At 40.0% G+C, this 46,738-nt stretch carries 47 protein-coding genes and 1 rRNA gene (1 of these 48 cut by a window edge); 23 read left to right on the top strand and 25 right to left on the bottom strand.

What is annotated here, in order from left to right; translation table 11 throughout:
• Positions 1–85, top strand: a 5S ribosomal RNA gene (gene rrf / locus EHW67_RS21050); the annotation flags it as partial.
• 18 nt (positions 86–103) lie between these two features.
• Here rrf and EHW67_RS15980 read toward each other — a convergent pair.
• From EHW67_RS15980 to EHW67_RS15930, 11 genes are all read right to left on the bottom strand, one after another.
• Positions 104–361 (bottom strand): hypothetical protein, encoded by a 258-nt coding sequence (locus tag EHW67_RS15980; RefSeq protein ID WP_126163390.1) that lies wholly within the window; start codon positions 359–361, stop codon positions 104–106.
• A 1,063-nt stretch (positions 362–1,424) separates the two neighbouring features.
• Positions 1,425–1,946 carry a 5' nucleotidase, NT5C type gene (locus tag EHW67_RS15975; protein WP_126163389.1) on the bottom strand — a complete coding sequence of 174 codons (522 nt, stop codon included), beginning with the start codon at positions 1,944–1,946 and terminating at the stop codon, positions 1,425–1,427.
• Between the two features lie 193 nt (positions 1,947–2,139).
• Entirely contained in the window at positions 2,140–2,379 is a 240-nt protein-coding gene (locus EHW67_RS15970; protein WP_126163388.1) for a DUF6095 family protein, read from the bottom strand.
• A 36-nt stretch (positions 2,380–2,415) separates the two neighbouring features.
• Positions 2,416–3,249, bottom strand: a complete 834-nt coding sequence (locus EHW67_RS15965) for a DUF4249 family protein (RefSeq protein ID WP_126163387.1) — start codon at positions 3,247–3,249, stop codon at positions 2,416–2,418.
• Positions 3,250–3,253: 4 nt separating this feature from the next.
• Positions 3,254–5,626: a TonB-dependent receptor gene (locus EHW67_RS15960; RefSeq protein WP_126163386.1), complete on the bottom strand. Its 2,373-nt coding sequence runs from the start codon at positions 5,624–5,626 to the stop codon at positions 3,254–3,256.
• 123 nt (positions 5,627–5,749) lie between these two features.
• Entirely contained in the window at positions 5,750–7,969 is a 2,220-nt protein-coding gene (locus EHW67_RS15955; RefSeq protein ID WP_126163385.1) for an NADP-dependent isocitrate dehydrogenase, read from the bottom strand.
• Between the two features lie 684 nt (positions 7,970–8,653).
• Positions 8,654–9,004, bottom strand: coding sequence for a 50S ribosomal protein L19 (gene rplS, locus EHW67_RS15950; protein ID WP_126163384.1), 351 nt, complete (start codon positions 9,002–9,004; stop codon positions 8,654–8,656).
• 224 nt (positions 9,005–9,228) lie between these two features.
• A complete protein-coding gene (gene trmD / locus EHW67_RS15945; RefSeq protein ID WP_126163383.1) occupies positions 9,229–9,906 on the bottom strand; it encodes a tRNA (guanosine(37)-N1)-methyltransferase TrmD in 678 nt (225 codons plus the stop codon).
• A gap of 203 nt (positions 9,907–10,109) precedes the next feature.
• The gene (locus EHW67_RS15940) at positions 10,110–10,730 is read right to left on the bottom strand and encodes a tRNA (guanine-N1)-methyltransferase (protein WP_126163382.1); all 621 of its coding nucleotides are present in this window, start codon (positions 10,728–10,730) and stop codon (positions 10,110–10,112) included.
• Between the two features lie 145 nt (positions 10,731–10,875).
• Positions 10,876–12,324 (bottom strand): glyceraldehyde-3-phosphate dehydrogenase, encoded by a 1,449-nt coding sequence (locus EHW67_RS15935; RefSeq protein WP_126163381.1) that lies wholly within the window; start codon positions 12,322–12,324, stop codon positions 10,876–10,878.
• A gap of 116 nt (positions 12,325–12,440) precedes the next feature.
• Positions 12,441–13,835 carry a S1C family serine protease gene (locus EHW67_RS15930; protein ID WP_126163380.1) on the bottom strand — a complete coding sequence of 465 codons (1,395 nt, stop codon included), beginning with the start codon at positions 13,833–13,835 and terminating at the stop codon, positions 12,441–12,443.
• A gap of 126 nt (positions 13,836–13,961) precedes the next feature.
• Between EHW67_RS15930 and dapF the strand changes: the two genes are divergently transcribed.
• From dapF to EHW67_RS15910, 4 genes are all read left to right on the top strand, one after another.
• Positions 13,962–14,744, top strand: a complete 783-nt coding sequence (gene dapF, locus EHW67_RS15925; protein ID WP_126163379.1) for a diaminopimelate epimerase — start codon at positions 13,962–13,964, stop codon at positions 14,742–14,744.
• Positions 14,731–15,255, top strand: coding sequence for a GNAT family N-acetyltransferase (locus tag EHW67_RS15920; protein ID WP_126163378.1), 525 nt, complete (start codon positions 14,731–14,733; stop codon positions 15,253–15,255). Before dapF ends, EHW67_RS15920 begins: the two co-directional genes overlap by 14 nt.
• Positions 15,255–16,298 (top strand): endolytic transglycosylase MltG, encoded by a 1,044-nt coding sequence (mltG, locus tag EHW67_RS15915; RefSeq protein ID WP_126163377.1) that lies wholly within the window; start codon positions 15,255–15,257, stop codon positions 16,296–16,298. Before EHW67_RS15920 ends, mltG begins: the two co-directional genes overlap by 1 nt.
• A 157-nt stretch (positions 16,299–16,455) precedes the next feature.
• Positions 16,456–17,085: a hypothetical protein gene (locus tag EHW67_RS15910; RefSeq protein WP_126163376.1), complete on the top strand. Its 630-nt coding sequence runs from the start codon at positions 16,456–16,458 to the stop codon at positions 17,083–17,085.
• A gap of 55 nt (positions 17,086–17,140) precedes the next feature.
• Here EHW67_RS15910 and EHW67_RS15905 read toward each other — a convergent pair whose 3' ends face one another.
• From EHW67_RS15905 to dnaA, 3 genes are read right to left on the bottom strand one after another with little or no spacing between them, the layout of a single operon-like run.
• The gene (locus EHW67_RS15905; RefSeq protein ID WP_126163375.1) at positions 17,141–17,863 is read right to left on the bottom strand and encodes an SAM-dependent methyltransferase; all 723 of its coding nucleotides are present in this window, start codon (positions 17,861–17,863) and stop codon (positions 17,141–17,143) included.
• A gap of 1 nt (position 17,864) precedes the next feature.
• Entirely contained in the window at positions 17,865–18,332 is a 468-nt protein-coding gene (locus EHW67_RS15900; protein ID WP_126163374.1) for a low molecular weight protein-tyrosine-phosphatase, read from the bottom strand.
• 13 nt (positions 18,333–18,345) lie between these two features.
• Positions 18,346–19,770 carry a chromosomal replication initiator protein DnaA gene (dnaA, locus tag EHW67_RS15895; protein WP_126163373.1) on the bottom strand — a complete coding sequence of 475 codons (1,425 nt, stop codon included), beginning with the start codon at positions 19,768–19,770 and terminating at the stop codon, positions 18,346–18,348.
• A gap of 199 nt (positions 19,771–19,969) precedes the next feature.
• Between dnaA and EHW67_RS15890 the strand changes: the two genes are divergently transcribed.
• Entirely contained in the window at positions 19,970–20,368 is a 399-nt protein-coding gene (locus EHW67_RS15890) for an acyl-CoA thioesterase (protein WP_126163372.1), read from the top strand.
• Here EHW67_RS15890 and EHW67_RS15885 read toward each other — a convergent pair.
• The 4 genes from EHW67_RS15885 to ribD are packed head-to-tail and all read right to left on the bottom strand — an operon-like array spanning position 20,357 to position 23,487.
• Complete coding sequence (locus tag EHW67_RS15885) at positions 20,357–20,971, bottom strand: IMPACT family protein (protein ID WP_126163371.1); 615 nt, start codon at positions 20,969–20,971, stop codon at positions 20,357–20,359. The genes EHW67_RS15890 and EHW67_RS15885 overlap by 12 nt on opposite strands.
• Positions 20,972–20,977: 6 nt before the next feature.
• On the bottom strand, positions 20,978–21,841 hold the full coding sequence (locus EHW67_RS15880) for a DMT family transporter (RefSeq protein WP_126163370.1): 864 nt from the start codon (positions 21,839–21,841) through the stop codon (positions 20,978–20,980).
• A gap of 1 nt (position 21,842) precedes the next feature.
• The gene (locus EHW67_RS15875) at positions 21,843–22,445 is read right to left on the bottom strand and encodes an HAD family hydrolase (RefSeq protein WP_126163369.1); all 603 of its coding nucleotides are present in this window, start codon (positions 22,443–22,445) and stop codon (positions 21,843–21,845) included.
• Positions 22,438–23,487, bottom strand: a complete 1,050-nt coding sequence (gene ribD / locus EHW67_RS15870; protein ID WP_126163394.1) for a bifunctional diaminohydroxyphosphoribosylaminopyrimidine deaminase/5-amino-6-(5-phosphoribosylamino)uracil reductase RibD — start codon at positions 23,485–23,487, stop codon at positions 22,438–22,440. The genes EHW67_RS15875 and ribD overlap by 8 nt, the downstream gene beginning before the upstream one ends.
• A 42-nt stretch (positions 23,488–23,529) precedes the next feature.
• Here ribD and EHW67_RS15865 point away from each other — a divergent pair, with 42 nt between their 5' ends.
• The 7 genes from EHW67_RS15865 (at position 23,530) to EHW67_RS15840 (ending at position 30,225) form a co-directional block, all read left to right on the top strand.
• Entirely contained in the window at positions 23,530–24,015 is a 486-nt protein-coding gene (locus tag EHW67_RS15865; protein ID WP_126163368.1) for a GNAT family N-acetyltransferase, read from the top strand.
• Between the two features lie 69 nt (positions 24,016–24,084).
• The gene (gene prmC / locus EHW67_RS20825) at positions 24,085–24,960 is read left to right on the top strand and encodes a peptide chain release factor N(5)-glutamine methyltransferase (RefSeq protein WP_238389965.1); all 876 of its coding nucleotides are present in this window, start codon (positions 24,085–24,087) and stop codon (positions 24,958–24,960) included.
• An 84-nt stretch (positions 24,961–25,044) separates the two neighbouring features.
• The gene (locus EHW67_RS20820; RefSeq protein ID WP_238389964.1) at positions 25,045–25,626 is read left to right on the top strand and encodes an LOG family protein; all 582 of its coding nucleotides are present in this window, start codon (positions 25,045–25,047) and stop codon (positions 25,624–25,626) included.
• Entirely contained in the window at positions 25,627–27,621 is a 1,995-nt protein-coding gene (ligA, locus tag EHW67_RS15855; protein WP_126163367.1) for an NAD-dependent DNA ligase LigA, read from the top strand.
• Positions 27,622–27,714: 93 nt separating this feature from the next.
• The gene (locus EHW67_RS15850) at positions 27,715–29,049 is read left to right on the top strand and encodes a GntP family permease (protein WP_126163366.1); all 1,335 of its coding nucleotides are present in this window, start codon (positions 27,715–27,717) and stop codon (positions 29,047–29,049) included.
• 10 nt (positions 29,050–29,059) lie between these two features.
• Positions 29,060–29,893: a fumarylacetoacetate hydrolase family protein gene (locus EHW67_RS15845; protein WP_126163365.1), complete on the top strand. Its 834-nt coding sequence runs from the start codon at positions 29,060–29,062 to the stop codon at positions 29,891–29,893.
• Between the two features lie 23 nt (positions 29,894–29,916).
• On the top strand, positions 29,917–30,225 hold the full coding sequence (locus EHW67_RS15840) for a hypothetical protein (RefSeq protein ID WP_126163364.1): 309 nt from the start codon (positions 29,917–29,919) through the stop codon (positions 30,223–30,225).
• Positions 30,226–30,381: 156 nt separating this feature from the next.
• Here EHW67_RS15840 and EHW67_RS15835 read toward each other — a convergent pair whose 3' ends face one another.
• The 7 genes from EHW67_RS15835 to EHW67_RS15805 all read right to left on the bottom strand — a co-directional run bounded on the left by EHW67_RS15835 (position 30,382) and on the right by EHW67_RS15805 (position 36,930).
• A complete protein-coding gene (locus EHW67_RS15835; RefSeq protein WP_126163363.1) occupies positions 30,382–31,158 on the bottom strand; it encodes an NIPSNAP family protein in 777 nt (258 codons plus the stop codon).
• Positions 31,159–31,229: 71 nt separating this feature from the next.
• Positions 31,230–31,679: a GNAT family N-acetyltransferase gene (locus EHW67_RS15830; RefSeq protein ID WP_126163362.1), complete on the bottom strand. Its 450-nt coding sequence runs from the start codon at positions 31,677–31,679 to the stop codon at positions 31,230–31,232.
• Between the two features lie 51 nt (positions 31,680–31,730).
• A complete protein-coding gene (locus tag EHW67_RS15825) occupies positions 31,731–34,040 on the bottom strand; it encodes an FdhF/YdeP family oxidoreductase (RefSeq protein ID WP_126163361.1) in 2,310 nt (769 codons plus the stop codon).
• Positions 34,040–34,414, bottom strand: a complete 375-nt coding sequence (locus EHW67_RS15820) for a DUF7009 family protein (RefSeq protein ID WP_126163360.1) — start codon at positions 34,412–34,414, stop codon at positions 34,040–34,042. The genes EHW67_RS15825 and EHW67_RS15820 overlap by 1 nt, the downstream gene beginning before the upstream one ends.
• A 68-nt stretch (positions 34,415–34,482) precedes the next feature.
• Positions 34,483–35,316: a formate dehydrogenase accessory sulfurtransferase FdhD gene (gene fdhD / locus EHW67_RS15815; protein ID WP_126163359.1), complete on the bottom strand. Its 834-nt coding sequence runs from the start codon at positions 35,314–35,316 to the stop codon at positions 34,483–34,485.
• Positions 35,317–35,325: 9 nt separating this feature from the next.
• Positions 35,326–36,237 (bottom strand): bifunctional metallophosphatase/5'-nucleotidase, encoded by a 912-nt coding sequence (locus tag EHW67_RS15810; protein ID WP_126163358.1) that lies wholly within the window; start codon positions 36,235–36,237, stop codon positions 35,326–35,328.
• Positions 36,238–36,243: 6 nt separating this feature from the next.
• Entirely contained in the window at positions 36,244–36,930 is a 687-nt protein-coding gene (locus EHW67_RS15805; RefSeq protein WP_238389963.1) for a 5'-nucleotidase C-terminal domain-containing protein, read from the bottom strand.
• Positions 36,931–37,080: 150 nt separating this feature from the next.
• Between EHW67_RS15805 and EHW67_RS15800 the strand changes: the two genes are divergently transcribed.
• The 10 genes from EHW67_RS15800 to EHW67_RS15755 form a co-directional block, all read left to right on the top strand.
• Positions 37,081–37,617: a DUF6913 domain-containing protein gene (locus EHW67_RS15800; RefSeq protein WP_126163356.1), complete on the top strand. Its 537-nt coding sequence runs from the start codon at positions 37,081–37,083 to the stop codon at positions 37,615–37,617.
• Positions 37,617–38,507, top strand: a complete 891-nt coding sequence (gene dapA / locus EHW67_RS15795) for a 4-hydroxy-tetrahydrodipicolinate synthase (RefSeq protein WP_126163355.1) — start codon at positions 37,617–37,619, stop codon at positions 38,505–38,507. The genes EHW67_RS15800 and dapA overlap by 1 nt, the downstream gene beginning before the upstream one ends.
• A gap of 155 nt (positions 38,508–38,662) precedes the next feature.
• A complete protein-coding gene (locus EHW67_RS15790) occupies positions 38,663–39,472 on the top strand; it encodes an outer membrane protein assembly factor BamD (RefSeq protein WP_238389962.1) in 810 nt (269 codons plus the stop codon).
• A gap of 11 nt (positions 39,473–39,483) precedes the next feature.
• Complete coding sequence (locus EHW67_RS15785; protein ID WP_202911998.1) at positions 39,484–39,816, top strand: DNA-directed RNA polymerase subunit omega; 333 nt, start codon at positions 39,484–39,486, stop codon at positions 39,814–39,816.
• A 3-nt stretch (positions 39,817–39,819) separates the two neighbouring features.
• Positions 39,820–41,025, top strand: a complete 1,206-nt coding sequence (coaBC, locus tag EHW67_RS15780; RefSeq protein WP_126163352.1) for a bifunctional phosphopantothenoylcysteine decarboxylase/phosphopantothenate--cysteine ligase CoaBC — start codon at positions 39,820–39,822, stop codon at positions 41,023–41,025.
• Entirely contained in the window at positions 41,018–41,908 is an 891-nt protein-coding gene (gene porD / locus EHW67_RS15775) for a type IX secretion system protein PorD (RefSeq protein WP_126163393.1), read from the top strand. The genes coaBC and porD overlap by 8 nt, the downstream gene beginning before the upstream one ends.
• Positions 41,909–42,043: 135 nt before the next feature.
• Positions 42,044–43,696: a DNA repair protein RecN gene (recN, locus tag EHW67_RS15770; protein ID WP_126163351.1), complete on the top strand. Its 1,653-nt coding sequence runs from the start codon at positions 42,044–42,046 to the stop codon at positions 43,694–43,696.
• Positions 43,697–43,911: 215 nt separating this feature from the next.
• Positions 43,912–44,724, top strand: coding sequence for an enoyl-ACP reductase FabI (locus tag EHW67_RS15765; protein WP_126163350.1), 813 nt, complete (start codon positions 43,912–43,914; stop codon positions 44,722–44,724).
• Positions 44,725–44,878: 154 nt separating this feature from the next.
• The gene (locus EHW67_RS15760) at positions 44,879–45,886 is read left to right on the top strand and encodes a glycosyltransferase (protein ID WP_126163349.1); all 1,008 of its coding nucleotides are present in this window, start codon (positions 44,879–44,881) and stop codon (positions 45,884–45,886) included.
• Positions 45,887–45,890: 4 nt separating this feature from the next.
• Positions 45,891–46,738, top strand: the 5' portion of a protein-coding gene (locus EHW67_RS15755; protein WP_126163348.1) for a CdaR family protein. The gene runs 109 nt beyond the window's last position; 848 of the gene's 957 nt are visible here — the first part of the coding sequence; its start codon is at positions 45,891–45,893; its stop codon lies beyond the right edge, outside the window.

Raw genomic sequence — 46,738 nt, 5'->3', positions numbered from 1 at the left:
CCCTTACCATTCCGAACAGGGAAGTTAAGCCCGTCTGCGCCGATGGTACTGCTACACCAAGTGGGAGAGTAGGCCGCCGCCTTTTTTTGAAGTCCCCTCATCATCAGATGAGGGGACTTTTTTTTGGTCTAAATCCAAAATAGGGCACGCCTTCTGCGTGATCAATTCCCGTATCCCTTCGCGCAGCACTTTGTTGGCGCTCAGGGACGGTCATTGATAGGCCGCCGCCTTTTTCTGAAGTCCCCTCATCATCAGATGAGGGGACTTTTTTTTTTGGTCTAAATCCAAAATAGGGCACGCCGCTGGCGTGATCAATTCCCGTGCCCCTTGGATCAAGTCCATTTTCTGGGATCAAGTTCATTTTCTGGGTATTTACGGATCATGGTTAATTATTGTGTTTTTCGATTTGTGGTTTTATTATTAGGAATGGATCTAGTTCGACTTATATATATTCATCCTTTACATTACATAATATGTCTTTATTGCTTTTTGCTTACTATTGAATCTAATATAAGAGGTTTATGTATACCACCTTATTTAAGGTTCTTTAATTTTACCCAAGTGGTCTTTATTGTTTTATCAGTTTTCGTGAAGCTTCGATTTCTTTGCGAGTCCAATGAAACCAATGTAGGAGGTGCATCTATACCTTATTATAAAATAGATAAGCAATGAATAAAATGAAACAAAAGAAAAGACACTTCTTCACTATGTCGGCTATAAAATCTAGGAGTTTTAGGTACCGATGCCATCGCCAAAATTATTTCCAAGGCTTCAATAATTCTTAACGGCCATGCCACCGCTACCACGGAATAAGATGGGTTAAGCAACAGTCTTTAAAAACAATGTTGGAGGTATACAATTAAAGATTAATAATCTATATGCACTAATGGAATGTAGGAACTAAAACCGGCCTATTTTTAATTTCGTCCTAAATCAAGTTTTTTCCATGTTGGACAATGGAAGGCCTGTCTACCATAAGGTAGGCGGCCATATAGGTTATTTATTTAAGCTAGGGCTGGCTTCTCCAATATAAGGTACGCTGTACCTCAGTTTATGGGCCCTGGTCGTTTTTTATGCATGGGCTGGTTTATTGATTGTTATAGGTATTCAAAAAATCGAGATTCGGCGTAGCCAATGCTCTGTATTTGGGTGCTGCAAAAAAATAACAGAACTCAATCTACAGGTGGGGGTGTTGTATTTATGTAATCCACACCCACCCACATACAATTTACGGGAATGATTCAGGATCGGTTGCCATATAGAGGTTCAAAGTCTGGAGTCTTTGTATAGCAGTCTTGTGTGACATTGTTTCATTGCTACATTAAACTATGGGCACATTAAGTCATTACTATATTTTCTAATCAGTACAGTGTTGAATTTGCCAATTGTCAAATGGCTTCATTCTTATGTGGATCTATTTTTTTTCATAATAATAAGCGGGCCACCTCCAACCAATTGTCGGCTCGTTCATATCCTTTGGTATGTATATTATGGGGAGAGGTAAACAATATTTTCCTTCCCTGGAAATGCTCCAGGTTGTAACTGCGATCATCAATTAAAATATCCCCATTTAAAATATGCTTGCTACCACAGAGGATTCTATTTCTCCAATGGATAAACGGAAAGTACTCATCTAACCAATCACTCTTCTCCCGTAATGAATTAGGATATTCCATGGCCGCCGAGGCTACATATAGGTCGTATTTTTGGGAGAGTTCCTTCAATACTTTCTGGCTATCCTTAATGGGTTCTAGAGCTCGGAAGAAGCCTTCTGTCCTTGCATGGTTCCTTACACTGGATTGACGCTCCTGCGGAACGGATTGCCAAACTTCACGGCCCATACAGTCCATCTCGGTCAGGTTTTCATTAAATTCGGCATTGTACAGCCGTATGTGGGCATTATACGCATCAGCAAACACCTCGTCCATATCAACAAATAAAGTCATTCAAATATATTTTATGTACTAAAATAACCAATTTTGTTCTGGAATAGAACATATAGGTCCAAGGGGGGATTGTTTAATACTTTAAATGCATTGGGGAGTGGCTTAGATAAATTAGAGCAGTTCTATTGGTAAAACTTGGATTACATATTGTGCATACGTTTCATTGTGTGTGAATAGGCGAGCCGTTAAATAGTTAATTGTCTTTATTTTCACCCTTGTTGAACAAGGCATCCATTAATAGTTTTATTCCGTAGAAACCTAAACTTATGGCTGCTACAGCTAATATTAAACCGGTTATTAAAACTGGCCAGTACAAAGGGTGTCCTTCATTTTTAAAAGCTTGGTAAATCACTACGGGAGCTGTAAACATTAGCCCAACAGTGTATGCTAAAAATTTTATACCTTTTAATAATAGCGCCTTGTTTGTTCTCATACTGTTACTCTTTTGGTGTTATCTTAAGTAGGAAGGTTATTTTTTAATTAATAAACTGTCGGAAAATGTTTGGCATACTGCAAAATAACCTAAGGCAAAATTAGTGTTATCCAAGTTAAGGTTATCCGTATTGTTGGTGACATTAATTATATTTCCCTTAACTGTGGTAGCGGGACTACTAAAAGGGCCAGTATCGGGTCCACTTTGAAATATAAGTTGGTTCATGTAATTATAAAAATCCTTATCCACACCATAGATGCTTACGGTTACCAATCTTTCGTCCTCCAATTTGCTATCGTAAAAAAAGGAAAACTCAAACTGCTGTCCCTGGTAAAATTCATCTTCGGTAACCAAATATTCACCAAAATCAAAATCGAAGAGATAAAAGTCGTCCCTAGTACCATCATCTGTGAAGGATACTATTACTTCTGTCTCTTCCTCACCAAATAGAGTAGTGCTGCCCTGCTCTAGCTTGTCTATGGGAACTGTTGGCACAAAAGTAGTTTTTGCCAGATAGATCTGATCTGCATGTTTTATGTTTAACTCCAGGGCTCCTTGGGTCAACTGTTCCATTTCCCATTCGTTTTCGTACAGCCCGGTACCCGGAATGGACTCCAGTAGCGTTAATGTTGTATTGGTGGTAGTATTTTTAATCGTAATTTCCTCTAATTGTGTGGGAGAAACTGTATCAAAAAAGGAGCTACTGAGACTAGCTTTTACTTGTACCAGTGCGGTTTGGCTATTGATATCTTCAATTTTTATCAGGGCATCAATTATCAACCTAGGTTCTTCGGTAGGAAGATCCACATCAATAACATCTTGGCAGCTAATGCAGATAAAAAAAACGGCATAATAAATAATCTTCCTCATGTTATTAAAATTTTATATTATAGGTGGCAGAGGGTACTAAACCAAAAATAGAGGTTCTAACGGCCTCATTGACGCCAGTGTCACCATTACGGCTAAATCCTATAGAAGCGGCATTTCTTCTGTTATATATATTATATATACTAAAAACCCATTCTGACTTAAGCTTTCTTCCTTTGTTTTTTCTAGGGCTGAGACTGGCAGAAATATCAATTCGGTGATAGGCCGGAAGTCGCTGTTTATTCCTTTGGCCGTAATATGGGACAGATAGATTTTGAAATTCAAATTGACCAATTGGATAATTGGTAGGTTGTCCTGTCTGAAAAACAAAATTACTATTAAAACTCCACTTTTCGTTTAATTTGTAATTTAGATAAAGCGATATGTCATGGGTTTTATCATAAGGGGTATTGTACCATTCCCCAGCATTTATACCCGGTTCTGTACTGGTTCTGCCGGGGGTTCTTTGTTCGGACTTGGAAAGGGTGTAGGCCAGCCAACCTTGAACCCTTCCTTCATTTTTTTTCACAAGAAGCTCTAAGCCATAGGCCCGTGCCTGCCCATTTAAGATAACCTGCTCTATAGCGTCATTGGCAATTAAATTGGCACCGTCAATATAGTCGATCCGGTTTTGAATATCCTTATAAAAAACTTCAGTCTCCAATGAGAATTTCCCATTATTTATATTTCTAAAATATCCCAAGGCATACTGATCCAATAATTGTGGTTTAATAAAAGGTCCGCTAGGAGTCCAAACATCCAGGGGAGTTGGGGAGCTGGTGTTGGAAAGAAGATGTAAGTATTGGGCCATTCTGGTATAACTGGCCTTTATGGAGTTATCAGGATCAAAGGTATAAGCCATTGCCAATCGGGGTTCCAAATTGGTAAAAGAGGCCAGTTGCTCCTTGCGTTTAGGTTTTTCAACATCAACAGGTTCGGCTTCTTTGTAGATTTGTAGAAAAGGATCAAAATATACGGGATTGTTTTGGTATAAATTTAGTTCATCCTGTCCAAGACGCAGAAAATTGCTAAGTCGCAAGCCATATTGTAGGCTCAATTTTTCGGTTACTTCCTGTTCAACGCCTACATAAACAGCTAGTTCATTGGCGTATTTTTGAATTAACTGGTCTTCAATAATCCCGGAATCTGTATCACTGGGTTCTATCTTACCAGGGTTAAAGCGGTAGTATATATTGTTGACACCGTAATTTAGTTGAAAACTGTTGCTTAGATAATGCTTGAAATCGTACTTCAGGTTGAAGTTCTGAATTCCGGAATTCCATTTAAACCCTACGAAATCCAATTTTAGACCATAATAATAGTCCGAGTATATTAGGGATAAGTTAGAGAACAGTTTATCTGAAAATAAATGGTTCCACCTAAAATTAATCACGGCATTACCATAAATATTTACAAAACTATCACTAATACCAAATACGTCCCTACCAAAATATCCGGACAGGTAAATGTTATTGTACTCGTTCAATTTAAAATTTAATTTGGTATTTAGATCATAGAAATAGGCTGTATTGTCCACATCAAAAAGAGGGAGGAACAAATGAGCATAGGATGCCCTACCGCCTATAAGGAAAGCTGCTTGGTCTTTAATTATAGGGCCTTCTACCAACAGTCTACTGGCAACCGCTCCGATGCCTCCATTTACTTTATAGTTTTTGCTATTTCCTTCTTTCTGAAATATTTCCAAAACGGAAGATAGCCGCCCGCCGTAACGGGAAGGAATACCTCCCTTGTATAACTTAACGTCTTTAATGGCATCTGGATTAAAGACCGAAAAAAAACCAAAGAGGTGGGACGAATTAAAAATAGTAGCCTCATCCAATAAAATAAGGTTTTGGTCTGCGGCACCCCCTCTAACATTAAAGCCCGAAGACCCTTCCCCAGCATTGCTAACACCAGGCAACAGTAGAATGGATTTAATTATATCGGCCTCGCCAAGGATGACAGGTATATTTTTTATGGTTTCAGCGGAGAGCGTGTTTACGCTCATCTGCGGCTTCCTAATGTTTAGTTTTTCAACATCTTCGGTAACAACCACTTCTTCCAATTGCTGAGCATCCTCGGCCAGTTGAAAGTTTATTTTTTGATTAACTGATAATTCTACCTGTTTTACTATATCCTGATAGCCTAAAGAGCTTATTAGGATTTCGTAAGTACCTTTTGGTAGGGTTATGGAGTAAAACCCATATTCGTTGGTTATAACTCCAGTGCTCAAGGATGGTACCGCTACGGTAACGCCAATAAGAGTTTCGTTGCTCGACAATTCTGTGATGGTACCACTAAGGGTAAACCGTTCTTGAGAAAATATACAGGTAGAATAAAAAAGAAGAAGGAATAACAGTAGTCTAATGTTCTTTTTCATTAAGGACAATTTTATCTAAAAGTATTGATAATAATTATGATGAAAAAAAAACTTGGGTTCTATTAAAACAGAAAGACCTTTTCAAATATATGAAAAGGTCTTTCTTATGGTTTTACCACTTCTTTAAATAGTTTCCAAGATGGTATTGAAAGTCGTGCTTGGCCTCATGGCCTCACTGATCAATTTGCTGTCTGGTAAGTAGTAGCCTCCAATATTGACTGCTGCACCTTGGGCATCAATTAATTGTTTCAGGATTTCCTCGGTACTATTGGTAAGACGCTCCGCTATTGGGGTAAAAAGATCTTTTAGTTCCTTGTCTTTATCTTGCGCTGCCAATGCCTTGGCCCAGTAAAGCGCCAAATAAAAGTGACTACCTCTATTGTCCAGTTCGTTTACTTTTCTGGACGGCGATTTATCATTTTCCAAAAATTGCTCGGTGGCTATGTCCAAGGTTTCGGCCAAGACCAGGGCACGGGGATTATTGTTTTTTTCGCCATAGTGTTCCAAGGAAACACCAAGCGCCAAGAATTCTCCTAGGGAGTCCCATCTTAAATGTCCTTCCGATAAAAATTGTTCTACGTGTTTTGGAGCAGATCCTCCAGCACCCGTTTCAAAAAGTCCACCGCCGTTCATAAGAGGGACAATAGACAGCATTTTTGCACTGGTACCTACTTCTAGGATTGGGAAAAGGTCTGTTAGGTAATCCCTTAGTACATTTCCTGAAACCGATATGGTATCCTTACCTTCCTTGAGTCTATGTAAGGTGTATACCGTGGCTTTTTCCGGTGACATGATTTGGATATCAAGATCAGTGGTATCGTGGTCTGCCAAATAGGTATTTACTTTCTTTATTAATTGAGCATCATGAGCCCTATTTTCATCAAGCCAGAATATAGCTGGTATATTGGTTGCCCTGGCTCTTGTTACGGCTAGTTTTACCCAATCCTGGATTGGTGCGTCCTTCACTTGGCACATTCTCCAGATGTCACCTTCTTCAACTTCATGTTCTATAAGAACTTGGTTGGTATTGACATCTATTACAGAAACCTTGCCGTTGTGCTGTATCTCAAAAGTTTTGTCATGGGAACCATATTCCTCTGCTTTTTGGGCCATTAGTCCAATATTTGGTACCGTACCCATTGTGGTGGGGTCAAAAGCCCCATGTTTTTTACAGAAATCTATTGTTGCCGTATAGATGCCCGCATAACTGCTATCAGGAATTATAGCTTTGGTATCCTGAGCCTTGCCCTCTGCATTCCACATTTGACCAGAGTTCCGGATCATAGCTGGCATAGAGGCATCTATAATGATGTCACTAGGTACATGTAAGTTGGTAATACCCTTATCAGAATTGACCATGGCCAAGGCCGGTCCTTCTTCAATGGTTTGGGCGATATCCGCTTCTATTTGATTTCTTTCCGCTGCTGGAAGGCTTTGGATTTTGTTGAACAAACTTTCCAAGCCATCGTTGGCGCTTATACCAATTTTATCAAAAGTAGCATTGTACTTATTAAAAATATCTTGAAAGAATACTTTTACGGCATGTCCAAAAATAATAGGATCCGAAACCTTCATCATAGTGGCTTTAAGATGCAGGGAGAATAAAACTCCTTTATCTTTGGAGTCTTTTACCTGTTCCTGTAGAAAGCTGATCAAGGCTTTTTTGTTCAATACGGTAGCATCAATGATTTCATCCTTCATGAGGCTAAGGTTTTCCTTAAGGGTTACCGTGGTGCCATCTGTTTGGGTAAGGACAATATTTACTGCAGTTGCCTCTTTAAGAGTAACCGATATTTCATTGGATTTAAAATCGCCATGCCCCATAGTAGCTACATGGGTCTTGGAGTCCGCGGTCCATGCTCCCATGGAATGTGGGTGTTTTTTTGCGTAATTTTTTACGGCTCTTGGTGCTCTACGGTCCGAGTTTCCTTCCCTTAGAACGGGATTTACCGCACTTCCCTTTATTTTGTCGTATCTGGATTTAATATCCTTTTCGGTGTCGTTTTTAGGATTTACAGGGTAGCTGGGAATATTATATCCCTTAGACTGTAGTTCTTCTATGGCCTCATTTAATTGTGGTACAGAGGCACTGATATTGGGAAGTTTAATAATATTGGTTTCTGGTTTTTTGGCCAGTTCTCCCAACTCTGCCAAATCATCGGAAATTTGCTGCTCCTTCTTTAAGTATTCTGGGAATACTGCAATTATTCTACCGGCTAGTGAAATATCCTTTAGTTGTATATTGATGCCAGCAGGTTTTGTAAATGCCTTAATTATTGGAAGTAATGATTGAGTTGCTAAAGCAGGGGCCTCGTCGGTTTTGGTATATAAAATTTTTGGCATTTTAATTTAGGTTTTTATGTTTAAGCGGAGCAAATATACAATTTTAAAAGTGCCAAATAAATAGGGAAAGCCTATAATATTGTCTAATTGTTCAAGAGAGAGGGAGATAGGTTGTTATTACACGGATTGAAGGCTTAAAAGCTATAAAAATAAAAGCCATATCATTGTATAAAATACCTTGATATGGCTTTCTAGAAATAGTTTACAAATTTCTTGTTTTGCTTCTTGCAAAACGGCAACCATTGATTGCATTTGCATCACTAATTCAACGTTTGAAACACATTATCCTAAATAAATATATAAAGAGATAAATATGTCGCTACTCACTGTTTAATTATTTGATAAGCTTAATGTACAACATGGAGTCATACCTTAATAATATCCAAAAATTACAGACCAACCTTCCTGCCAAAGCAAGTGGGCAATCCGATAACAAAAAAGCGTAGCCGCTTAATAATGTTATAACACTGAGACAAAGAACGTAAACTTCGTGTGACATTCATAAATCCGCAGAATATGAATTACCAGCCACTTATTAAAAGTACTAAAATGTTCTTTAACAGGCAAATAATATAAAGAGTTTATTATCAACAGCTTATGCACTTAGGTTTTGAACATTTGTTCATAAAAAAAGCATCCTTACAAATGTGTAAGGATGCTTTTTCTATACTTAAAAAATGCTTCTTAAGAGCGAACCTCTTTAATTCTAGCTTTTTTACCGGTAAGTCCTCTGAAGTAGAAAATACGTGATCTACGAACTTTACCTTTCTTGTTAACTTCTATTTTTTGCAAAGCAGGCATATTGATAGGGAAAATACGCTCTACACCAACAGTTCCGGACATTTTACGAATGGTAAATGTTTCGGTAGCTCCCGATCCCCTTCTTTGTATAACAACACCTTTAAAAAACTGTGTTCTTGTTTTTTCACCTTCCTTAATCTCGTAGTACACAGTGATGGTATCACCAGCTGAAAATTTTGGAAAATCTTTTTTAGGAACGAATTCGTTTTCAACAAATTTTATTAACTCTTCCATGGTCTTTAATTAATGTTTACTTAAATCAACTTTCACGATTATCGTCAGAGGTTAATTTAATGGAGTGCAAAAATAGTTTAATATTTGTAATTAACAAGCAAATAAATTACTTTTTAATATTAACTGGGGTTGTTGTAACAGTATATTGTCATAATGCTGCTATGTGCTGTACCTAAGGGACTTATATTTTAAGGCACTATGTTGGGGTATTTTGCTTTTAATAGCTATTCCTTCAGCAGATCGGGCCGCAATTCTTCAGTTCTTTTGTAGGCTTGGTCTTCTCGCCAGCTTTCAATAGCGGGGAAATTGCCGCTCAATAACACATCGGGTACCTTATGACCTTTGTATTCAGCTGGCCTTGTATATACGGGAGGGGCCAATAGGTTATCCTGAAAAGTGTCTGTCAAAGCAGAGGTTTCATTGTTTAAAACACCTGGTATAAGGCGGATAACGGTATCACAAAGCACTGCCGCTCCCAGTTCTCCTCCGGACAATACATAGTCGCCAATAGATACTTCTTTGGTAACAAATAAATCCCGAACCCTTTGATCTACCCCCTTATAATGTCCGCAAAGAACAATGATGTTCTTTAATAAAGACAGTCCGTTGGCCATCTTTTGATCCAAGGTTTTTCCATCCGGGGTCATATAGATTACCTCGTCATAATCCCGTTCCTCTTTTAATGCAGAGATACACTTGTCTATGGGTTCTATCATAAGTACCATTCCAGCTCCACCTCCAAACTGATAGTCGTCTACTTGATTGTAGCTCAAGTCTGTGTAATCCCTTAGGTTGTGAAAATGCACTTCTACCACCCCTTTGTCTATTGCTCTCTTTAAAATTGAAGCTTCAAATGGACTTTTTAATATATCGGGAACTACAGTGATAATATCTATTCGCATGGTACGGGCAATAACGTTATTGGTATCTTACAATATGGGCCAAAAGTAGTAAAAACGAGCTCAATTTCTTTTTAATTGTGAAAAGCATGTGTTTTTAAAACAACTTTTTACGGTTCCAACTTGCGGTTCTATCATGATTTGCAGTAAGTGGTCAATGGAATAAGGGTTAAAAAAAAAAAGCTCCCTTCAGGGAGCTTAGCGTGTTATTTGGATTTCTTTTGTTTGTTCAGTTCGTCTTGCAACTGTCTGCTAATTTTTTGTTCCCGTTCCAGCGCCCGCCTTCTGTGGTCCTCGTATTCCGTTTCCAATTCGGAAAGTGCAACCTTTGCTTCCTGGGTAAGGATGTTACTGTTTCTAAATCTATAAATAAAGAACAACAAGAGTAGTAGTAGGGTAGCAATAATAGTCCAAAGAATAAAATTGTAGGTACTTTTAGAGACCAGAAAGCCCAAAAAGGACATGCTGTCTTTTTCTTCCGTCACCGATGCTAAATTATTGGTAGTTTCCTCCAGTTTTTTGTTCAGTGAATTTATGGTCTCAACATGACCGGAAATTGTAGCGTTTAATTGTTTGATATTATTGTTGAATTCATTAATGGAATCCAATACATTTTGTCTTAGTTTGCCTAAGTTGTATTCTTTTACTACTTCGTATCTAACACCGTCGGCCCTGTAGTTGCCCGATTTTTTTGAAATATATTCAAATTGTGAGCTTATTGGGCCCTCATCAAGGGAAAGTTTGTTTTCTGTGGAACTTTCCTGCGCATGATGTAGGTTAAATGACAATAGAGCCATTACAATAAAGAGTATTCTCGAAATTTTCATTTATGTAATTCTTATTGTTAATAATGATTAAGAGGGGGCTAAAGTACTTTAATATTCCCAATTTATGAAAAAAATGGGGCATTAGGTTTCTCCAGTCAACATGTATAACCCACTATTTTATAAATTATTATATGTTTTTAAAATTTTAGTAATAGGTGTATCTTCTAACTTTAGCAACATACTTGGCCAGCCTAATAACTTGGTGGGCATAACCAAATTCGTTGTCGTACCAAACGTACAACACTAGATTCTTACCATCTTCCGATACAATGGTTGCCGTGCTATCATAAATTGAGGGGGCCGAATTTCCAACAATATCAGAAGAAACCAGTTCATTGCTAAGGGAAAACTTTATCTGCTCTACCAAGTCGCCTTCCAAGGCGTATTTTTTAATAATAGTATTCAGGGTCTCTTTGGAGGTCTTGTTTTTTACTTCTATATTAAGTATGGCCAAGGACCCATTGGGTACGGGTACCCTTATAGCGTTAGAGGTTAATTTTCCTGCAAGCTGTGGTAGGGCTTTGGTTACAGCTTTTCCGGCGCCGGTTTCGGTAATGACCATGTTGAGGGCGGCAGCTCTGCCACGCCTGTATTTTGCGTGCATATTATCTACTAAATTCTGGTCATTGGTATAAGCGTGGATCGTTTCTATATGACCTTTTTTTATTCCTAAAGAATCTTCCACGATTTTTAAAATAGGTGTTATGGCGTTGGTGGTACAGGAGGCAGCAGAGAATATAGTAGTGGTGTCAGGATCAAATTCCATGTGGTTAACGCCGTGTACTATATTGGGAACTCCTTTTCCGGGTGCCGTTAACAACACTGTTCCACTACCTTTGGAGTCAAGGTGCATACTCAATGCTTCCCTGTCCCTATAGGCTCCAGTGTTATCTATGATCAAAGCATTGTTTATACCATACTGTTGGTAGTCTATCTCTTTTGGGTCATTGGCGGCTATCATATGCACCGTGGTGCCATTAATGATCATTGCCATATTTTTGTGGTCTATCTCAACAGTTCCGTGAAATTGCCCGTGTACGGAGTCGGTACGCAATAAGTTTGCTCTTTTTTCCAGAATTTCCGGGCCTATGTTCCCTCTAGTGACGATAGCTCTTAATCTCAGCTGGTTTCCTTTGCCGGTTTTTGCCATCAGCTCCCTGGCCAATAACCTACCTATCCTGCCAAAACCATAGAGCACTACATCCTTAGGTTTTATTTCGTTGCTGTCCTCGGCCCCTTTTAATTTTTCCAGAACAAAATTCTTGACCGTGTTATAATTGTTGATTTCGGAATGATATTCATAGGTAAGTTTTCCTATATCCAATTTGGAGGGGGGTAAGGGGATGTCGTTGATGGTTCGTAATAGCTCTACCGAATCGAATATTGAAATTGGTTTTTGGACAAACGCCCCGGCGTATTCATGTAGATTGATGATGTCGCTTACATTTTTGTCTATAACCTGATTTTTAAAAAGTACGATTTCAATGGATTTGTCGTACCATAAATCACTTGTGATTTTAATAAATTCGGTGGAGGCCTTCCTTCGGTCTGCCTGAAAAGCCAATTCCTTCTCATATGATTGGATAGTATCCATAGCCTATTTTTTTACGTAGTCCAGTTTCGTTAAAATTATATATTTCAAACGTTTTCGTAAAGAAATAATTGCATAAAAAAAGCGCCCCCATTTGGGAGCGCTAGTCAAGAAATTTTTTATTGGATTATCAGTCGTTCTTTTTCTCCTTTTTTATTCAACATGGTAATACTGGCCCTGTCATATCTGGAAATTCTTCCAAACTTGTTCTTGGCATCTTGGATGTTGTTTATCTCTTCATCCCCAAAGGAAAGCAGCACCTTGCCTTCAAAGCCATAATCCCTGTAGGTTTCGGGAACTCCAATTATTTTGACCCCTTTCTTGGTCTTGAAACTCTTTTTCTCATCCTCGGTTAGGTTTTTTACCTCAAAGCCTAGGACAGGAATTACAATGGTTTGCCTTTCTTTTAGGGTAACGGGGAAATCCATCTTGTCCTCGCCACGTAATACCGTGACCATTAGTTGGTCTCCTGGTCTTTTGGAGGATATATATCCTATAAGGTCCGAGAATTTGTGAATTTCTACATTGTCTATATTCTTTATAATGTCGCCTTCCTGTAATTCGGCATCATCGGCACCGGAATCTTCCTCTACCCCGGCAATATATACACCATCTATTTCATTTATCCCGTTTTCTATGGCATACGGGCTGTTCATGGGAACGGTATTGATGCCCAATATTCCTTTTTGAACATTGCCATACTCCATTATATCTTCTACTACCTTCTTGGCAATATTACTGGGTACCGCAAAGGAATAGCCAACATAGGAGCCGGTTTGCGAAGTAATAGCTGTATTGATCCCTATTAGGTCCCCATTGGTATTTACCAAGGCACCACCGCTATTTCCTGGATTAACGGCCGCATCGGTTTGTATGAAGGATTGGTCTATACTGGCCAAGGCCCTTGCTTTGGCACTAACGATACCTGCCGTAACCGTAGAGGTAAGGTTAAAGGGGTTTCCAACTGCCAAGACCCATTCCCCAACTTTTGTGTTGTCCGAATCCCCAAAAGCCAAATATGGCAGTTTTCGGTCTACATCTATTTTTAATAAAGCAATATCCGAGTTGGGATCGGTACCTATAAGCTCTGCGTCATAGGTCTTATTGTTGTTCAGGGTAACCTGTAGTTGATCCGCATTGGCTATCACATGGTTATTGGTAACGATGTATCCGTCCTGTGATATGATTACACCAGATCCTGTTCCTACCTGTGGTTTTTGGGAGCCTCCGTACCCGTAGAAGAATTCCATTATACTGGATGGACCCTTGCTGACCGACACGTTTTTAACGTGCACTACTGCATTCACCGAGTTTTCGGCGGCCATGGTAAAATCAACCTCATTAATGCCAGAGCCTCTGGCGGAGGTTGGTGTATAACTAGAGGTTATGATATTTGCACTACTTTCCTGTGGAACTATGGCGTAATTGGGTTTCTCTAGAAAAAGTTTGTAAGCGCCTAGGGTTATAGCACCTGCAAAAACAGAAACCAGTAATAAACTTCCAAATTTCTTCATAAAAACATTTTTTTAATTTGCTATCGTAAAATTAACACAAATCCATAGCAATAATTTGCCTTTAACGAGTTTTTAACTGATAAAAAAACCTTAATAAAATTATATCTTTGTGCTTTAAAATACAATATGCTACTGAATTTTTATAAGTACCAGGGAACAGGAAACGACTTTGTTATGATTGATAACCGCAAGGGGGTTTTTCCTAAGGATAATACGGAATTAGTCTCGTTTTTATGTGATAGGAGATTTGGAATAGGTGCAGACGGACTCATACTTTTGGAAAATGACCAGGCTGCCGATTTTAAAATGGTCTATTATAATTCGGATGGGCGACAGAGTACTATGTGCGGAAACGGAGGAAGGTGCATTGTGGCCTTTGCCAATTTTTTGGGCATAGTTGATCAAGAAATTTCATTTGTAGCCATAGACGGACTTCATCGTGCCAGTATAGATGATGGTATTGTAAGCCTGGAAATGCAGGAAGTCCAGGAAATAATGGAAAAAAGTAATTCCCTTTTCTTGGATACTGGGTCTCCCCATCACGTGCAATTGGTAGATGGCCTTAAAGATTTTGATGTACCCAAGGAAGGTGCAAAATTACGCTATGGTATTTATGGCGAACAAGGGAGCAATATAAACTTTGTGGACCAAGAGAGTCCGGACACTTTTAACGTGCGTACTTATGAGCGTGGGGTAGAGGATGAAACCTATTCATGTGGTACCGGTGTAACGGCCGTGGCATTGGCCATGTACCATTCTGGAAAAACAAGCAATAATAGGGTCCGTATTAATACCCCAGGTGGAAAACTAGAGGTGAAATTTAAAAGCAGCCCGGACGGATATAAGGAAATATGGTTAACGGGGCCTGCCAAACTAGTGTTTAAAGGTGAGATTAATGTTGCGTCTTAAAGGTAGAAATATATTTCTCAGAGCCCTGGAGCCAGAGGATTTGGATTTTCTCTATGAATTGGAAAACGATCCGGGAATTTGGGAAATAAGTGGTACCACTGCTCCCTATTCCAGACATGTGTTGAAGATGTACCTGGAAAACGCCCATAAAGACATTTACGAGGTAAAACAATTACGACTGTGTATTTGTAACTTGGAAGGAGCTGTTATTGGCTTAATAGATCTATTTGATTTTGACCCTAAGAACCTACGGGTGGGGATGGGAATAATTATATGTCAGGAAGGGCAAAGGAACAAGGGTGTTGGCACAGAGGCCGTTGAGATCCTTACCAATTATGTGTTTTCGGTGTTAGGGCTTAGACAGGTGTATGTAAATGTATTGGAAGGTAATGCTCCCAGTATCCACCTGTTCTCAAAGCTTGGGTTTAAAAAAGTAGGGGAAAAACAGGATTGGATATATTCTAACGGTAGTTTTAAAAATGAAATCTTGTATCAAAAGATAAATAGGTAATGTACATTAAAAAAATTTTACTGATAATAGTTGCTGCGGGTCTTGTGGTAGGGGGTGCGTTTTCCTATATGGTCTATAAGGCCTTTTTCCTGCCCAATACCAATTTTAATAATGAGGTGGCTTACGTCCATATTCCTTCCAATTCGGATTTTGAGGCCGTTAAAGACCTTATGGAACCACTGTTAAAGGATATAGGGACCTTTGAATCGGCCGCCGACAGAAAAGGCTATAGTAGCAATATAAAAGCTGGTAAGTATGTCATAAAAAAGGGCATGGGTAACAATGATATTGTGAACTCCCTGCGAAGTGGCAATATTCCTGTTAAGGTTGCTTTCAACAATCAGGAAACCTTGGAGGACTTAGCGGGGAGAATTTCCCTTCAGATAGAAGCCGATAGTTTGGAGCTCTTGAGTGCTTTTAAGGATTCTGCTTATTTGGAGTCCAATGGCTTTGAGCGGAATACGGCACTTTCTATGTACATTCCCAATAGCTACGAGTTTTTTTGGAATACTTCGGCCAAGGGGTTTAGGGAGAGGATGAATAAAGAATTTAAGCGATTTTGGAACGATCAGCGTTTGGCAAAAGCCAAGGCCTTGGGTTTAACCCCTGCAGAGGTTATTACCTTGGCCGCAATTGTACATAAAGAGACGGCTAAAGTAGATGAAAGACCACGTGTGGCCGGAGTGTATTTAAATAGATTGAAAAAAAGGATGCCACTGCAGGCAGACCCTACAGTGATCTATGCCCTGAAACTTCATACAGGGAACTTTGATACCGTTATTAAAAGGGTGCTCTATAAAGACCTGGAATTGGACTCACCCTATAATACTTATAAGTATGGAGGATTGCCGCCGGGACCTATTGCAATGCCCGATATTTCGGCTATAGATGCTGTGCTAAACAGGGAACAACATGATTACTATTACTTTGTGGCAAACGTTGAAAATTTTGGTTACCATAAATTTGCCAAGACCTTAAGACAACATAACCGAAATAAGGAACAGTATGTCCGATGGATCAATAGTAAGAAGATAAACCGTTGAGTAAGTGGTCGTTATTTATAGACCATTCGTCCGGTGTAAATCTCTTTTTGTACAAAATTGCGTTAAAATAGAGGTGCTTTTCAAAATGGGCCGTATATTTGTAGCGTGAAATTTAAGCAGGCTATTTTTGGGCTGTAAGTCTTAAGAAAACAAAAATATGAGAAAGTGGACAAGTTTTTTGTTCCCCGTTATCATGATTTTTATTCTTGTTAGTTTTGGGTTTAGACCGGTTAAGTCCGTGGTCCCTGAAGCGTTAAGAGTAAATGGGCCTACTGAAGTTTTGTTTCCCAAGCACAAAACCATTTTAAAATCTTCTATGGTTGCGCCACCCTTTTTAGGTACTTCCTATAACGGGTTTAAAGAGGCTTTGGCCTTTAAGGAATCTCAAGGAAATTATTTTACGACCAATGCATTGGGTTATCTGGGAAAATACCAATTTGGTATTGGTACGCTAGAGTTACTTGGTGTGTACAATGCTACTTTATTTCTTAACGATCCTATTTTGCAGGAGAGGGTGTTTCATACCAACCTTTCTAGGAACAAATGGATACTTAGAAGGGATATTAAACGCTTTGTAGGTAAGGTAATCAATGGACAGGAGATTACAGAATCAGGAATATTGGCGGCGGCACATTTGGCCGGGGCCGGAAATGTAAAAAAATATTTAAGGTCCTATGGACAATTAAATGTAAATGATGACTTTGGTTCATCGGTTTCATATTACATCAAGAAGTTCTCTGGCTACGATATGTCGCATGTACCGTCAAGGAGAAATCCCAGAATATAGAAACTGCGTAAAAATGTAAATAGAAGGCCTTGACATGTAAATGTTAGGGCTTTTTTTATGCGTGCAATATAAATATAGTGGGTCTTTTATGGAGGTCAACCGTGGTTTTTTGCCATTCTAGGGCCGTTTTTGTTGCTATAAATTCCGTTGGCAGGGTAATGTCACAGGCGATGCAGATCAAGGTCTGGGGAGAAAGTGTTTTGGTTAATTCGGCCAGGAGTTTGTCATTTCTATAGGGGGTCTCTATAAATATTTGGGATTGGTTATTTTCCCTGGATAGCTTTTCAAATTTTTTAATGCTTCGCTTACGCTCTGTGGTCTCTATGGGTAGATAGCCGTTAAAGGCAAAACTTTGTCCGTTTAGTCCGCTGGCCATAAGGGCAAGTAGGATGGAGGAGGGGCCTACCAAAGGAACCACCTGTATGCCTTTTTGATGGGCTATACGAACAATATCGGCTCCAGGATCCGCAATTCCGGGGCAGCCCGCTTCCGAAAGTATGCCTACATTGAAACCTTGAAAACATGGATCTAGAAAAGTAGGAATTATTTCAGCTTCGGTAAATTTGTTAAGTAGGTTGATCTCTAAGCTGGGTTGTGATTTTTTTGAGCTTATCTTTTTTATAAAATGCCTGGCGGTTTTTTCGTTCTCAACAATGTAATGGTCAATTTCCTCTATGGTCCTTTTTATGGAAATGGGTAATACTTCCAATGGCTCATTGTCTCCCAATGTGGTAGGTATTAGATAGAGTTTTCCGAGATTACCTTTAAATTGATCCATTTTAGTTAGATGTATTTTGGATTAAGTTCCGTGCTATTGCACTGCAAGCCTTATCTATTAAATGATAGACTTCCTCAAACCTATCTTCGCCCCCGTAATAGGGGTCCGGAACTTCTTGGTGTGTTAATTGTGTGGCTTGTAGCAGTAAGCTCACCTTTGCCTTCTCCTTATTGTTCCTTGCTAGGGCAATAATATTGTGGTAATTGCTTTTATCCATCGCAAAAATAAGGTCGTATTCTGTAAAGTCCCTAGCGGCAAATTGCCTACAGCGCTGATGGCTAATGTCAATCCCATATTTATTGGCTACAGCTATAGATCGGTGGTCTGGTTTTTTTCCAAGATGATAACTGGCCGTACCGGCAGAATCTACCTGAAAAAATGTAGGGTCCAATTTGCTTTCCAGGATGCCTTGGGCCAAGGGGGACCTGCAGATATTTCCTAAACAGACCATAAGTACCTTGAATCCCATGACTCAGTAGCTTTTAGGAAAATTTCTTGGTTAAGTCGTCTATGTACTTTCTGAATTGCTTGTCGGTTTCCGCAAGATTATCAACAGTTTTGCAAGCGTGCAATACCGTGGCATGGTCCCTTTTTCCAATTTGCGATCCAATACTGGCCAACGAGGCTTTGGTAAACTTTTTGGCAAAGAACATTGCCAGTTGTCTGGCTTGGACAATATGTCTTTTCCTGGTTTTGGATTGTAATGTGGCAACATCCATTTCAAAATAATCGGAGACTACTTTTTGGATGTAATCTATAGATACTTCGCGCTTGGTATTTTTAACAAACTTTTCTACTACCAATTGTGCCAACTCCAAGGTAACTTCTTTTTTGTTGAAAGAAGACTGTGCTATCAGGGAAATTATGGCCCCTTCCAATTCACGGATATTGGATTTTATGTGTTTGGCCACGTAGTCTATAATGTCCTCGGGCATTTCTACCCCGTCACGGTACAATTTATTTTTTAGTATAGAGATCCTGGTTTCGTAATCCGGTGTCTGCAATTCCGCGGATAAGCCCCATTTGAATCGCGATAATAAGCGCTGCTCAATATCCTGCATGTCAACAGGAGCCTTGTCAGAGGTTAATATTACCTGCTTGCCATTTTGGTGCAAGTGGTTAAAAATATGGAAGAAGACATCTTGTGTTCCCGACTTACCGGATAAGAATTGTACGTCATCTATAATGAGCACATCGATCAGTTGGTAGAAATGGATAAAATCGTTCCTAGTATTTTTCTTGACCGACTCAATATATTGTTGGGTGAATTTTTCCGCAGAAATATACAAAACCGTTCTTTCCGGGTACTTGTCTTTTATTTCAACACCAATGGCATGGGCCAAGTGTGTTTTTCCCAAACCTACGCCGCCAAAAACCAACAATGGATTAAATGAGGTTCCTCCCGGTTTGTTGGCAACGGCCATTCCGGCCGACCTGGCCAATCTATTGGAATCCCCCTCCAAAAAGTTTTCAAAATTGTAATTTGGGTTTAGTTGGGATTCTATTTTTATGTTTCTTATGCCCGGAATAACAAAAGGATTTTTCAACTCCGGGTTTTTGGATTTTATGGCTACGTCCAATTCTTGGGGTTCTACCTGGGACCTGTTGGAACTTGGAATTTTTTCTGTAAAGGGTTCACGATTGCCATAGGTGTTTTCCATCTTTATGATGTACACCAATTTGGCGGTCTCACCTAGCTCTTTGGTAAGGGCTACTTTTAGTAATTTTACATAGTGCTCTTCTAACCATTCGTAAAAGAATTTACTGGGCACCTGAATACTTAAAGCATTGTCGGTAAGCTTGATAGGTTTAATAGGTTCAAACCAAGTTTTGAATGCCTGCGGTTGGATATTGTCCTTGATAAAGCCCAAACAATGGTTCCATACGGAAGTTGCAGTAACACTCATTTTTAATGTTTTCTTTTTTTGTGGTTAGTGTAAATTAATGATGATATTGCGCTAGATAAATTAGCATTATCAAGTAGGCAAATATGTGAACAAATATTCTAAAAAAAAAATACAAAGAGGTTGAATATTCTCTTTTTTTTTCTCATGTTGCGAGCATAATTTTCACATTTTTAAATATAAAGGTTTTAGGCGAAATAATATGGATTTTAATGAGATTTCTTTTAGGGTGCGATACGGGGAAACAGATCAAATGGGGGTTGTTTATCACGGAAATTACGCGCAATACCTGGAGATGGGAAGGGTAGAGTGGTTACGATCAATGGGGATTTCCTACAAGGCTATGGAAGAAAACGGGATTATGTTGCCCGTAATTTCCTTAAACATAAAATTCAAGAAATCAGCGGTCTATGACGACTTGATAACCGTTACTACATACATCAAAAAAAAGCCCATGGTCAAAATAGAATTTGACTATGAGATACGTAACCAGGAAGGGGATCTGTTAATAGAGGCGAACACTGTTTTAGCTTTCATGGATATGAAGTCCAACAAGCCTGTAAAATGTCCAGATTACATTCTTGATAAGTTAAATGTCTAGTTTTTTTATTTTAACAGGATACATTGCGGAAAATACGTCTTCGGTCACCTGCGCGTCTTTTTTTCTTACCGATATATCCAGTACGCAGTCCATTTCCATTTTTTGGGAGGTAATTTCCAATTGATGCTGTTTAATGGTGCGCATAACTTTATCCATTTCCGAATAATCAAAAGAAAGTCTATAGCCTTGCTTCAAGGTTTTTTCAACTATGTTGGAAGCTTCCAGTGCCATTTGTGCAGCAGTCCTATAGGCCGAAATTAATCCTCCCACCCCCAGTTTGGTGCCACCAAAAATACGGGCTACCGCAACAAGTACATTTGTAACCTCAAAAGCCTGTATTTGTCCGTAAATGGGCATTCCGGCAGAGTTGTTGGGTTCTCCGTCGTCATTGGCCCTGTATTGTTCCCCACTGGGGCCTAGTTGCCAGGCGTAACAAACGTGGTTGGCAGTATGGTGTAATTTTCGCAATTCCTCAATAATAGGTTTTACTTCTTTTACGTCCTTAATTGGAAAGGCATACCCGTAAAACTTGCTTTTGCGTTCTTTAAGTAATGTTTCTTCCGAAGGAGCTGCTAGGGTCTTATAGGTATCCGATTCCATCATGTAATTTTAAAAAAATGCCACCAAGACGATGCTAATGACCGCTAAGGTGATGCCGATCCAGTTTTTGAAGCTTACTTTTTCTTTGAACAAAACAATGCCCAGAAGCGTAGAAAACATTACTATGGCTACATTGTTTATTGTGAAAATGGAAGCACTGTTAAGGGTTTCGTGCTGAAATGCGCGTAAAAGGAAATATATGGAAAAATAGTTGGGTACGCCTAGGGCTATACCGCCAAGTATGTTTCTAAAATTTAGCCTAATTGCTTTTTTGGGAGACTTAACCAGCATTACCATAAGTCCGGTGCAGGCGGCTGAACCAAAAACGATCGCAGAAAAAAGAGGGAACTCTTCTTTGGGGACCAAGGTTTCCTCCAAGTATTTAATACTAGTGTCTATGACCCCAGATCCAATAAAAACCAGAGCGGGCAAAAGGAGGATACTTTTTTTAATGGGTATAACCCTTTCCTTTACCGAAGCAAAGTAGACCGCTACCAGTGCCAATAGAATGCCAAGTACCTTTAACGGACCTAAATGCTCCTTGTATACCAATAACCCGAACAGTACCGGAATTACCAATGACATTTTAGTGGCCACCGAAGCTACGGACACACCACTTTTTTGTGAGGCAGCCGCCATAAGATTAAAAACCACTATAAATAAGATGCCCAATGCCAAAGTGCCAAAAAACCAAGGTTTGCCTGGAATTGAAGATAGAACAATATCTTGGTCATAAAATAATAGGCCTACCGTAGAAGCTACTATATAGTTTGTGGTAATGGCATAGGGGGTTTCTATTTTGTAGGTGTCGAACAACTTGAAAATAACAAATATCAGGCTCGAGAAGAGAATGCTTAGTCCAAGATCCAGCATACTATATTCTTTCCTTTAGCTGAACAATATCTTCCTTGCCTACCAAAAGATTCCAAGTTTTTATTCCCATTTTTCCAGCGGCATCGGTATTCTCTTTGGTGTCGTCAATAAAAAAGGTGTTTTCTGCCTGTAAATCATTTTGCTCCAGTACAAATTGATAGATCTCTTCGTTTGGTTTTCTAAGTTGTATTTCATGTGAAAGGTAGAACTGTTCAAAACAGTTTTTAAACCGTTCAAACCTTTTGGTGCCCATGATGAGTTCTACATGAGGTATGTGCAAGGAGTTGGTATTGCTCAAAAGAAATAGCCTATAGTTGTTTTCTTTGGCCAGATTCTCTATAAATTCTAACCTGTAGTCTGGGAAATCCAATAACATGGAATTCCAAATGTCGATTATTTCCTTTGGGGAGAGATGGGGAAAATCGGGCTGCAGTTGTGCTACAAAATCTTGAGGGGAAATTTTTCCAATTTCAAAATCTGCGTTCAATGCGTGATATTTGGGCAAGAATTCCTGAATACCGGAATTTTGCATGGCTTTGAATACTACCTGTTTGTCCAAATTAATAAATATATCCCCAAAATCGAATATGATATTCTTAATCATTTTTAATATGTGTTAAAAGGTCATTCCCAATATGCTCTTGCCCACAATGTATTCCATGGAGGGTGGGTGACCTTAATCCATGTTTAAAAAGGGTGCTGCCCCTAAATACCCTAGCCTCGTCCCATAATCCGGAATCGATAAAATACTGTAGGGTTTTTGCGCCTCCTTCTATAATGACGCTGACAATATTGTTTTTTAAGAGGACATTACAAATTTGGGCAGCTACCTGATCCTTGAAATTTATTTTCTCATAAATAAGTCCGTCCTGTGAAGACGTTTTATCCTGTTCCGTGAAGACAATGGTCTGTACACTGCCATCCAATACATGATAATGAGGTGGCACCTTAAGGGTTTTATCCACAATAATTCTAACCGGATTATTCCCGCTCCAATGTCTGACGTTTAATTTGGGATTGTCATCCAAGACGGTATTGGTGCCTACCAAAATAGCCTGCTCCTGACTTCTCCACTTATGTACAAGTTGCTGGGAATAGGGGGTGGTTATCCAAAAAGGCTCTGGTGCGTTACTTCTCTTGTCTTTGTTGGGTGCTATAAAGCCATCGGCAGTTTCTGCCCATTTCAGGATGATATAAGGTCTTTTTTTCAGGTGGAAGCTTAGAAAGCGCTTATGGTGCTCCTTACATTCCTCTTCCATTACGCCTACTGTAACCTGGCATCCGGAGGCCTTTAGTTTTTCAATTCCTTTACCAGCAACTTTTTCATGGGGATCCAGCAGCCCGATCACGACATTAGGGATCTTATGCTTAATTATTAGATCTGCACAGGGAGGGGTTTTGCCAAAGTGGGAACAAGGCTCCAGCGTAACATATAGGGTAGCCTCCTGTAAAAGGGCGGTTTCTTTTACGGAATTTATAGCGTTTACCTCGGCATGTGCACCGCCATAGGGACTGGTGTATCCTTCGCCTATAATTTTGTCTTTATGTACAATAACACTGCCAACCATTGGATTGGGAAAGGTGGTTCCCAGTCCATTTTTGGCCAACTGTATGCATCTTGAAATATATTTTTCGTGTATCTTCACTTCGTAAAAATAGAATAATATTGGCAGATATCCAGTAATCATATGCTAGTCACCACTATTAGGGAAATAAGGCCCAATGACAACGAAGAAGTGGCCCAGGTAATCCGTAAGGTTTTATTGGATTTGGGGGTGCCCAAGGTGGGTACTGCCTATGCCGATAAATCCTTGGATAGTATGTTTGAAAATTACACCTCACCTAAGGCCGCTTATTTTGTGGCTGATGAAGGAGGTAAAATTATTGGTTGTGCAGGAATAGCCCAATTGGAAAATTATGACGGTAATGTCTGCGAGTTGCAGAAAATGTATTTTTTGGAAGAAGCAAGAGGGCGTGGATTGGGCAGTAAGATGATAAATGTATGTCTGCAACGAGCGTCAGAATACGGTTATGAGCAGTGTTATCTGGAAACCATGCCCTATATGAAGGATGCCCAAAAGCTATATCTAAAGTGGGGTTTTGATTATTTGGAAAAGCCCATGGGGAATACTGGGCACTATTCCTGTTCTGTTTGGATGATTAAAAATATATGAAGGGCCATTTATATCCAAGCATTACTATTTTTCCATAAGGTAATATCGAAAATCATGATTGTATAAGGAATGTTATTAAAAGAGATAAAAGATATTTATCACCTAGAGCTAGATCCCCTTTTCCCCAAGGAAGAGGTTGATAGTTTTTTTTACATGGTGATAGAGCATTATTTGGGACTGGAAAGATTTATACTGGCTTTAGAGCCTAATCTAGTGGTGTCCAAAGAGAAAGAGTCCGATTTGTTTTATGCTTTAAGTCAGTTAAAATTGCAGCGTCCAATACAGTATATTCTAGGTCATGCCCATTTTTGTGAGCTGAGCTTGCAGGTAGATGAAAACGTTTTGATTCCGCGTCCGGAAACAGAGGAATTGGTGTTTTGGATCTTGGAGTTGGTGCAACAGCGGAATTCCAAACAAACATCCAAGGAGCATAGCCTCAGAATTTTGGACATAGGAACCGGTAGTGGTTGTATTGCCATAGCTTTGGCAAAAAACATACCCCATGCCAAAGTATTTGCCATGGATGTTTCTGAAAAGGCCCTTAAAGTAGCCAAGCGCAATGCTTTGGCAAATAATGTGGAGGTACATTTTATAGAGGCCGATATCCTTAAGGTTCATGACCATAAAGATAAATATGATATAGTAGTTTCCAACCCCCCGTATGTAAGGGAATTGGAAAAGCAGGAGATGAAAAAAAACGTATTGGAACATGAGCCGGACATGGCACTTTTTGTGCCCAACGAAGATCCATTGCTTTTTTATAATAGCATAGTGCAATTTTCCATAGACCACTTGTCTCCTGGAGGCATGCTCTTTTTTGAGATAAACCAATATTTGGGAACAGAGACCAAGCTGCTTTTGGGTAAGGAAAATTTTTCAGAAATTGAACTCCGAAAAGATATGTTCGGGAACCACAGAATGTTAAAAGGGGTTTTGCGGCCTTAAGGGCAAGCCCTGGCTTGCTATAAATGGAGAAACTGGAACAATAAGTTTATTTAAAATTACCTATATAATTGAGGTCATCGTAGTATGAAAAGTATCGTTGTTTTTTGTGGTAGTAGTCAAGGGAAAGACCCTGAAATAGTAGCATCTGCGTATCGATTGGGGGCTAAGCTTGCCCAAGAGGGGATTACCTTGGTTTACGGAGCTGCCAAAATTGGTGTTATGGGCAAATTGGCACAAGGGGCTTTGGATGAACAGGGAAAAGTTATTGGTGTCATACCCGATTTTCTGAAGTTGAAGGAAGTCTTTCATGACGGACTTACCCAACTTATTATTACGAAAAACATGCACCAACGTAAATTAAAAATGCATGAACTGTCCGATGCTATTCTAACCCTGCCAGGAGGATATGGCACTATGGAGGAATTATTTGAAATGATTACTTGGGCACAATTGGGCCTTCATCAAAAACCTATTGGCTTGTTAAATATCAATGGGTTTTATGATGAGTTATTGGCCATGTTACGAACAATGGTCACAAAGGGCTTCTTAAAGCAGGATCATTACGATATGTTGTTGGTAGATAACACCGTTGACGGACTACTGGATAAAATGAGGAGTTACCAACCGCTACCATTGCCAAAATGGATTAAAATAGAACAGTTATAAATGGAAATAAAACAAAAAATAGAAGCCCTTAGAAAGGAGCTCCGCGAACATAATTATAACTATTATGTTTTGGATAATGCTACCATATCCGATTATGAGTTTGATATGAAGCTAAAGGAGCTCCAGGAATTGGAAGGCAAACACCCGGAATTTTATGATGCCAGTTCCCCAACTTTGAGAGTGGGAGGGGCAATTACCAAAAATTTTGAAACGATTGTGCATGGACATCGAATGTATTCCCTGGACAATTCCTATTCCAAGGAGGATTTGGAGGATTGGGAAAAAAGGATTCAAAAAATACTGGGTGATGCTGCAGTGGAATTTACATGCGAGTTAAAATACGATGGGGCTTCTATTAGTCTAACTTATGAGCAAGGCAGATTGGTAAGAGGGTTGACCAGGGGAGATGGTTTTCAGGGCGATGATGTTACCAATAACATCAAGACCATAAGATCGGTGCCCTTGCGCTTAAAGGGTGATTATCCGCCCAAATTTGATATCCGAGGTGAGATTGTACTGCCTTTTGAAGGGTTTGCCAAAATGAACCAGGAAAGGTTGGAGAATGGGGAAGAGCCCTATATGAACCCCCGGAATACAGCCTCGGGGAGTTTAAAATTGCAAGATAGTACCTTGGTCGCAGAACGTCCGTTGGACTGTTTGTTATACAGTATTGTAGGGACTAATTTAGGGGTCTCGTCCCAAATAGAATTATTGGAAAAAGCTCGGAATTGGGGATTTAAGGTTCCCAAGGCGGCAAAATTGTGCAAAACTACGGCAGAGGTGTTGGAGTTCATTGATTATTGGGACAAACATAGACATGAGTTACCTTATGAAACAGATGGTGTGGTTATTAAAGTGAACAGTTTACAGCATCAGGAAGAGCTGGGATACACTTCAAAATCCCCTCGTTGGGCCATGGCCTATAAATTTAAGGCAGAGCAGGCTACAACCGTATTAAATGAGATTTCCTACCAAGTGGGGCGTACAGGGGCCATTACCCCTGTGGCCAATTTGGAACCGGTACTATTGGCTGGGACCACGGTAAAAAGGGCTTCCTTGCACAATGCAGACCAGATAGAGAAACTGGATATTAGGGTAGGGGATACAGTTTTTGTGGAAAAAGGAGGGGAGATCATCCCCAAAATTGTAGGTGTGGACTTTACCAAAAGAACCATTCAATCACAGCCTACCCAATATATTTCTATTTGCCCTGAGTGTAATACGCCTTTGCAACGTACCCTAGGGGATGCCAAACATTATTGCCCTAATGAATATGGATGTCCTCCGCAGATTACCGGTAGAATTCAGCACTTTATATCCCGTAAAGCTATGGATATTGAAGGCTTGGGAGGTGAGACCGTGGAACTGTTATACAAAGAAGGACTAATAAGGGATTATGCGGACCTTTATGTGCTTACAAAAGACCAATTGTTACCGTTGGAACGCATGGCGGAGAAGTCGGCCGAAAATTTGATAAAAGGGGTTGCCGAATCTGTGAAAATTCCATTTGAAAGGGTATTGTTTGCCTTGGGTATCCGTTTTGTAGGGGAAACAGTGGCCAAAAAACTGGCCAAGGCCTATAAGAATATCGATGCTTTGATGGCAGCGGATATTGAACAGTTAATGGAAGTGGACGAAATTGGTCAGCGTATTGCCGAAAGTGTAGTCGATTTTTTTGGGAACGAGGTAAACTTGGAAATTATTTCGAGGTTGAAACAATACGGACTTCAATTTGAACTGTCGGCCGACAAACTTCAGAATCAAACAGATATTTTAAAGGGACAGACCTTTGTGGTTTCAGGCGTTTTTGAAAAGCTGAGCAGAAATGAGCTAAAAAAAATGATTGAGGACAATGGCGGAAAGGTAGGCTCTAGTATTTCTTCAAAAACTTCTTATCTTGTAGCGGGTGACAAAATGGGACCCAGTAAAAGGACAAAGGCCGAAAGTTTGGGAGTACCCATTATTTCAGAGGACGATTTTATAGGAATGCTATAGTTAGGTTCCAAATTAAACTAAAATAATCAACATCTAATATAGACCATAAAAGGGAAGTTATGAAGATTAATAAGTTAAGCACCAATTAGCCTTATGTATACCATACTACTTCTTCTTATTTGTATTGTGTTTATTATTGTTGCTTCTACACGCTTTAAGCTGCATCCTTTCCTAGCTTTGTTGGCTGCATGTTTGTTGTTCGGGATTTTTTCTGGGCTTCCATTGGATGAATTGATCACAACAATCAATGACGGATTTGGAGGAACTGTAGGTGGAGTGGGGATCATTATTATTGCCGGTTTAATTATTGGTACCTTCTTGGAGAAATCTGGCGGAGCCTATGCCTTGGCCAATTTAGTATTGCGTATCATAGGCCCCAAACGCGTTCATATGGCAATGGGATTTATTGGGTATTTTGTGTCCATTCCTGTTTTTGCCGATAGTGGTTTTATTATTGTATCCCCATTGAACAGGGCACTGACCAAGAAAGCCAAATTATCCTTGGGGGGTACTGCCGTAGCTTTATCATTAGGGCTGATGGCCGCACATACCATGGTGCCCCCAACTCCTGGACCAATAGCTGCTGCTGGAATAATAGGTGCGGATTTGGGACAGGTAATCCTTTTTGGATTGCTTACTAGTATTCCTGCCTTGCTGGTATGTATTTTCTTTGCCAAGAAAATTGGGGCCAAAGTTTTTATCGATCCAGCTCCCAAGATAACACAGCAGGAGATCAATGCTCAGTTAGAACAGGCCCCATCGGTCTTTAAATCTTTTATTCCAATTATAGTGCCCATAGTTTTGATTGTATTAAGGTCTTTTGCCGAGTATCCTACCCAACCCTTTGGTGATGGCTACTTTAGAACTGCAATTGGTTTTATAGGGAATCCTGTGGTAGCCTTATTGCTGGGGATGGTTTTGTCTTTTACACTGCCCAAGAAATTGGATAGGGAGATGTTGGGTACCACGGGGTGGATAGGGGAGGCCCTTACATCAGCAGCCATTATAATTTTGATAACCGGGGCGGGCGGGGCTTTTGGAAAAGTTTTGCAAACATCCAATATTAGTAGTTTGCTTGAAGCGAACGTTGGCAACGGCAACTTGGGAATTTGGTTGCCCTTTCTTATCGCGGCCGGGTTAAAGACCGCCCAAGGGTCGTCTACTGTGGCCATAATAACCACAGCTTCTATTATAGCTCCTTTATTGCCCGTTATGGGTTTTGATACTGAGGTATCCAAGGCATTGGCGGTGGTAGCCATTGGGGCGGGAGCTGCTGTAGTGTCCCATGCCAACGATAGCTTTTTTTGGGTAGTTACCCAATTGAGTGATATGAAAGTAGGTGAGGGATACCGGACCCACAGTTTAGGCACTGTTATTTTGGGCCTTTCCGCCATGATAATTTTAACCCTGATAAGCTTGTTAATTTAATTTATATAGAATGAGAGTATATAAGACCAACCATGGAATTCTGATTGAAAATGACAACCAATATTATTTAAGTACAAAAGATTGGGATTTGTTTATTGCAGATGATGATATTTATGACAATACATTGGATCTAATTTCTACACTGCAGCCCATATCCGATAGCGAGTCGTTGTTGACCGCGGGGGTGTTACCTCCTGTAGGGCGTCAAGAAATTTGGGCATCAGGGGTTACCTACTACAGTAGTAGGGAGGCACGTATAGAAGAATCCAAGGATGCTGGGGGAGGTGATTTTTACGATAGGGTCTACCATGCAGAAAGACCGGAACTATTCTTTAAAAGCACCCCTGAACGTGCCGTTGGGCATAAGCAGGATGTGAGGATAAGAAAGGATTCAAAATGGAACGTTCCCGAACCGGAATTAACCTTGGTAATTTCACCAAATGCCAAAATCATAGGCTATACCATTGGAAACGATATGAGTTCCAGGGATATAGAAGGGGAGAATCCCCTATATCTGCCACAGGCAAAAAGTTACGATGGGGCAGCCGCCGTTGGGCCATGTATTTGGCTTAGTAAGGAGCCTATTTCATTGGAATCCAAAATAGGTATAACCATAATCCGAAATGGCAAAATAGTTTTTGAGGGGGAGACCGAAGTAGGACGGATAAAAAGAAAGTTAACAGACCTCGTTCAATATCTATACAAGGAAATGTCTTTTCCTTATGGCAGCCTTTTAATGACGGGAACCGGGGTAGTGCCCCCAGACTCCTTTACCTTGGAGCATGGCGACCAGATCAACATAACCATAGATGCTATTGGAACCCTTTCCAATACCGTAGCCTAACTAAAAAAACGGATTTAAGAAACATGTCCATACCAAAAAACTTTGAAACCTTTTCTAAAACGCTAGAACATGATTCCCCGTTGTCTACTTGGTCTGATGCCCTGAAAGCCATGTGGTATGACGCTAAAGGGGACTGGGAGGCCTCCCATGATATAGCACAGGAGATGCACGACAACAACGGAAGTTGGATTCATGCATATTTACATAGAAAAGAGGGAGATAAATTTAATGCTGGGTATTGGTACAGAATGGCCGGTAAAAAATATCCTGTGATAAATTTGGAAGAAGAACAGAAACAATTGGTAGAGTATTTTTTGGCCCATCAACAGTAGTAAAGCTTGTTCTGGGAAAAAAACCATGAAGTTTCTAAAAATTAAAAGGCCGTAACGTATTGTACGGCCTTTATTGTGTTTTATAAATTCGTAATCCGTATCAAGGGGTTTTATTGCTCATTTCAAGAATGAAATTATACCTTATGAAGATTATAATCAATAATCGGAATATTCTGTAGGGTAGTAAAAACGGGTAACGTTCTTGGAAACATTATTTTGGTAATTGGGATCCATTTTTAATTTTTCCCACACCGGGGAATTGGAGAAGGATTTCCAATGCGCGTCCCTGCTGGCCTGGTCTTTAAAAGTTGTCATATACATTAGATTGGGCATGGTTGCTCCAGAAAGTACCTCGCCGTAGAAAACTGCATTGAAACCAAGATCGTCAAAGAGTGCTACTTCCCCGCCCTTATTGAACATCTCTACCTTATTCCAATGCTTGCCTATGGTGTGCGATTCATAACTTCTCAATTCGTATATGCGGTCTTTACGTGGTCCGCTCAAAGGGGAAGGCTTCATCTTGGGCATGTCTACAAAAGCCTTTAAAAGAATTGATTCAATCCGCTTAAAAGGGGGATTTTGGTAAGGGGCATACAAGAAGTCCTTTGCTGCGTCCATATATAGCTTGTCCTTTTCAAGTTTGGATCTTAAGGTTTCTAACTGTGCAATGCTCTTCATGGGTATTAAAACCTTTATACTTCGTGGATTCAGGGAATCTATAGTCCTAGGTTTAAAGACACCAACATGGTGTATGTTTAATCTTTTGAGCGCCGGCAATAGGGCAGATTTAAGATAGTTATCTGTCTTTTGCTCCTGCTCTTCAGTGTCCAAGAGATAGGTTTTTATTTGGTAATATTCTCGTTGGCCTTTTTGACCAAAGCTGTTTATGGTTAGGAAAAGTAAAAGAATGGATAGGTAAACTGTTTTGTGCATTGGATTTAAATTAGAGTGCATTGTTGATTATTTAATTAAAGAGTCTTAAGTTAGGGATTTAGAAAAGAAGGTCATAATTTTTTTATAAAACAAACGCTATTGGGTATTCCTTTATAGGGTCCATAATTTGGTTGGGTTAAATAATCATTCTTTCTATAAAGGGCAATGGCTTCTGGCTGTCTAAGTCCAGTTTCCAGAATACAAAAACTAAAATTATTGTTTCTGGCCCATTTTTCCATGGTCATTAAAATCATGGAGGCAATTCCCTTTCCGCGCTCTTGGGGCATGACAAACATTCTTTTGATTTCCATACTGTTGTTGTTGTACTCCTTTAAAGCGCCACAACCAATGGGGGTAAGCTCCCTATAGGCAACAATCACCAGTTCCATGTCCTCAATACCGTTGAATTGGGCATAGAAGTCATGTTCTTCACCATCCCTAACCTTTAGATCGGCATCCAGTAACTTCACCAGTTTTATAAAATCAGGATCCTTGGAGTTGCTTTTTTTTAGGGTTACCATAACAAAACAAATTTCAAAGAATAGTGAAATGCAGGCTTAGTTTTTTAAAGGTTAGGCCTCATGACTTTGTATTTTTATAATTACAGATTTTGAGGTTGGGGTATTGCTCTTGTCGGCCGTGCTGTTTAAAGGGACCAAAACATTGGCTTCGGGAAAGTAAGTGGCGCAGCATTGCTGGGGAATATTGTAGGCAAGTACAATAAAATTCCTTGCCACTCTTTCTGTATTCCCGTGATAATTATACAGGTCTACCAGTTGTCTTTCCCTTAGGTTGTGTTTTTCCATATCCTTGGGATTAATAAGCAGAACCCGTCGTTCATGGTATATGCCCCTATATCTGTCGTTTAATCCGTAAATGGTAGTATTAAATTGGTCATGGCTTCTAATGGTCATCATTAAGAATTCATCTTCGGCCAGAACTATGGCTTCATTATAGGAAATACTAAAATTAGCTTTCCCGGTAGAGGTTTCGTAGCTGTTGTTCCGTGCTCCGTTAGGAAGGTAAAATCCGGCGGGTATCCGCACCCGTTGGTTATAATCTTTAAACCCGGGAATACACTTTTCTATGCTGTCCCGTATGTGATCATAATGTTCCAGGTATAGTTTCCAGTTTACTTTAGAGTTTTTTAAGGTGGCCATGGCGAGTTTACATACAATGTATGGTTCGCTTAGTAGTTGGGCAGAAATGGGATTAAGACTACCCTTGGAGCTATGTACTATTCCCATTGAGTTTTCTACACTTACAAATTGTAATTCCCCGTCAATAAGATCTTTGTCCGTCCTACCCAAGCAGGGTAGAATAAGAGCTTCTTTTCCATGGATGAGGTGGCTTCGATTCAGTTTTGTAGATACCTGAACGGTTAAATCACATTTTTGCAGGGCACTAGCGGTATATAGGGTATCCGGGGTGGCGGAAAGAAAATTGCCTCCCATGGCAAAAAATACCCTGGCCTTACCAGAATGCATGGCTTTTATACTATCAACGGTATCGTACCCATGTTTGGTTGGCGGCTTAAAACCAAAGGATTTTTCCAAGTTGTCCAACAGGTATTTTGGGGGCTTTTCGTATATCCCCATGGTCCTATCGCCCTGTACATTGCTGTGGCCACGGACGGGACAGGTGCCGGCCCCTGGTTTCCCTATGCTGCCTTTTAACAATAAAAGATTAACCAACTCTTTTATGGTGTTTACGGAGTTTTTATGCTGTGTAAGCCCCATGGCCCAGCAAGCTATAATCTTTTTGTTGCTGCATAAGATATTAGCAACCTTTTTAAGAGTTTCAAAGGGTATTCCACATTCCTCAATGAGTTCCTCTATGTTCTGTGTTCGTATGTGGTCTAGATATGCCTTGTATCCATTAGTTTTCTCCTCAATAAAGGAAAGGTCAAAAACGCTCCCCGGCTGGGCATCCTCTTCTATAAGCATTAGTTGTGCCAACGCTTGTAGTAGGGCCATATCTCCATTTATTTTTACTTGGAGGTACAGGTCCGTTAATTTTGACTTTATTCCTAATGCCCCTTTAAGTTCTTGTGGGTTGTTGAAATTTAACAAACCTGTTTCTACCAAGGGGTTTATAGATATTATAATGGCCCCATTTTTTTTGGCTTTTTTTAGGGCGCTTAACATTCTAGGATGGTTGGTGCCCGGATTTTGACCTAGGATAAGAATGACCTCTGTTTGGTAGAAGTCGTCCAAAGTTACAGACCCCTTACCTATGCCCAGAGTGTCCATAAGTGCTACCCCACTACTTTCATGGCACATATTGCTACAATCGGGCATGTTATTGGTGCCGTATTCACGAACAAAGAGCTGGTACAGAAAGGCAGCTTCATTGCTGGTTCTTCCAGAGGTATAAAAAATGGCCTCATCCGGACTCTTTAATCCGTTTAGGTGTTCTGCAATTTTGCCAAATGCCTTTTCCCAACTTATTTCCTCATAGAAGTCGCTCCCCTTTGGCAGGTACATAGGCTGTGCTATTCTGCCTTTTTTTCCAATTTCATAGTCGGATAGGGTAGATAGTTGGGAAACGCTGTTCTTTTGGAAAAATTCAACATCAAGTTTTTTGGTTGTCGCTTCCTCTGCAATGGCCTTGGCTCCATTTTCGCAGTATTCGGCAATGGTACTCCGTTCGTCATCAGGATCGGGCCAAGCGCAGCCCGGACAATCAATGCCCCCTTTTTGATTGAGGTTGGCCAAGGCTTTTAGTCCCCTGCCAATACCCATTTCGCCAAAGACATGTTTGGCCGAGGATATAACCGCAGGTATACCTGCAGCCACCATTTTGGGTTGGGTGGTTTTTATACCCGTCAATTTTTCGGGAGGGGTGGGACTCGGATATTTTTTCTTTGGAGGATGTGCCATTATGTTTTGGTAGTTGCTGCAGGATTGGGGTATTGGTCGGACTGGTCCTCTGTGCGCTCATCCAGACACACAAAATCTTTTTCCAATAATAAATTGAGTAGCTGTCCGTCCTTTAAAACCATCTTGTTTTCGTAGCCTACTTGCTCGCTATCGGGCCACTTTTCACTTTCTGTTTTGGGCAGGAAGAGGGTAATAGTGTCTTCCTGGAATTCAGCTTCGAGCTGGGTAATACCCTCTTTGGCGGCAACCGCATAGCCAAAACTTTTGCCGTTAAAGGCAGTCTGCTCCCTGTGTGAGCCATTTTTTTTCAATAAGGCCACTTCTGAACGGGTAAGTCTAAACCGAATTGAGTTTCTTTGTATTCTAATCTTCATAGGTTCTATATTTTTATCACAGGTATATAAAGTTAGGGATTAGCTAGTAAGCCTCAAAGGGTATATCCCTAAATTTTGATACGCTGGGCCCCAGTATAAATATTATAGCGGCTGTTACTAACAAACCCCACTAGGGTTATATTGTGTTCTTGGGCCATCTCTATTGCCAGACTGGAGGGGGCGCCAACAGCCATAATAAAGTGGATTCCGGCCATGGCAGCTTTTTGGATCAACTCAAAGCTTGCCCTGCCGCTTAAGAATAACAAATGTTCTCCCAAGGGCAACTTCCCTTGCCTTAGGCTGTGGCCAATGAGTTTGTCCAAAGCATTATGTCTTCCAACATCCTCCCTTAGGGCCATAAATTTACCAGAGAGGTCAAACAGGGCTGCGGCATGGATTCCTCCCGTATTGTTAAATATAGTTTGTTCCTGCATGAGTATATCGGGGAGCGATAAAATAAGGCTTTTGTTTATTTGGAACTCTGAAGAGGTAGGCGGTAAACGGCATACAGTTTTTATTGCTTCTATACTGGCTTTACCACAAACCCCACAACTGCTGCTGGTATAAAAATGACGCTCCAGTTTGCTAAGATCCAGGTCTTCCGCATCATTGAGCTGGAAAAGGATGCTATTCGGATCACGGTTGGTGGTAGCGATTTGATGGGCAGATACAATAATACCCTCGGTGAACAGGAATCCAGTGGCCAAGTCCACATCATTGCCAGGAGTTCTCATGGTAATGGAAATATTTTTGCTGGCAATAGGGCGGGTAGATCTTAAAATACTTATACTAATTTCTAGGGGCTCTTCAACGGCAATTTTATCCAGGCATTCCTCAGACTTCTCGCCATTTACTTTTATTATTTGTTTTTCTACAATTGATTTTTCTTTTTCCTTGATCATAATTACTGTTTACACCTTTATGGATACTCCCTCCGAGCTTTTTGTTTGCGCATTATCAAAATAAAAATCTACTCTTCCTAGATTAACCCCAAAACAGCCAACCTGGTTTACAAGGGTTTGCTGTTCCTTTCTATTGAGTACTATGGTAGGGCGGTCTAAAAAGGTATGGGTATGCCCACCTATTATAAGGTCAATGTTTTCGGTCTGGGCCGCTAATTTAAGATCATCCGGTTTTTGCGGATTTTTATATTGATATCCTAGGTGGGATAGACAGATAATTATATCGCATTTTTCTGTTTCTTTAAGCTTAAGGCTAATGTCTTGGGCCACTTCTATTGGATTTAAATAGACCGTTTCCTTGTAAAGCTTTTTGGTCACCAATCCTTTAAGCTCTATCCCCAGGCCAAAGACCCCTACCTTTATGCCTTCAAGGGTGTATATTTTATATGGGTCTACTAGGCCATCCAATAGGGTGTTACTAAAATCGTAGTTGGCAGATAGGAAATTAAACCTGGCAAAGGGAAGTTGGCTGGCAAGTCCGTCCAGACCATTGTCAAAATCATGATTTCCTATGGTAGCGGCATCATATCGCAACATGCTCATTAACTTAAACTCCAATTCCCCACCATAGAAATTAAAATAAGGGGTTCCTTGAAAAATATCTCCGGCATCAAAGAGAAGTGTACAGGGATTTTCTTTTCTTATATTGGCTACTAGGGTAGCCCTTCTGGCAATACCTCCTAGATTGGGATAGAGGGAGTGGTTTAAGGGGAAAGGATCTATGTGGCTATGTACATCGTTGGTGTGTAAGATGGTAATATGTTTTTTTGAGGAATTCTTACAAGAATTTAAGGCCAGGCCTCCCATACCAACAAAGGCAGTGGAAGCTGCTGTTCTTGATAAAAATTTTCTACGGTCCATAGCTACTTAATTTATTTGTACAAACCTATCATCCACAACGGCTTTTAGGGTGTCTACTTTCTTAAAATAATCAATCATGGCGTTTCTAATCAAGTAATCAGAATCGGTTAGGGATATATGATCCTTAAAAAAAGTCATTTTGTCCCCACCGTTGACCAAATAATCAGAAGTGGCCACAAAATAGGTACGGTTCTCGTCAAAGGGTTTCCCCTGTATGTTTACGGCTTGTAATACTTTGTCCTGATCCATTATTATCTGCAGACCTGCAATAGGGTGGGCCTGGGAGGACCTAATAAGAAAGGAGACCATGGCTCTGACTCCCTTACCGTCCATTTCCGCTATAACTACCTTGTTCTCAAATGGCATTACCTCATAGGCGGTTCTGGTAGTAACATTTCCTTGTGAGATTGCAGATCGTATGCCCCCCAAATTTAAGAGTACAAAATCTATTTTTTTTCCGGTTCTGGCTGCAAATATAGGGTTTACTTCTTCTAATATGATATCGGCAATAAAGTTACCGGCAGTGGTGTTCAATATCCCATCGGTTTTGGATATAACCTTAGGGGAATAGGCTAGAGGACTATCCAAAACCTGATTTATTCTGTTGCGGTAGGGAGCTATTATTTGGTCTATAGAATCATTTGGAGGGGTGGCATAATTTATTTGAATCCTTTGACCTTCAATATTTTTCAAGCTGGTAGGAGATTCCTTGCAACCCAAGAACATTAATAAAGTTATAATTATAACAAAATGTTGGTTTTTTAAATCCATATACTTCTTACCTTCGTGCTTAATATTGTGATGATAATATTTACATTTACATTCTGGAAAATGTAAAAATACATGTTTTTAAAAGCGCTTAAGGAAAAAATTAAGTTTAGGGCGGGTAAAAAATTTTTACAGCGTGGTTTGGAATCTCCTTCAGGAGTTGTAAATCGGGAAAAAGGAATACGTTCTGTAGGTTGTATAGTGGATTTGGACCAGTTTGAGGATACCAATAAATTTTATGAGTTTTTAGACGCATTTTCATTGCAACCCAATGCCGTTAAGATTATTGGATATAGGAAATTTTATGACAAAAACTCTCCTTACGCTACACCTGTTTTTTCGGATAAGGATTTAGGATGGAAGGCCAATATAGAAAACAGCTATGCATTGGAATTCTTAAATAGGGAGTATGATTTACTGATAAACTATTACGATAATGAAAAATTATTGTTACAATTAATGACATTAAAGACCAGAGCCAGGTTAAAAGTGGGCTTTGGAAATGTGGATAAGAAATTAAACGATTTGATATTGAATACGCCCATTGATGATTTTCAAACTTTTAAAAAGGAGTTGGGGAAATATTTACGGGTTTTAAATGAGATTAAATAATGGAACAGTTAGTAGGTACAGGTGTTGCCTTGGTTACTCCTTTTAAGGAGGATTCTTCTATAGATACGGTTGCTTTGGCAAAAATCGTAGAATACAATGTAGATGGCGGAATAGATTATTTGGTGGTCCTTGGTACCACTGCGGAATCTGCTGTTTTGTCTAAAAAGGAAAAGCAATTGGTCGTAGAGACCGTGGTACGGGCCAATAAGGGAAGACTTCCCTTGGTTTTAGGTGTTGGGAGCAATAATACAGCGGCGGTGGTAGAGGAGCTGCAGCAGTTGGATCTAAGTGATTTTGAGGCTATTTTATCCGTTTCACCTTATTATAATAGACCTACCCAAGAGGGGATATATCAGCATTTTAAGGCTATTTCATTGGTTTCGCCCAAACCCATCATAATGTATAATGTGCCTGGTAGAACAGGAAGTAATATGTTGCCTGAAACCGTGTTGAGGTTGGCGAACGACTTTAATAATATAGTAGGTATTAAGGAGGCATGTGGAGATATGGTGCAGGTTATGCGTCTAATTAAGGATAAACCTAGTGACTTCATGGTAATTTCTGGCGATGATTTTACCGCCTTGTCCACAGTATTGGCCGGTGGCTCTGGTGTTATTTCTGTTCTGGGTCAAGGTGTGCCCAGTGAATTTTCGCAGATGATACGTTTGGGGTTAGACGGTAAGGTAAAAGAAGCCTTTACTATTCACTACGCACTTCAGGATGGTATGGACTTGATCTTTAAGGAAGGGAACCCAGCAGGTATTAAGGCCTTGTTGGAAACTATCGGGCTTGGAACGGCAGTAGTTAGGTTGCCACTGGTTGAAGCTACTGCGAGCTTAAAAAAGAGCATTAAAAAATTTATGGATAGTCGGTTAAAGACATTGGCCTAGGAGATTTAAAGGCTTCCTGTTGGGGGATTCTGGGACAACAACGTTAAAACTTGCATAAATATGTTGTCGTTGGTAGGTGAGCGGGCTATTTTAGCGAGATAAAAATGTTTTTTATATCCGTTTAGAATCCTTAATTTTGCAAAATGTTTTTAATAATGAAGCGTTTATTTTCCTTTTTACTTATAGCAATTGTCTTAAATTCCTGTAGCGAGTACCAGAAGGTACTTAAAAATGAGGATGTGAAGGCCAAATATGATATGGCCGAAAAATTCTATGACGAGGGCGATTTTAAAAGGGCCAACAGATTATTGGAGCAAATAGCACCTAAGTATATTGGGAAACCACAGGGGGAAAGGGTGATGTTCTTCCTTGCGGATTCGTATTTTCAGACGCGGGATTATAACATGGCCGGATATCAATTTGAAAGATTCCTAAAATCCTACCCCAAGAGCGATAAGGCAGCGGAAGCTGCGTTTTACGGAGCCAAAAGTTATTATGAGCTGTCTCCCAATTATTCTTTGGATCAAACAGATACCGATAAGGCCTTGGTGAAATTGCAGAATTTTATCAATACCCATCCGGATTCCGAGTATTTGGTGGAAGCCAATATTATGGCAAAGGAATTAACAACAAAGAAGGAGCGAAAGTCTTTTGAAATAGCTAAACAGTTTAACACAATAGGGGAGTTTGATTATACTTTCTTAACACCGGCTGTTACTGCATTTGATAATTTTATTTCAGATAATCCAGGTTCCGTTTACAGGGAAGATGCTTTATATTATAAGTTTGATGCAGCCACCAATTTGGCACTTAATAGCTACGAGTTTCTAAAGAAAGAACGGTTAAACGATGCCAAAGACGCTTATTTGTCATTTGTAAAATATTTTCCGGAGTCCAAGTATCTTAAGGAAGCCAACAAGACTTTGGAGAAATTAGAAAAAGAATTACAGAATTATTCCAAATAAATACCTTTGTTATGAATATGAACGATTTAAAAAACTCCAAGGCCCCAGTTTCTACTGTTACCATCAATAGAAATGAATTTGACGCCCCGACCGGCAACATATATGAGGCCATCTCAATAGCTGCAAAAAGAGCAGTGCAGATAAACTCTGAAATTAAGAAAGAGCTTTTGGAGAAGTTGGAGGAATTTGCAACCTACAGCGATAGTTTGGAGGAAGTTTTTGAAAACAAGGAACAGATTGAGGTATCCAAGTTTTATGAAAAATTACCCAAACCCCACGCCTTGGCCGTAAAGGAGTGGTTGGATGATAAAATCTATCACAGGAATACAGAGAAAGAATCATAAAGGATGCTAGGTGGTAAGAATATACTTTTAGGCATTACTGGAGGTATAGCAGCTTATAAGACTACCTTTTTAGTCCGATTGCTTATTAAAGCTGGCGCTAGCGTTAAGGTTGTTTTAACGGATAGCGCCAGCTCTTTTGTTACCCCTTTAACCTTGGCAACCTTATCCAAGAACCCTGTGTTGTCCTCTTTTGTGAACGAAGAGGATGGTAGTGTTTCTTGGAACAACCATGTTGAGTTGGGGTTGTGGGCAGATCTTATGTTGATTGCCCCTGCAACTGCCAACACCTTGTCTAAAATGGCCAATGGCATTTGCGATAATTTGTTGATGGCCACTTACCTGTCGGCCAAATGCCCGGTTTATTTTGCTCCGGCCATGGATTTGGATATGTTTAAACATCCATCCACTGTTGCATCTTTTTCAACCTTGGCCTCCTTCGGAAACATTATGATTCCGGCCACCTCAGGGGAGTTGGCCAGTGGTTTGATAGGAGAGGGACGTATGGCCGAACCGGAGGAGATGGTGACTTTTCTTATGCAGCACCTTGGGGAGGGACTGCCGTTGCAGGGAAAAAAAATACTCATTACAGCCGGACCTACATATGAGGCTATAGATCCTGTGAGATTTATAGGCAACCATTCTACCGGACTCATGGGGTATGAATTGGCCAGGAAAGCTGCCAATCTGGGCGCTACTGTATTTTTAATTTCCGGTCCATCCCATCTAAGCATACAACATTCCTCCGTAAGTCTTATCAAGGTAACAACCGCCGAGGAAATGTTCAATGAGGCCCATGCCTTGTTCCCGGATATGGATATAGCAGTATGTGCGGCGGCGGTAGCGGATTATAGGCCTAAAAACATGGCCAATCAAAAAATAAAGAAAAATACGGAAGAGCTAATTATACCGCTAATTAAGAATAAGGATATTCTTTTTTCCTTGGGGGAACGTAAAGAAAAGCAGTTTTTGGTTGGTTTTGCATTGGAGACCGAAAATGAGGTTGAAAATGCCATCGGGAAATTGAAAAAGAAAAATTTGGATGCCATTGTTTTAAACTCCCTTAACGATTCCGGTGCTGGATTTGGAAAGATTACCAATAAAATATCATTCATAGATAAGAAATTGGAGATAAAAACGTTTGAGTTAAAAACCAAGGCGGAAGTGGCTTTGGATATTTTAAATGAAATCACGTCCAGGATCCATGCGTAATCTACTTCTTAGCAGTCTCTTCTTTATCATTTGCCTTACAATGTACGGCCAGGAATTAAATTGTGCGGTCACCATAAATTCGGATCAAGTAGGGCAAACCAATCAACAGATTTTTAAGACCTTGGAGCGCTCCTTGAACGATTTTGTGAACAAGAATAGGTGGTCTAATAGGATTTATAAGGAAAATGAAAGGGTAAATGCCCAGATGTTCATTACCATAACAGAGTATGATTCCAATCGCTTTAAGGGTAATATTCAGATTCAATCGTCAAGACCGGTTTTTAATACCTCCTATGAGAGCCCTATTTTTAATTATAAGGACAATCAGTTTAGTTTTGATTATATAGAATTCCAACCTCTAATATTTAATGAAAATAATATAGATTCCAACTTGGTAGGTGTTGTGTCCTACTATGTGTATATTATATTGGGATTGGATGCAGATACCTTTTCCTTGGAAGGGGGAAGTGAATTTTATAAGAAGGCACAACAGATAGTTACCTTGTCCCAAAGTGCCGGATATTCTGGCTGGGCCCAAACTTCAGGAGAGCGTAGCCGGTTTGAATTGGTAGATAATTTAATGTCTAACTCCTACCGGGAATTCCGTATAGCTATGTATAATTACCATAGAAAGGGATTGGATGTCTTGGCAGATAACAACAGTACGGGAAAACAAGTGGTGGCCGGTACCATGCGATTGTTCGAGACCATGGTGAGCAGGCACCCCAATGCCTTCTTGATCCAAACCTTCTTTGACGCCAAATCGGAAGAAATTCAAAATATCTTTTCAGACGGCCCCAAGGTAGATATAGTTCAGCTTAAACAGACCTTAAATAAGATTGCACCGCTTTATTCCTCCACTTGGAACGATATAAAGTATTAGTTGCTGGTGTCCTTAAAGGATACTTTACAAAGCTTATGGCATAGGGTGTTTATATTTGAGTCCAAGAATTTTTGAATTCCCATTTTTTTCCAAGGCAATATAAATTATCTTTACGGCAATATTAGAATTTAAGCATTGCTGACAAACCTATCCATAAAAAATTACGCTTTAATAGATCATTTAAACGTTACGTTTACCAATGGTTTTACGGTTATTACTGGGGAAACCGGAGCTGGTAAATCTATACTTTTGGGCGGATTGTCCTTGGTATTGGGCAAAAGAGCCGATCTTTCTTCACTTCGGGTGAAGGATAGCAAGTGCATTGTAGAGGCCGAGTTTGAGGTTTCTAAATATGGTCTTGAATCTTTTTTTGAAGACAATGATCTGGATTATGAAAAAAAGACCATAATTAGAAGGGAGATATTGCCCAGTGGCAAATCCAGGGCCTTTATCAATGATTCTCCCGTTACCTTGGATATATTGTCTCAATTAGGGGCGCAATTGATAGATGTTCATTCTCAGCATCAAACCATGAGACTGGCGGATAACGATTTTCAGTTAAAGGTTATAGATGCCTTGGCTGATAACGAGAAAGCTCTAACAAAATATAGAGCTAAACTGGAAACCTATCAATCTACTTTAAAGGAGTTGAACGCGTTGATAGATTATCAGGACAAGGCAACCAAAGAACATGAGTATAATAGTTTTTTGTTGCAGGAATTAAATGCGGCACCTTTAAAATTAGGCATACTGGAAGAATTGGAAGAGCAGTATGAGCAGCTTAATAATGTTGAGATTATTTTGGAGCATTTGTCACATGGGCAGCAGCTGTTGAATGATGAGCAAATGGGAGTGGTAAATGTATTGACTGAACTCACCCAAGTGTCCAATAAACTTGCAGGTTTTGGTAATCAGTATACCGATATAAACGAGCGGATCAAGTCTGTGTTGATAGAGCTGGACGATGTAGCCAACGAACTTAATTTGTTGGGTGATAAGGTGGAGGCCGACCCTAAGTTGTTGGAGGAGGTAGGGGCCAAGCTTCAATTGCTATACGATCTCCAAAAGAAACACAAGGCCCAAGATATTCAAGAGCTGTTGGAGATTAGGGATAAGTTGGCCGCTACGGTAAGTGCCACGGAAAATGTTGCTACAGATATTGAACGAAAACGAAAGGAACTGCAAGCGCTGGAGGCATCCCTGACAACGGCGGCTGACCATATTAGTAAGAAGAGGTCTTCTATTATTCCAAAGCTAAAAAAACAGTTGGAAGATGCGTTGGTAGAATTGGGAATGGCCAGTGCTACGTTTCAAATAAAACTGGAATCCTCCAAGGGGTTTAAACCAACCGGCAGGGATGAGCTTACTTTTTTGTTCTCGGCCAATAAAGGGTCCGCATATGGGGACTTAAAAAAGGTAGCATCAGGAGGGGAACTTTCCAGGATTATGTTGACCATTAAGGCTATCCTGGCCAGATATGTGCAATTGCCAACCCTGATGTTCGATGAGATTGATACGGGCGTATCAGGTGAGATCTCCAATAAAATGGGAGATATTATGCAGGATATGGGCAATACCATGCAAGTGTTTTCTATTACCCACTTACCTCAGGTAGCTGCCAAAGGCGCACAACACTACAAAGTGTATAAGGAAGAGGAGCTTATGGGTACCAATACCAAAATGAAAAGACTTTCCGGAGAGGAGAGAATTATGGAATTGGCCGAAATGCTTGGGGGCAAAACACTATCCGACTCTGCTCTTGCCCATGCCCGACAGTTGTTGGATTAATTGGTTTTTGCGTATAATAACTAGGAAGCCCTATTTCTTTAGGTTTACTGTAACTGTTCTGGTAATACCATAGTGTTAGACTTCTTGTGAAAAGTTATTTTCTTTTAACCCTAAGGGGCATAGCCTTTATTTTGATCTTTAGCATTACTTCTTTTTACGGACTGCCAACTAATTTTAATATCTTTGACCTCTCATATACACAAAGAATATAGCACATGGCTTTTAATTTATTGAAAGGAAAAAAAGGAATAATTTTTGGAGCACTTGATGAAAATTCAATTGCATGGAAAACGGCCGAATCTATACATGCAGAAGGTGGTAGCTTTGTACTTACCAATGCCCCCATTGCAATGCGTATGGGGCAAATAGATGAATTGGCAAAAAAAACCGGTTCGGAAATTATTCCGGCCGATGCCACAAGCGTTGAGGATTTAGACAATTTGGTTGCCAAATCAATGGAAATATTAGGGGGTAAGATCGATTTTGTGTTGCACGCCATCGGGATGTCGGTCAACGTACGTAAAGGTAGGGCCTATACCGATGAAAAATATGATTTTACTACCAAGGGATGGGATGTTTCCGCCCTTTCTTTCCATAAGACCATGCAAAGCCTTTACAAGGCAGATGCTATGAATGAATGGGGGAGTATTGTAGCTTTGACCTATATAGCAGCACAGCGGACCTTTCCAGATTACAATGACATGGCAGATAACAAGGCCTATTTGGAATCTGTAGCCCGTAGTTTTGGGTATTTTTTCGGTAAAGAGAAGAAGGTTAGGGTAAATACTATTTCCCAATCACCTACGCCTACTACTGCCGGGCAGGGGGTAAAAGGTTTTAGTAATTTTATTTCTTATGCCGATAAGATGTCTCCTTTAGGAAATGCTACAGCCCAGGATTGTGCAGACTATACAGTAACTTTGTTTTCCGATCTTACAAGGAAGGTGACCATGCAGAACCTATTTCATGATGGTGGATTTTCTAATACAGGAGTAAGTCAGGAAGTGGTTGAAAAGTTCACTGAATAGGTAATTGGAGTAATGTTGGGTCCTTCGGAATAAAATAAACATTTAATTTGGGCTTAAGCCAATTTTGGTCAATAATGGGTATTGATACCTTTTTTGGATATCAGGTAACCTTGGACCGTTTTTGGTTTAGCCTTTAGTAGTTTAGCAAGCAATAATGAGTCTTTCCTTTTCTTTTATCGTCCCCGTATACAATAGGCCCAATGAGGTGGATGAATTGTTGAGCAGTCTTTCGGAACAGGATTACCAAAAGCCCTTTGAGGTGGTTATTGTGGAAGATGGTTCTACGGAGAGTTCGGAGAGTGTAGTGGAAAAATTTAAGGACAAATTGGCCATTACCTACCTAAAAAAGAAGAATTCGGGTCCTGGGGATTCAAGAAATTATGGTATGGAGAGGGCCAAGGGCAATTATTACATAGTCCTGGATTCGGATTGTATTATCCCGTCACAATACCTGTCTGTTGTAGAGAGGTCCTTGAATGATGATTATGTGGATTGTTATGGTGGACCGGATGCAGCGCACCAATCTTTCAGTACTGTACAAAAGGCTATTGATTATGCCATGACCTCTGTGTTGACAACAGGGGGGATAAGGGGCAACAAGGCAGCAGTGGGTAAATTTCAGCCCAGGAGTTTCAATATGGGAATATCCAAGGCTGTTTTTCAGAAAACCGGTGGTTATGGAAATATTCACCCAGGTGAAGATCCAGATCTTACTTTTAGAATATGGGAAGCCGGTTACGACACTAAATTGATTGCTGAGGCCTTTGTTTATCATAAGCGTAGAATAAATTGGAATAAGTTCTATTTGCAGGTCAAGAAATTTGGTATGGTAAGACCTATATTAAATAAGTGGCACCCGGGAACGGCAAAGCTTACCTATTGGTTTCCTACCCTTTTTAGTTTTGGCTTGTTGGTAGCCATTGGCTTGTTGGTTTTGGGAGTTACCTGGCCTCTTTACTTTTATGCCTTGTATTTTGGTGTACTTTTTGTACATTCCTATTGGACCAACAAAAGCATAAAAGTTGCTTTTTTATCGTTGGTCGCGGTAGTAATTCAATTTTTGGGATATGGCTATGGCTTTTTAAAGAATACATTACTGCTATTGTTTAGCAAAAAAGCGCCTAAGGAATTATTTCCAAAATTATTTTTTAAAACCAAATAATACCTTGATAGAAAGTATAAAAAAAGGAATCAACAAAAGGAAAGCAAAGCTATTTTTAGTTTTTCTTTTAGGTTCCAGTCTAGCTTGGTTTGTAGGGAAATTGGGAGATCAATATACCAATAACGCCACCTTTGATCTATACTACGGCAGTACTCCCGATAGCTTGCTATTGAACAGTGTTTCAAAAAAAAACATAAAGGTAAGGCTTAGGGCCAGTGGTTTTCAATTTCTTATGTTTGGATTTAAGAATAAAACGGTAGAAGTGGATTTGTCTGAACTGGAACAAAAGGGTTCCAAGTATTTTGTTTCCCCTTCTAGGTATAAAAATCAGATAGAAAATCAGTTGTCCAAGTTTATTTCCATAGTAGATATGGATAGGGATACGCTATTTTTTAATTTTCAGCGACTGTATACAAAGAAGGTTCCTGTCTTGTCTAAGGTAACCATGGACCTGGATCAACATTTTCTGATGGATAAGCAGCCTCAATTGCAGCCAGATTCCATTACCGTCATAGGTCCCGAAAAAGAAATAGACACCTTAAAAAGGGTATTTACCAGGTCTTTGGAGTTGCAAAAACTCAACTCGGATGTATCAAGGGATATAAAATTAAACCTCCCCAAAGAACTTAAAAACACTAAATTTTCACATACCCAGGTAAGGGTGTCGGCCAAGGTGTTTAAATTCTCCGAGCGGGTCTTTGAGGTGCCTGTTGAGGTGGTCAATGTGCCCAACGGGGTTGTGGTCCGAACTTTTCCCGAAATGGTCTCCATTTTATGTCGAGGACGTTTAAGTCATATAAAGGAGTTGGAAAAAACAGATTTTTCCGTTACCGCAGATTATGCCAATATAAA

This window comes from Arenibacter aquaticus (assembly GCF_003957295.1).
Lineage (GTDB): Bacteria > Bacteroidota > Bacteroidia > Flavobacteriales > Flavobacteriaceae > Arenibacter > Arenibacter aquaticus.
Note: the sequence above shows the minus strand (reverse complement) of the source record. Positions and strands in the feature narration are given on the sequence as shown.

Coding starts and splice junctions, on each gene's coding strand:
- EHW67_RS15975 (WP_126163389.1), bottom strand. CDS start 1,946: ATGACTTTATTTGTTGATATGGACGAGGTGTTTGCTGATGCGTATAAT.
- EHW67_RS15845 (WP_126163365.1), top strand. CDS start 29,060: ATGAGAGTATATAAGACCAACCATGGAATTCTGATTGAAAATGACAAC.
- EHW67_RS15965 (WP_126163387.1), bottom strand. CDS start 3,249: ATGAGGAAGATTATTTATTATGCCGTTTTTTTTATCTGCATTAGCTGC.
- EHW67_RS15920 (WP_126163378.1), top strand. CDS start 14,731: ATGTTGCGTCTTAAAGGTAGAAATATATTTCTCAGAGCCCTGGAGCCA.
- mltG (WP_126163377.1), top strand. CDS start 15,255: ATGTACATTAAAAAAATTTTACTGATAATAGTTGCTGCGGGTCTTGTG.
- rplS (WP_126163384.1), bottom strand. CDS start 9,004: ATGGAAGAGTTAATAAAATTTGTTGAAAACGAATTCGTTCCTAAAAAA.
- EHW67_RS15910 (WP_126163376.1), top strand. CDS start 16,456: ATGAGAAAGTGGACAAGTTTTTTGTTCCCCGTTATCATGATTTTTATT.
- EHW67_RS15830 (WP_126163362.1), bottom strand. CDS start 31,679: ATGGTAACCCTAAAAAAAAGCAACTCCAAGGATCCTGATTTTATAAAA.
- coaBC (WP_126163352.1), top strand. CDS start 39,820: ATGCTAGGTGGTAAGAATATACTTTTAGGCATTACTGGAGGTATAGCA.
- EHW67_RS15885 (WP_126163371.1), bottom strand. CDS start 20,971: ATGATGGAATCGGATACCTATAAGACCCTAGCAGCTCCTTCGGAAGAA.
- EHW67_RS15790 (WP_238389962.1), top strand. CDS start 38,663: ATGAAGCGTTTATTTTCCTTTTTACTTATAGCAATTGTCTTAAATTCC.
- EHW67_RS15940 (WP_126163382.1), bottom strand. CDS start 10,730: ATGAAAATTTCGAGAATACTCTTTATTGTAATGGCTCTATTGTCATTT.
- EHW67_RS15900 (WP_126163374.1), bottom strand. CDS start 18,332: ATGGGATTCAAGGTACTTATGGTCTGTTTAGGAAATATCTGCAGGTCC.
- EHW67_RS20820 (WP_238389964.1), top strand. CDS start 25,045: ATGAAAAGTATCGTTGTTTTTTGTGGTAGTAGTCAAGGGAAAGACCCT.
- EHW67_RS15875 (WP_126163369.1), bottom strand. CDS start 22,445: ATGATTAAGAATATCATATTCGATTTTGGGGATATATTTATTAATTTG.
- EHW67_RS15835 (WP_126163363.1), bottom strand. CDS start 31,158: ATGCACAAAACAGTTTACCTATCCATTCTTTTACTTTTCCTAACCATA.
- EHW67_RS15810 (WP_126163358.1), bottom strand. CDS start 36,237: ATGGACCGTAGAAAATTTTTATCAAGAACAGCAGCTTCCACTGCCTTT.
- EHW67_RS15840 (WP_126163364.1), top strand. CDS start 29,917: ATGTCCATACCAAAAAACTTTGAAACCTTTTCTAAAACGCTAGAACAT.
- EHW67_RS15970 (WP_126163388.1), bottom strand. CDS start 2,379: ATGAGAACAAACAAGGCGCTATTATTAAAAGGTATAAAATTTTTAGCA.
- EHW67_RS15765 (WP_126163350.1), top strand. CDS start 43,912: ATGGCTTTTAATTTATTGAAAGGAAAAAAAGGAATAATTTTTGGAGCA.
- EHW67_RS15850 (WP_126163366.1), top strand. CDS start 27,715: ATGTATACCATACTACTTCTTCTTATTTGTATTGTGTTTATTATTGTT.
- EHW67_RS15785 (WP_202911998.1), top strand. CDS start 39,484: ATGAATATGAACGATTTAAAAAACTCCAAGGCCCCAGTTTCTACTGTT.
- trmD (WP_126163383.1), bottom strand. CDS start 9,906: ATGCGAATAGATATTATCACTGTAGTTCCCGATATATTAAAAAGTCCA.
- dnaA (WP_126163373.1), bottom strand. CDS start 19,770: ATGAGTGTTACTGCAACTTCCGTATGGAACCATTGTTTGGGCTTTATC.
- EHW67_RS15980 (WP_126163390.1), bottom strand. CDS start 361: ATGAACTTGATCCCAGAAAATGGACTTGATCCAAGGGGCACGGGAATT.
- EHW67_RS15930 (WP_126163380.1), bottom strand. CDS start 13,835: ATGAAGAAATTTGGAAGTTTATTACTGGTTTCTGTTTTTGCAGGTGCT.
- prmC (WP_238389965.1), top strand. CDS start 24,085: ATGTTATTAAAAGAGATAAAAGATATTTATCACCTAGAGCTAGATCCC.
- dapF (WP_126163379.1), top strand. CDS start 13,962: ATGCTACTGAATTTTTATAAGTACCAGGGAACAGGAAACGACTTTGTT.
- EHW67_RS15820 (WP_126163360.1), bottom strand. CDS start 34,414: ATGAAGATTAGAATACAAAGAAACTCAATTCGGTTTAGACTTACCCGT.
- ligA (WP_126163367.1), top strand. CDS start 25,627: ATGGAAATAAAACAAAAAATAGAAGCCCTTAGAAAGGAGCTCCGCGAA.
- EHW67_RS15935 (WP_126163381.1), bottom strand. CDS start 12,324: ATGGATACTATCCAATCATATGAGAAGGAATTGGCTTTTCAGGCAGAC.
- EHW67_RS15825 (WP_126163361.1), bottom strand. CDS start 34,040: ATGGCACATCCTCCAAAGAAAAAATATCCGAGTCCCACCCCTCCCGAA.
- dapA (WP_126163355.1), top strand. CDS start 37,617: ATGGAACAGTTAGTAGGTACAGGTGTTGCCTTGGTTACTCCTTTTAAG.
- EHW67_RS15905 (WP_126163375.1), bottom strand. CDS start 17,863: ATGGATCAATTTAAAGGTAATCTCGGAAAACTCTATCTAATACCTACC.
- EHW67_RS15865 (WP_126163368.1), top strand. CDS start 23,530: ATGCTAGTCACCACTATTAGGGAAATAAGGCCCAATGACAACGAAGAA.
- EHW67_RS15955 (WP_126163385.1), bottom strand. CDS start 7,969: ATGCCAAAAATTTTATATACCAAAACCGACGAGGCCCCTGCTTTAGCA.
- EHW67_RS15760 (WP_126163349.1), top strand. CDS start 44,879: ATGAGTCTTTCCTTTTCTTTTATCGTCCCCGTATACAATAGGCCCAAT.
- fdhD (WP_126163359.1), bottom strand. CDS start 35,316: ATGATCAAGGAAAAAGAAAAATCAATTGTAGAAAAACAAATAATAAAA.
- porD (WP_126163393.1), top strand. CDS start 41,018: ATGCGTAATCTACTTCTTAGCAGTCTCTTCTTTATCATTTGCCTTACA.
- EHW67_RS15880 (WP_126163370.1), bottom strand. CDS start 21,841: ATGCTGGATCTTGGACTAAGCATTCTCTTCTCGAGCCTGATATTTGTT.
- EHW67_RS15800 (WP_126163356.1), top strand. CDS start 37,081: ATGTTTTTAAAAGCGCTTAAGGAAAAAATTAAGTTTAGGGCGGGTAAA.
- EHW67_RS15960 (WP_126163386.1), bottom strand. CDS start 5,626: ATGAAAAAGAACATTAGACTACTGTTATTCCTTCTTCTTTTTTATTCT.
- EHW67_RS15890 (WP_126163372.1), top strand. CDS start 19,970: ATGGATTTTAATGAGATTTCTTTTAGGGTGCGATACGGGGAAACAGAT.